The 57,671-nt window shown below is 41.5% G+C and carries 59 protein-coding genes and 2 pseudogenes (1 of these 61 running past the window's edge); 13 read left to right on the forward strand and 48 right to left on the reverse strand.

Annotated features, from left to right (window positions below; genetic code table 11):
• A protein-coding gene (locus tag ACZ43M_RS14320; RefSeq protein WP_464503236.1) for an alpha/beta fold hydrolase crosses the window boundary here: on the forward strand, positions 1 to 356 show its 3' end. Its footprint begins 424 nt before the window's first position; the window shows 356 of its 780 coding nt (coding positions 425-780); its start codon lies beyond the left edge, outside the window; it ends in the stop codon at positions 354 to 356.
• A gap of 165 nt (positions 357 to 521) precedes the next feature.
• On the opposite strand, the gene ACZ43M_RS14325 is transcribed toward ACZ43M_RS14320, so the two are convergent.
• The 21 genes and pseudogenes from ACZ43M_RS14325 to ACZ43M_RS14425 all read right to left on the reverse strand — a co-directional run bounded on the left by ACZ43M_RS14325 (position 522) and on the right by ACZ43M_RS14425 (position 23,105).
• Positions 522 to 857 carry a DUF1904 family protein gene (locus ACZ43M_RS14325; protein ID WP_464503237.1) on the reverse strand — a complete coding sequence of 112 codons (336 nt, stop codon included), beginning with the start codon at positions 855 to 857 and terminating at the stop codon, positions 522 to 524.
• A gap of 35 nt (positions 858 to 892) precedes the next feature.
• A complete protein-coding gene (locus ACZ43M_RS14330) occupies positions 893 to 1,990 on the reverse strand; it encodes an NAD(P)/FAD-dependent oxidoreductase (RefSeq protein WP_464503238.1) in 1,098 nt (365 codons plus the stop codon).
• Entirely contained in the window at positions 1,991 to 2,320 is a 330-nt protein-coding gene (locus tag ACZ43M_RS14335; RefSeq protein WP_464503239.1) for a (2Fe-2S)-binding protein, read from the reverse strand.
• A gap of 33 nt (positions 2,321 to 2,353) precedes the next feature.
• A complete protein-coding gene (locus ACZ43M_RS14340) occupies positions 2,354 to 3,442 on the reverse strand; it encodes an NAD(P)/FAD-dependent oxidoreductase (RefSeq protein ID WP_464503240.1) in 1,089 nt (362 codons plus the stop codon).
• A complete protein-coding gene (locus tag ACZ43M_RS14345) occupies positions 3,432 to 3,755 on the reverse strand; it encodes a (2Fe-2S)-binding protein (RefSeq protein WP_464503241.1) in 324 nt (107 codons plus the stop codon). The genes ACZ43M_RS14340 and ACZ43M_RS14345 overlap by 11 nt, the downstream gene beginning before the upstream one ends.
• A gap of 15 nt (positions 3,756 to 3,770) precedes the next feature.
• Positions 3,771 to 4,571 carry an ABC transporter permease gene (locus ACZ43M_RS14350; RefSeq protein WP_464503242.1) on the reverse strand — a complete coding sequence of 267 codons (801 nt, stop codon included), beginning with the start codon at positions 4,569 to 4,571 and terminating at the stop codon, positions 3,771 to 3,773.
• Positions 4,568 to 5,488: an ABC transporter permease gene (locus tag ACZ43M_RS14355; RefSeq protein ID WP_464503243.1), complete on the reverse strand. Its 921-nt coding sequence runs from the start codon at positions 5,486 to 5,488 to the stop codon at positions 4,568 to 4,570. The genes ACZ43M_RS14350 and ACZ43M_RS14355 overlap by 4 nt, the downstream gene beginning before the upstream one ends.
• 13 nt (positions 5,489 to 5,501) lie before the next feature.
• A complete protein-coding gene (locus tag ACZ43M_RS14360) occupies positions 5,502 to 6,560 on the reverse strand; it encodes an ABC transporter ATP-binding protein (RefSeq protein ID WP_464503244.1) in 1,059 nt (352 codons plus the stop codon).
• A 14-nt stretch (positions 6,561 to 6,574) separates the two neighbouring features.
• On the reverse strand, positions 6,575 to 7,663 hold the full coding sequence (locus ACZ43M_RS14365; protein WP_464503245.1) for an ABC transporter substrate-binding protein: 1,089 nt from the start codon (positions 7,661 to 7,663) through the stop codon (positions 6,575 to 6,577).
• Positions 7,664 to 7,864: 201 nt separating this feature from the next.
• Positions 7,865 to 8,587 carry a GntR family transcriptional regulator gene (locus ACZ43M_RS14370; protein WP_464503246.1) on the reverse strand — a complete coding sequence of 241 codons (723 nt, stop codon included), beginning with the start codon at positions 8,585 to 8,587 and terminating at the stop codon, positions 7,865 to 7,867.
• A gap of 308 nt (positions 8,588 to 8,895) precedes the next feature.
• Complete coding sequence (locus ACZ43M_RS14375) at positions 8,896 to 9,771, reverse strand: alpha/beta hydrolase (RefSeq protein WP_464508027.1); 876 nt, start codon at positions 9,769 to 9,771, stop codon at positions 8,896 to 8,898.
• Positions 9,772 to 10,863: 1,092 nt separating this feature from the next.
• Positions 10,864 to 11,499 (reverse strand): annotated as a pseudogene (locus tag ACZ43M_RS14380) (flavin-containing monooxygenase); the annotation flags it as partial.
• A 500-nt stretch (positions 11,500 to 11,999) separates the two neighbouring features.
• On the reverse strand, positions 12,000 to 12,182 hold the full coding sequence (locus ACZ43M_RS14385) for a Fur-regulated basic protein FbpA (RefSeq protein WP_464503247.1): 183 nt from the start codon (positions 12,180 to 12,182) through the stop codon (positions 12,000 to 12,002).
• A 150-nt stretch (positions 12,183 to 12,332) separates the two neighbouring features.
• A complete protein-coding gene (locus ACZ43M_RS14390) occupies positions 12,333 to 13,274 on the reverse strand; it encodes an alpha/beta hydrolase family protein (RefSeq protein ID WP_464503248.1) in 942 nt (313 codons plus the stop codon).
• A 135-nt stretch (positions 13,275 to 13,409) separates the two neighbouring features.
• Positions 13,410 to 13,727, reverse strand: coding sequence for a hypothetical protein (locus ACZ43M_RS14395; RefSeq protein WP_464503249.1), 318 nt, complete (start codon positions 13,725 to 13,727; stop codon positions 13,410 to 13,412).
• Positions 13,728 to 13,818: 91 nt separating this feature from the next.
• Positions 13,819 to 14,790, reverse strand: coding sequence for an oxygen-dependent tRNA uridine(34) hydroxylase TrhO (gene trhO / locus ACZ43M_RS14400; RefSeq protein ID WP_464503250.1), 972 nt, complete (start codon positions 14,788 to 14,790; stop codon positions 13,819 to 13,821).
• 227 nt (positions 14,791 to 15,017) lie between these two features.
• Positions 15,018 to 16,037, reverse strand: coding sequence for an electron transfer flavoprotein subunit alpha/FixB family protein (locus ACZ43M_RS14405; RefSeq protein ID WP_464503251.1), 1,020 nt, complete (start codon positions 16,035 to 16,037; stop codon positions 15,018 to 15,020).
• A complete protein-coding gene (locus ACZ43M_RS14410; RefSeq protein ID WP_464503252.1) occupies positions 16,038 to 16,865 on the reverse strand; it encodes an electron transfer flavoprotein subunit beta/FixA family protein in 828 nt (275 codons plus the stop codon).
• Between the two features lie 167 nt (positions 16,866 to 17,032).
• Entirely contained in the window at positions 17,033 to 17,695 is a 663-nt protein-coding gene (locus ACZ43M_RS14415; RefSeq protein ID WP_464503253.1) for a response regulator transcription factor, read from the reverse strand.
• A 395-nt stretch (positions 17,696 to 18,090) separates the two neighbouring features.
• Positions 18,091 to 21,147 carry an efflux RND transporter permease subunit gene (locus ACZ43M_RS14420; protein WP_464503254.1) on the reverse strand — a complete coding sequence of 1,019 codons (3,057 nt, stop codon included), beginning with the start codon at positions 21,145 to 21,147 and terminating at the stop codon, positions 18,091 to 18,093.
• A gap of 326 nt (positions 21,148 to 21,473) precedes the next feature.
• Complete coding sequence (locus ACZ43M_RS14425; protein ID WP_464503255.1) at positions 21,474 to 23,105, reverse strand: sensor histidine kinase; 1,632 nt, start codon at positions 23,103 to 23,105, stop codon at positions 21,474 to 21,476.
• A gap of 229 nt (positions 23,106 to 23,334) precedes the next feature.
• On the opposite strand from ACZ43M_RS14425, the gene ACZ43M_RS14430 reads away from it, so the two are divergent.
• Positions 23,335 to 24,729 carry a PQQ-dependent sugar dehydrogenase gene (locus ACZ43M_RS14430; RefSeq protein WP_464503256.1) on the forward strand — a complete coding sequence of 465 codons (1,395 nt, stop codon included), beginning with the start codon at positions 23,335 to 23,337 and terminating at the stop codon, positions 24,727 to 24,729.
• A gap of 56 nt (positions 24,730 to 24,785) precedes the next feature.
• A complete protein-coding gene (locus ACZ43M_RS14435; RefSeq protein WP_464503257.1) occupies positions 24,786 to 24,926 on the forward strand; it encodes a hypothetical protein in 141 nt (46 codons plus the stop codon).
• 613 nt (positions 24,927 to 25,539) lie between these two features.
• Here ACZ43M_RS14435 and ACZ43M_RS14440 read toward each other — a convergent pair.
• Both ACZ43M_RS14440 and ACZ43M_RS14445 read right to left on the reverse strand, forming a co-directional pair.
• Positions 25,540 to 27,093, reverse strand: coding sequence for a class I adenylate-forming enzyme family protein (locus ACZ43M_RS14440; RefSeq protein WP_464503258.1), 1,554 nt, complete (start codon positions 27,091 to 27,093; stop codon positions 25,540 to 25,542).
• A gap of 41 nt (positions 27,094 to 27,134) precedes the next feature.
• On the reverse strand, positions 27,135 to 27,902 hold the full coding sequence (locus tag ACZ43M_RS14445) for a crotonase/enoyl-CoA hydratase family protein (protein WP_464503259.1): 768 nt from the start codon (positions 27,900 to 27,902) through the stop codon (positions 27,135 to 27,137).
• A gap of 132 nt (positions 27,903 to 28,034) precedes the next feature.
• Between ACZ43M_RS14445 and ACZ43M_RS14450 the strand changes: the two genes are divergently transcribed.
• Complete coding sequence (locus ACZ43M_RS14450; RefSeq protein WP_464503260.1) at positions 28,035 to 28,742, forward strand: DNA alkylation repair protein; 708 nt, start codon at positions 28,035 to 28,037, stop codon at positions 28,740 to 28,742.
• Positions 28,743 to 28,922: 180 nt separating this feature from the next.
• On the opposite strand, the gene ACZ43M_RS14455 is transcribed toward ACZ43M_RS14450, so the two are convergent.
• The 5 genes from ACZ43M_RS14455 to helD form a co-directional block, all read right to left on the reverse strand.
• Positions 28,923 to 29,090 carry a hypothetical protein gene (locus ACZ43M_RS14455; RefSeq protein WP_464503261.1) on the reverse strand — a complete coding sequence of 56 codons (168 nt, stop codon included), beginning with the start codon at positions 29,088 to 29,090 and terminating at the stop codon, positions 28,923 to 28,925.
• A gap of 109 nt (positions 29,091 to 29,199) precedes the next feature.
• The gene (locus tag ACZ43M_RS14460) at positions 29,200 to 29,610 is read right to left on the reverse strand and encodes a hypothetical protein (protein ID WP_464503262.1); all 411 of its coding nucleotides are present in this window, start codon (positions 29,608 to 29,610) and stop codon (positions 29,200 to 29,202) included.
• 150 nt (positions 29,611 to 29,760) lie between these two features.
• Positions 29,761 to 30,741, reverse strand: a complete 981-nt coding sequence (locus tag ACZ43M_RS14465) for an aldo/keto reductase (RefSeq protein ID WP_464503263.1) — start codon at positions 30,739 to 30,741, stop codon at positions 29,761 to 29,763.
• Positions 30,742 to 30,800: 59 nt separating this feature from the next.
• Entirely contained in the window at positions 30,801 to 31,625 is an 825-nt protein-coding gene (locus ACZ43M_RS14470; protein ID WP_464503264.1) for a uracil-DNA glycosylase family protein, read from the reverse strand.
• A 151-nt stretch (positions 31,626 to 31,776) separates the two neighbouring features.
• A complete protein-coding gene (gene helD, locus ACZ43M_RS14475; protein ID WP_464503265.1) occupies positions 31,777 to 34,083 on the reverse strand; it encodes an RNA polymerase recycling motor HelD in 2,307 nt (768 codons plus the stop codon).
• A gap of 164 nt (positions 34,084 to 34,247) precedes the next feature.
• On the opposite strand from helD, the gene ACZ43M_RS14480 reads away from it, so the two are divergent.
• The gene (locus ACZ43M_RS14480; protein ID WP_464503266.1) at positions 34,248 to 34,724 is read left to right on the forward strand and encodes a hypothetical protein; all 477 of its coding nucleotides are present in this window, start codon (positions 34,248 to 34,250) and stop codon (positions 34,722 to 34,724) included.
• 93 nt (positions 34,725 to 34,817) lie between these two features.
• On the opposite strand, the gene ACZ43M_RS14485 is transcribed toward ACZ43M_RS14480, so the two are convergent.
• From ACZ43M_RS14485 to ACZ43M_RS14515, 7 genes are all read right to left on the reverse strand, one after another.
• Positions 34,818 to 35,936, reverse strand: coding sequence for a cysteine desulfurase family protein (locus tag ACZ43M_RS14485; protein WP_464503267.1), 1,119 nt, complete (start codon positions 35,934 to 35,936; stop codon positions 34,818 to 34,820).
• 175 nt (positions 35,937 to 36,111) lie between these two features.
• Positions 36,112 to 38,034, reverse strand: coding sequence for a DUF4910 domain-containing protein (locus ACZ43M_RS14490; protein WP_464503268.1), 1,923 nt, complete (start codon positions 38,032 to 38,034; stop codon positions 36,112 to 36,114).
• Positions 38,035 to 38,129: 95 nt separating this feature from the next.
• Complete coding sequence (locus ACZ43M_RS14495; protein WP_464503269.1) at positions 38,130 to 38,567, reverse strand: cell wall hydrolase; 438 nt, start codon at positions 38,565 to 38,567, stop codon at positions 38,130 to 38,132.
• Between the two features lie 80 nt (positions 38,568 to 38,647).
• The gene (locus ACZ43M_RS14500; protein WP_464503270.1) at positions 38,648 to 39,229 is read right to left on the reverse strand and encodes a hypothetical protein; all 582 of its coding nucleotides are present in this window, start codon (positions 39,227 to 39,229) and stop codon (positions 38,648 to 38,650) included.
• Positions 39,230 to 39,635: 406 nt separating this feature from the next.
• Positions 39,636 to 39,812: an SE1832 family protein gene (locus tag ACZ43M_RS14505; RefSeq protein WP_464503271.1), complete on the reverse strand. Its 177-nt coding sequence runs from the start codon at positions 39,810 to 39,812 to the stop codon at positions 39,636 to 39,638.
• A 36-nt stretch (positions 39,813 to 39,848) separates the two neighbouring features.
• The gene (locus ACZ43M_RS14510) at positions 39,849 to 40,070 is read right to left on the reverse strand and encodes a helix-turn-helix domain-containing protein (protein WP_464503272.1); all 222 of its coding nucleotides are present in this window, start codon (positions 40,068 to 40,070) and stop codon (positions 39,849 to 39,851) included.
• 10 nt (positions 40,071 to 40,080) lie between these two features.
• Positions 40,081 to 40,557: a DUF2975 domain-containing protein gene (locus ACZ43M_RS14515; protein WP_464503273.1), complete on the reverse strand. Its 477-nt coding sequence runs from the start codon at positions 40,555 to 40,557 to the stop codon at positions 40,081 to 40,083.
• 200 nt (positions 40,558 to 40,757) lie between these two features.
• Here ACZ43M_RS14515 and ACZ43M_RS14520 point away from each other — a divergent pair, with 200 nt between their 5' ends.
• Positions 40,758 to 41,129 (forward strand): VOC family protein, encoded by a 372-nt coding sequence (locus ACZ43M_RS14520; protein ID WP_464503274.1) that lies wholly within the window; start codon positions 40,758 to 40,760, stop codon positions 41,127 to 41,129.
• 573 nt (positions 41,130 to 41,702) lie between these two features.
• The gene (locus ACZ43M_RS14525) at positions 41,703 to 42,557 is read left to right on the forward strand and encodes an alpha/beta hydrolase (RefSeq protein ID WP_464503275.1); all 855 of its coding nucleotides are present in this window, start codon (positions 41,703 to 41,705) and stop codon (positions 42,555 to 42,557) included.
• A 41-nt stretch (positions 42,558 to 42,598) separates the two neighbouring features.
• Here ACZ43M_RS14525 and ACZ43M_RS14530 read toward each other — a convergent pair whose 3' ends face one another.
• The gene (locus ACZ43M_RS14530; RefSeq protein ID WP_464503276.1) at positions 42,599 to 43,141 is read right to left on the reverse strand and encodes a hypothetical protein; all 543 of its coding nucleotides are present in this window, start codon (positions 43,139 to 43,141) and stop codon (positions 42,599 to 42,601) included.
• A gap of 178 nt (positions 43,142 to 43,319) precedes the next feature.
• Positions 43,320 to 44,080: pseudogene (locus ACZ43M_RS14535) on the reverse strand (SDR family oxidoreductase).
• A 152-nt stretch (positions 44,081 to 44,232) separates the two neighbouring features.
• Here ACZ43M_RS14535 and trmL point away from each other — a divergent pair.
• Positions 44,233 to 44,703 carry a tRNA (uridine(34)/cytosine(34)/5-carboxymethylaminomethyluridine(34)-2'-O)-methyltransferase TrmL gene (trmL, locus tag ACZ43M_RS14540; RefSeq protein ID WP_464503277.1) on the forward strand — a complete coding sequence of 157 codons (471 nt, stop codon included), beginning with the start codon at positions 44,233 to 44,235 and terminating at the stop codon, positions 44,701 to 44,703.
• A 109-nt stretch (positions 44,704 to 44,812) separates the two neighbouring features.
• Here the strand turns inward: trmL and ACZ43M_RS14545 are convergent, their stop codons facing one another.
• The 3 genes from ACZ43M_RS14545 to ACZ43M_RS14555 form a co-directional block, all read right to left on the reverse strand.
• Positions 44,813 to 45,187 (reverse strand): nuclear transport factor 2 family protein, encoded by a 375-nt coding sequence (locus tag ACZ43M_RS14545; protein ID WP_464503278.1) that lies wholly within the window; start codon positions 45,185 to 45,187, stop codon positions 44,813 to 44,815.
• A 235-nt stretch (positions 45,188 to 45,422) separates the two neighbouring features.
• Positions 45,423 to 45,905 (reverse strand): hypothetical protein, encoded by a 483-nt coding sequence (locus ACZ43M_RS14550; protein ID WP_464503279.1) that lies wholly within the window; start codon positions 45,903 to 45,905, stop codon positions 45,423 to 45,425.
• A gap of 174 nt (positions 45,906 to 46,079) precedes the next feature.
• The gene (locus ACZ43M_RS14555) at positions 46,080 to 46,202 is read right to left on the reverse strand and encodes a hypothetical protein (protein WP_464503280.1); all 123 of its coding nucleotides are present in this window, start codon (positions 46,200 to 46,202) and stop codon (positions 46,080 to 46,082) included.
• Positions 46,203 to 46,450: 248 nt separating this feature from the next.
• On the opposite strand from ACZ43M_RS14555, the gene ACZ43M_RS14560 reads away from it, so the two are divergent.
• The 3 genes from ACZ43M_RS14560 (at position 46,451) to ACZ43M_RS14570 (ending at position 47,700) form a co-directional block, all read left to right on the forward strand.
• Positions 46,451 to 46,606: a hypothetical protein gene (locus ACZ43M_RS14560; protein ID WP_464503281.1), complete on the forward strand. Its 156-nt coding sequence runs from the start codon at positions 46,451 to 46,453 to the stop codon at positions 46,604 to 46,606.
• 118 nt (positions 46,607 to 46,724) lie between these two features.
• Positions 46,725 to 47,225: a hypothetical protein gene (locus tag ACZ43M_RS14565; RefSeq protein WP_464503282.1), complete on the forward strand. Its 501-nt coding sequence runs from the start codon at positions 46,725 to 46,727 to the stop codon at positions 47,223 to 47,225.
• Positions 47,209 to 47,700 (forward strand): hypothetical protein, encoded by a 492-nt coding sequence (locus tag ACZ43M_RS14570; protein WP_464503283.1) that lies wholly within the window; start codon positions 47,209 to 47,211, stop codon positions 47,698 to 47,700. Before ACZ43M_RS14565 ends, ACZ43M_RS14570 begins: the two co-directional genes overlap by 17 nt.
• Before the next feature lie 82 nt (positions 47,701 to 47,782).
• Here the strand turns inward: ACZ43M_RS14570 and ACZ43M_RS14575 are convergent, their stop codons facing one another.
• Both ACZ43M_RS14575 and ACZ43M_RS14580 read right to left on the reverse strand, forming a co-directional pair.
• Positions 47,783 to 47,971 (reverse strand): hypothetical protein, encoded by a 189-nt coding sequence (locus ACZ43M_RS14575; protein ID WP_464503284.1) that lies wholly within the window; start codon positions 47,969 to 47,971, stop codon positions 47,783 to 47,785.
• A 231-nt stretch (positions 47,972 to 48,202) separates the two neighbouring features.
• Positions 48,203 to 49,102, reverse strand: a complete 900-nt coding sequence (locus tag ACZ43M_RS14580) for an acetamidase/formamidase family protein (protein ID WP_464503285.1) — start codon at positions 49,100 to 49,102, stop codon at positions 48,203 to 48,205.
• A gap of 246 nt (positions 49,103 to 49,348) precedes the next feature.
• Between ACZ43M_RS14580 and ACZ43M_RS14585 the strand changes: the two genes are divergently transcribed.
• Positions 49,349 to 49,615, forward strand: coding sequence for a hypothetical protein (locus ACZ43M_RS14585; RefSeq protein ID WP_464503286.1), 267 nt, complete (start codon positions 49,349 to 49,351; stop codon positions 49,613 to 49,615).
• A gap of 56 nt (positions 49,616 to 49,671) precedes the next feature.
• Here the strand turns inward: ACZ43M_RS14585 and ACZ43M_RS14590 are convergent, their stop codons facing one another.
• The 5 genes from ACZ43M_RS14590 to ACZ43M_RS14610 form a co-directional block, all read right to left on the reverse strand.
• A complete protein-coding gene (locus tag ACZ43M_RS14590) occupies positions 49,672 to 50,487 on the reverse strand; it encodes a ZIP family metal transporter (protein ID WP_464503287.1) in 816 nt (271 codons plus the stop codon).
• Between the two features lie 98 nt (positions 50,488 to 50,585).
• Complete coding sequence (locus tag ACZ43M_RS14595; RefSeq protein WP_464508028.1) at positions 50,586 to 50,732, reverse strand: DUF4352 domain-containing protein; 147 nt, start codon at positions 50,730 to 50,732, stop codon at positions 50,586 to 50,588.
• 516 nt (positions 50,733 to 51,248) lie between these two features.
• Positions 51,249 to 52,472, reverse strand: coding sequence for a threonine synthase (locus ACZ43M_RS14600; protein WP_464503288.1), 1,224 nt, complete (start codon positions 52,470 to 52,472; stop codon positions 51,249 to 51,251).
• A gap of 360 nt (positions 52,473 to 52,832) precedes the next feature.
• A complete protein-coding gene (locus ACZ43M_RS14605) occupies positions 52,833 to 53,036 on the reverse strand; it encodes a hypothetical protein (RefSeq protein WP_464503289.1) in 204 nt (67 codons plus the stop codon).
• 518 nt (positions 53,037 to 53,554) lie between these two features.
• Complete coding sequence (locus tag ACZ43M_RS14610; protein ID WP_464503290.1) at positions 53,555 to 54,991, reverse strand: IS6 family transposase; 1,437 nt, start codon at positions 54,989 to 54,991, stop codon at positions 53,555 to 53,557.
• A 166-nt stretch (positions 54,992 to 55,157) separates the two neighbouring features.
• Between ACZ43M_RS14610 and ACZ43M_RS14615 the strand changes: the two genes are divergently transcribed.
• Positions 55,158 to 55,919 (forward strand): CPBP family intramembrane glutamic endopeptidase, encoded by a 762-nt coding sequence (locus tag ACZ43M_RS14615; RefSeq protein ID WP_464503291.1) that lies wholly within the window; start codon positions 55,158 to 55,160, stop codon positions 55,917 to 55,919.
• Between the two features lie 104 nt (positions 55,920 to 56,023).
• Here ACZ43M_RS14615 and ACZ43M_RS14620 read toward each other — a convergent pair whose 3' ends face one another.
• The gene (locus tag ACZ43M_RS14620) at positions 56,024 to 57,517 is read right to left on the reverse strand and encodes a DEAD/DEAH box helicase family protein (RefSeq protein WP_464503292.1); all 1,494 of its coding nucleotides are present in this window, start codon (positions 57,515 to 57,517) and stop codon (positions 56,024 to 56,026) included.
• Between the last annotated feature and the right edge of the window lie 154 nt (positions 57,518 to 57,671).

Here is a 57,671-nt window from a genome sequence, read left to right on the forward strand (position 1 = left end):
ACCTTGAAAATTTCCAGACTGGTGCAACATTGAAATGCTTGTATAACCAGAGTGAAGAAAATATCCAAAAAGTCATGCCAATTTGGTCGGAACATCTTGATGGAACGCTGGCTGGGCTTAATGAATGTCTGCAAATTGACTATCGAGAAACTTTGAAAGGAATAAATAGCCCCACTTTGGTCATCTCCTGCAAGAACGATAAAATTTGTCCCGTCTTCAATCAAAGGAGAATGCATAAATTAATTCCAAATTCATTATTATATACGATAGATCAAGCAGGCCATGAAGGTAGAATTGAGAAAACGGACGAATTTAATCGGGTAGTAGTGGACTTTTTAAAAAATAGTTCTAATTGATTTACTTATCCATTTTCATAACAGAAGGCCGCTTCCGACTGGAAACGGCCTTCTGGCTAAATGGGGCCCTTCGATGCCCTCGATTGTATTTCTAACTTTTTGTTCACAAATTATATAGTTACTTGCCTTCATAAATTAAAACGTTAAAACCTTATAACGTTAAAGTTATGATGTAGCGAAACTTTTCCCATTTAGATAATAAGCAGTTTCCAAAAATGTACTAAAGGCTACCTCTACTTCTGGAATTCCAAACGTTTGTATATGTTTGGTCACAATATTGGCAAATTGATCCTGAATTTCCTGCCCGCGTTGAAACCACTTTACTTCTATTAATGGATACCCAGGCACTTCATTGCCATCAAATACATAAGTAGAATGGACAACTTCCAAGGTGAAATTGTCTGTTCCGCAAGCACATAAATCTGCTAAATCTTGAACTAAAGTGGTACTCATTGTTTTTACCTGATCTACTGAAACTCCTCTTATGAATAAATGTGGCACTTTTTTCCCTCCAAAATACACTTTTATTTAGCAAACTATCGACTATTGCTATCAACCAATGAATCAAATCGACTAATGGAATAGCGGTCAATGGGTATGGATGTCTCCCCATCTAGAATTAATTCGGTCATAAGCGTTCCAATTAGCGGAGAAAGGGTTACCCCACTGTGAGTTGCCGCCACATAAAGATTATCAAAGCCCGGTATATTCCCAAGTATCGGAAATCCATCCTCCGGCATGGCTCGAATACCGGAAAACGCCCGCACCACTTTGGCTTTTCTTAAGCCAGGGACATAATGGACTGCCAGATTCGCCGTTTCTTGAATGACATCCAATGTGGTTGCCCGGTTAAATCCTTCTTTTTCCATCGAGTAACCGATTAGTACCTCCCCATTAACAGCCTGACGCAGCCCGCTAATTGTATAGTTCAAGAATGGCTTCAGGGGTTCTGTAACCAGAATTTGCCCTCTCAACTGGTTTACAGGAATGTCGATGTCAATTAATTTCCCTAATTCTCTTGACCAGGTGCCTCCGGCAAGCACTAGATTTTTGCCGACATAGGTTCCTTTCTGGGAAACGACAATGAACTCATCATGCAACCTTTGGATTTCTGTTACTTTGTTATATGTAGAATAGTGAACACCATTCTTCTTGGCCGCCCTCATATACATATCGACTAAGCGAAAAGGGTTGACGTTCCCGTCAATGGAACTATAGGTTGCGCCTGCTGCCTCGGGATTAAGCGAGGGTTCTTTTTCCAAGGCTTCTTCGCGGGATAGGACCTTGATTTTAATGCCAATTTCCTTATAAGCCTCAGCAAGCTGCAAGAATTTTTCGCGGTCACCCTCATTAAAAAATGGAGAAAGTCCGCCCGTTCGTTTATATTCAACGTCACCAATTTTTTTCGATAAAAACGGATAAAGTTCGGCGCTATACATATTAAACTCAGCATACCAGGAAGGTGTTTTATTATGTACCCACACCCATGCCTGCGTCGAACCTGACGTTCCCGACAACGGAAATTTTTGGTCCAGCACAAGAATCCCTTCTTTCTGGCGTTCCGAAAGATGATACGCGATGCTGCTGCCGACAACCCCTCCTCCGATAATAATGGTTTCATAATTTGTTCCCATCTATCTCACCTTCCCATCTTCTAACTCCACCTCGTCTAACACAGATTTGACAGAGGAAAATGTGGTACTTTTGGTTGCAAGTGTTTCCAGCTTAATGGGGCTAATTGGCATTCTCATTCGTGGCAGTGGAATCTCAGTGAAAGGAAGGCCTGTTTTTTCATGAATAATTCCTGCGACCAGGTTTGCGCATATTTTCGACTGGCAGGGTCCCATGCCGCAGCGTGTCAGTCTTTTTACATCATCAAATCTTCGTGCTCCATTCGAAATAACTTCCTCGATTTCCTCATAACTAATTTCTTCACATCGACAAATAATTGTGGTTTTATCCAATATATTCACCTTCTAGTCTCTTAACTTTTAAAACTAAGAGATAAATTGATCCGTTAGGACTGGATGTTCATAGTTTCCGACATGCCGGTTTCTGGCTTTCCATGCATCAGGATACAGCTTCGTTTCAAGAATTTCGAGCTCGCTCCATAGGGAGGCTGTCTCGATTTCAGCCTCTTGCTTACTTATGGCCCCCAGAGCTTCACAAACATTGATTCCGGCAATCTTCCCCGTCACTAGTAAAACGCCCTGTGTACTAACCCCGGCAGCGTTCCCTGCTAAAAAAACATCCTTCCGATCTGTTTGTAATTCTTTGTTGTATTGTGGAATCCAACCGCCCAATTCTTTTTGATAGCCGAAAGAACAGCCTAGCTGGTAAAAAACATCAAGGATCGGGGAGCGGCCGCCATCCACACAAACGGCATCAACTCTAATTGTCGTAACTTGATCTCCCTCTACAAGATCAACTTCCTCAACTTTTCCGATTCCCCTGGCTTCTTTTATCAAAGTGTTAACATGAACCGGAATCCCAACTTTACGAACCTGCTCCACTTTTTCTTTGTCATGCGCAAAGAAGGTTGTACCATTTTCCACTATCGCCTCAACCCTAACACCAATTTCAGAGAGCTGAAGAGCAACGTCCATCGCAAAGTCACTGGATCCAACGATGACAGCATTTTTTCCAGGCATGACTAAATCCCGATTGATTAGGGTTTGGGCTGCCCCAATGGTCATGACCCCAGGGAGCGTCCATTTCGGAAAGGCAACGGCATTTTCAGCTGCACCTGTAGCAACAATAATTTTTTTCGCTTTTAGCGGAAATACGTTGGTTTCATCCGAAATTCCAACACTTCCATCCTTGTAGAAACCAATCACACGATGACCTAACAAACAACGAACGGATGAATCCTCCACTTGTTTTCGTAATCGTTCGGCAATCTCAAAGCCACGCATAGGCTGATAAGCAGAAGGCAGCGAATGAAGTACCTGGGTTTGCTGCATGAATTGCCCGCCCATTGAAAGTGATTCTTCCACAATCGTTACATCCAGCCCCCTTGATGCGGTTTCTATGGCGGCCATAAGACCAGCGGGGCCGGCACCAATAATAAGAACATCAGTCTCCATAGTTCTCACCCCTTACTACCGGATCACCATCATTAGGATAAATTTTCATCCCATCCTCAACCTCGGTTAGACAAGACCGAACATGATCCTCTCCATTGACCGTTACATAGCAGCTGCAGCATCTTCCCCGCGTGCAGAACAATCCTCTGGGCTGGACTAAATTGCGGCTTACCCCTAATTTTTTTACATCATTAGCATACAAGGCAGCAGCTACGGATTGGTGTTCATAGGCAGTGAATGGTTCATCATTAAAATAAATGGTTACTTGTTTTTGAATCTTATCCCCTAAAACGGGGTGATGTTTGATGTGCATAAAAACACCTTCTTATCAATTATTCGATTGAAATACCTTTCCAACACCTAATACCCTCTCAATCACAACCATTAAAACAACAGTTAAAAGAATCATAATACTAGATACAGAGGTAATAATCGGATCATACTGATATTGCATATAGGTATAAATACGTACTGGAAGCGTAACGACATCGGTACTTACAATAAATAGAGCAACCGTTAAGTCGTCGAATGAGGTAATGAATGCAAAGATAGCTCCTGCAATAACACCTGATTTAATAATCGGAAGCGTAATTTGAAAAAACACTCTCATGCTTCCAGCCCCAAGATTCATTGCCGCTTGTTCAATTGTACGGTCAAAGCCTACTAAACTAGCAACAACCAAACGCATGACAAACGGGATGGTTAAAATAAAATGCCCGATTATCAAAGCCGCCGGACTCGTGGCCAAACCAACCCAGGAATAAAATTGCAATAGAGCAACCCCAAAAACAACGGATGGGATTAAAAGTGGTGAACCGACTAGCTGCATGATGGCTGTTTTCCCTTTGAACTGATACCTGACAACAGCAATCGAAGCCATGGTTCCAATAATCGTCGAAATAATGGCCGTGCCGAATGCAACGCCAATACTGAGCATGAACGACTGCATAAATTCAGGATGATTGACTAATTCGGTGTACCACTTTAAGGTCAAACCTTTGGGAGGAAATACAATATAATCAGTGGCAGTCAGCGATGACAATAGAACAACCACGATTGGAGCAGCCAAAAAGATATAAACGAGCAGACAAAAGAGATTTAAGCCGAATTTAGGCAATATCTTCCTCATTGAATGGCCACTCCTTTTTTAGTCGCAGTTAATAGTTTGCTATAAATAATGATTGAAAAAGTTGCAATAAAGATTAAGATGAATCCAATCGCCGATCCGTAAGGCCAATTCAACATGACAGCCACTTGTTCATATGTAAGGAACGACATCAATTTTACCTGTGGCCCCCCAAGTATTGCAGGTGTGACGAATGAACTTACTCCTAAACTAAAAACCATGACGGAACCCGCAAAGATGCCAGGCAAGGTTAATGGTAGAACAATAGAAAAGAAGGTACGAAATGGGCTTGCACCAAGATTCTGAGAAGCGCGGATGACCGATGGATCAATTCTTTCAAGCGAACCCATAATACTTAGAACCATATATGGAAATAAAACGTGAACCATGCCAATCACTACGCTTGTTTCCGTATAAAGCAATGTTAATGGCTTATCAATCCAACCAAGCTCCAGTAATGTATTATTGATAACACCATTATTGTTTAGCAATATTACCCAGCCATAACAGCGAATAACCATACTAATTAACAGAGGAGACAGAACCAATAGTGTTAAATAATTTTTACTTTTTCCCTTTGCTTTCGTAATTTGATAGGCAACCGGATACGAAATGACAATGGATATTAAGGTAGTAAGCAAGGCAATTTTTACTGTCCTCCAAACAACACCAAGATAAAATGTATCGGAAAGAAATTTTATATAATTTTGAAGTGTCCAGTCATTGCCAATTCCGCTAGCCGCATCAAACGTTTTAAAGCTTGTGATAAAAAGGAAGAACAGTGGAAGCAGAAAAAAGAAAATAAAGGTGCCAAGGGTCGGAAGTAATAAGAGCCAATAATCCAGTCTTTTCTTCGATAGATTCTTTTTTTTCTGTTTAATTAACATTTTCTGTTCATGAAACGTGGTTTCAGCCTGCACGGGTCTTGTCACCTCACTTTTTGGTTGCTAATAAATCCTCTGGGTTCCAATGGATACTTACAGTTTTCCCCTCTTGAACCTGATCGGGATTCAAAACAGTATTAGAAATATCAGCAATAATATGCTTATCCTTGGTTTGTAAAATGTAGCGAGTCTTCGAGCCCAAGAACATTTTCCTTTCCACCTTGACCTTAAGACCTTCACGTTCTTCTAATGAGACTTGTATTTTCTCCGGGCGAATATAAAAATCAATTAACCCATCTGCTGCTGTATATCCTGTTAAACCTTGTTCATAGCCCCCAAAAGAAACTAAATGTTCTTTCTCATTTATGGTTTGAACTACTTGGCCTTGAATCTGGTTTACTTCCCCAATAAATCTGGAAACAAAATCGGTTTGTGGGTGGTTATAGATCTCTACTGGGGTATCAAGCTGTTCAATTCTGCCTTGATACATAACCGCTATCCGGTCCGAAATGGCAAGTGCCTCTTCCTGATCATGGGTAACAAAAATTGTCGTAATCCCGACCTTCTTTTGAATTTCCACGATTTCCTCACGCATTTCCTGACGCAGCTTAGCATCCAAATTACTTAATGGTTCATCAAGCAATAAGACTTTCGGCTTGATTACAAGTGCTCTAGCTAAGGAAACACGCTGCTGCTGACCCCCGGATAACTCTTTGGGGTAACGAGTTTCATAGCCTGTCAGCCGAACCATCTCGAGCGCTTCCGCCACACGGGATTTAATTTCATCCTTATTTACCTTGCGGAGTTTTAAACCATAAGCGACATTATCGAACACAGTCATATGGGGGAAGAGAGCATAGTTTTGAAAAACCATGCCCATTTCCCTCTTATTCGGGGGAAGCAAGTGGACTGGCTTTCCGTCCACCACGATTTTTCCTCCGTCTACTTCCAAGAACCCGGCAATCATGTTTAGAGTTGTAGTTTTTCCGCAGCCGGAAGGTCCTAGGAAAGACACTAGCTCCCCCTGTTTGATTTCGAGGTTCAACTTTTTCACAACTTCTGTTTTATTAAAGGTTTTTACTACATTTTCAAGGCATAAATAACTCATGTTTTCACCTCATTTTATTGGGCTACTTCAATTTCTTTATTAGCTCTTTCTGTCCACTCGGCCCTTTTGTTATTGACATATTCCCAATCCACTTTTACAAGCTTCGCAATTTCCTCTTCGCCGTAGACAATTTTGTCAGTAATATCTCCTTCTAGTTTTACGTTTTTATTAACTGGTCCGTTAAATAATGCGTGTGAAAATTCAACCTGTGTTTTTTCACTTAATATAAAATTAACGAATTTCTGTGCCAGTTCTGCATTTGGTGCATTTTTAACTACACTAACAGTTGCCATTAAAGCAGGTGCACCTTCCTCGGGAATCACATACTCAATCGGGAATCCGGTGTCCTGTAAGGTATACACCCTGCTGCTTCCCCAAGCGCTTGCGACAGTTTGTCCCTGTAAGAAATAGTTAGAAACATCGGCCGTTTTATCAAATGTGACGGCATTTTTGGAAATTTCCTTCATTTTCTTGAATCCAGGTTCAATATCTTCCGCACTTCCACCATTAGCGATTGCAGCCATAAGAAGCATATGCACTCCATACGTATTGGCAATGGATGGCAATACCAATTTGCCCTTAAACTTCGAATCAGCTAAGTCATTCCAAGATTTAATTGGATCCCAGCCATTTTGTTTAAACGTATCTTTGTTATAAGCCAGGCCAGTAGTAATAATCGAGAAACCTACTCCGATATTGTCCTTATCCTTTGCGATATCATATACATCCTTCAAGTTCGTTACGATACTCTCATCTAATGGGGCGAGTAAACCAAAAGCCTTTGCTTGAGCTTGCGGCCCATCATCCAAGAACGCAATATCGATTTGCGGCTTAGCCTTTTGAGCCTGGAGCTTTGACAAGGTATCTACTGAGCTGCCAGTGATATACTTTACTTTCACGCCATATTCCTTTTCGAATAATGGTATAAGTTCTTCTTTCATTTTCTTTTCATAGCTTCCACCGTATGCAGCCAAAACTAATGTTTTTCCACCTTCACTTGCAGATTTACCAGCCGTTGAACTTCCTGCTTCACTGCCACAAGCCGACATGATACCAATTACAAGACAAATAATTAAAATTAATGATGCTTTTCTTATTTTCACAACCATTCCTCCTTGGTAATATATTTTTTCTAAAGTGGATAAAACCGAGTGACAGCCTTCTTTCCCCCTTCAAATGTTAGTGTATATTAATATAATCTTTAAAATTTTCAGATAAGAGTTTACAAAAAGTATAATATTATAATCTATTACGTTATAATATTATACTTTTTATCTCATCAAAAAATTTTATCTAGTTGTCGACTATAAATTGATCTCTGTATAATAAGTGAATTTGTCCTGGCGAACATAAAATTTTGAGTACTCAATTACCTCTCCCTGCTTGGTATATGTAAATCTCTCCCACTCAAACACGGGCGTACCAGGTTCTATTTGAAGTCTCTCCGCCAGTTCACCAATTGCAATATGTGGCTTAATGAATAACCGCGCTTTCCCCAATGAAATATGATATTTATTCTTTAATATGTTATAGATCAGTTCATTTTTTATATCATTAGGAGTGAGATTTGGACATTTATCAAATGGCAAATACGAAAACTCCATCGCAGCCGGGATATCTTTTTCGATTTTTAATCGTTTGATGATAAAGATTTTTGCATCAGGCTTTAATCCAAATTTGCCTGCCACTTCAACTTCCCTATTTTCCACTGTGAAACTTATTAATTCGTGTGGATGTTCCTCGTCACCTTCGTCTGTGGACAAAATCAACGCCTTCATATCCTGTCCGTTAGTGTTGTTTTCTGCTACAAAAGTCCCTTTTCCGCTTTGGCGGTATAGGTACCCTTTGTTCACCAACTCAATGATCGCACGTTTAACAGTAATGGTGCTTACTTCAAAATGCACAGCTAATTCTTGTTCGGTTGGAAGCTGATAACCAACCTCCCACTGCTTGGAAATGATTTTTTCTTCTAATACCTCTTCCACTTGGCGATAAAGAGGCACATGGCTACTTTTATCAATCTTCATACCATCTCACCTATTTTATAATAATATAACTTTATAAGTTTTATACTTTTTTACTATTAATAGATAATTTACAATGTTCTTCCTTAGTTGTCAATATTTTTGGAATTGTTCGATAAATATTTTTTTGTTCATAATATCTCGCCAAGTGAGTCTGATTTAATATGACGCCACACTGCCGCTTTTGTAAAAAAATAAAAGCCACCCCCGAATAAGAACAAGATGGCTTTATTGCTACATTGGTACTATGAAGCCTCTATAGTAGACGGATCCTCTCTATCTGATTTAACCTCCAACCGTTCACAATTTTTCTATTTACTCTTAACCGCATAAAATGCCTGCTTCAAAGCATTCGCTGCTTGGTGGATTCCGTAATGGGCTGCCGCCAGCACACCTGGCATCCAGAAGAAACCATGAATCATGCCATCATAGCGGGTTGCTTCCACCGGTACTCCTGCCGCTTTTAACCGTTCCGCGTACGCTTCTCCTTCATCGCGCAGCGGGTCAAACCCTGCCGTAATTACCAATGCTGGCGGAAGACCGCTTAAATCCTCGGCTAGTAATGGCGAAGCATATGGATTCAGACCATCCTGCTCATCACGCAGATAATGATTCCAGAACCAAACCATCGTATTTTTTGTTAGGAAGTACCCTTCGGCATTGTCCCGGTATGAACCTGTATCATAGGAGTGATTCGTCACTGGATAAATCAGCATTTGATAAGCAAGTGACGGGCCTCCCTGTTCTCGGGCCATCAAAGCGACAACGGCTGCAAGGTTTCCTCCGGCACTGTCACCGCCAACGGCAATTCGCTCTGGGTCAACCCCAATCGACTCACCATATTCCGCCACCCACTTCGCAGCAGCGTACGCATCTTCTGCAGCAGTAGGGAATTTGTACTCAGGTGCCAATCTGTAATCGACAGACACGACCACACAACCCGCTCTGTTTGCCAGCATTCGGCAAGGTACATCAACAGTATCCAAATTGCCAATAACCCAGCCTCCGCCATGGTAATAAATCAATGCCGGGAATGGGCCTTCACCAGCAGGTGTGTAAATCCGGGCCGTGATTTCCCCACCCGCCACTGGAATCTTCTTCTCCTCTACCTTCTCTACTGCTTCTGGAGCTCCTGCTAACAGGCTAAAATCGCCCATTCGTGCCAATTCAGGTGTCAGCATTTCCATTGGCGGCGCTCCGGCAGATTCCAATTGTTTTAAAATAAACCATGCTTGTGGATCAAGATCTCCCTTAAAGAATCCCTCTTTTACTAAGCCTTGATCTGTACCATCCGATGCCAAAGCGCAAGTGAACCCTTCATAGCCCCTGGCTGCGACATCATCACAAAGCAGCCGGTACAGCCCGACCCCGCCAGCAAAGGCAAGGAATCCCCGCGGCTTGCCTTCGATGTTGGCCCCCATATACCAGGAATCCGTTTTGGTTAACAGTGACATGTCGGCAATGGAGTGGCATAGCTGGCTCCAGAATTCTTCAGCCTCAACGGTTGCCTCGAATCCCTGTAAATGATGCTCACGCAGATAATCAATGCAGTCTGCCACCCAATCCACATGCTGTTCAATCGAAACCAGCATATTGCTTAGAACGGATGGGCTCTGCGGACCAGTCAGCATGAACATGTTTGGAAATCCAGTCGTCACAAGACCAAGGAAAGTCTTCAGTTCGGCACCGTCTGCCCACTTATCTTTTAATGAAACATCATTCCGCCCGCGGATATCAATTTTAAACAACGGACCTGTCATCGCGTCAAAACCTGTCGCAAAAACAAGGACATCCAGATCATATTGGTCGTCTGCCGTCTTGATTCCAGTCGGGGTAATTTCTACAATTGGTGCTGCTTTTATATCGACTAGCGAAACATTTTCTCGATTATAGGTTTCGTAATAGTCGGTATCAATGATCGGTCGTTTTGTTCCAAAGTAGTAGGAAGGCAATAGCTTTTGTGCTGTTTCGGGGTTTTTCACGATTTGTGTAATCTTGGAGCGTATATAGGTTGCGGCTGGTTCATTGGCTTCTGGCAGCAAGCCTATGTCATTGTAAGTATAGAGCATGCTAAATAAACCGCCCTCTTGCCAAGCCTGTTCAAATTGACTCTCCCTCTCTGCAGGGGTTTCTGCCAATACAGATACCATCCGGGATGCCAACGGTACCCCGTGCTGCGAATAACGCATGAGTTGTTTAATCTCATCGTAATTTTCCCTTGTTTGCCGAATAGTTTCAGCATCATAGAGATGGTTTTCTGCCGGGCAGCTGTATTGTGGGGTCCGTTGAAAAACAGTCAGATGGCCAGCTTCCTTGGCAATCACTGGAATCGCTTGAATTCCACTCGAGCCGGTTCCAATCACTCCTACACGCTTACCGCTGAAATCCACTTTTTCATGCGGCCATCTTCCAGTGTGGTACTTCTCGCCCTTGAAGCTGTCCAAGCCCTTATAGTTCGGGATGTTGGATGCAGAAAGGCAGCCAATGGCGGGGATAAAGTATTCAGCGGTGACGCGCGTACCATCGTCCATGCGAATTTCCCAGTTGCGGTTTTCCTCATTGTAGCGCGCAGCGGTAATCCTTGTATTGAATTGGATGTCGCGCCTTAAGTTCAGTTTATCTGCCACAAAATTTATATAGCTTAAGATTTCCGGCTGTTCTGCGTATCGCGAAGACCATGTCCACTCGTTCAAGATTTCTTTTGAAAAAGTATAATTATAGTAGATACTTTCGATGTCACAGCGTGCGCCCGGGTAGCGATTCCAATACCAGGTGCCCCCGACATCCTCGGCCGCTTCATAAACGCGAACCGAGTAGCCTGCCTCGCGCAGTCGATGAAGCATGTACAATCCTGAGAAACCAGCCCCAACAACTACAGCATCGAACTCCTGAACGTTTTGTTCATTTAATGCCATCTCCCAATTCCTCCTTAGTGCCGGATGTTCTGCTTTCAAACTGAAAATAGAATCCAGCTCAAGCAGACCGTCCCACGGCTTAATTTGTAACCGTTTACAACATATACAAATTCTCCTTGGAGGAAAAAAATCCCTTCAGAATACTTTACTATTCTCTAGACAAATTCAACCATCATTCCACAAAAAATGTAGTTGATATCGCAGCCTTCCATTTGGCACCAGTAGAAGCAGGAAATTTGACTATGGATGTCGAATTACTTGTACAAAAACTTTAAAACTTCCTGCTTACTCAGGCAATCAAAAATTTTGCGATAATTCCTTAGAAGTAATTCCTTTAGATTAAAATTCCGTTTACTTATAAAGTGCTTCGAAACTTGAGCAAAACTTCCGATTGCCTATATTAGAACCGTCCCCATGGTCCCGCAAAAGGTCAAAGAGATTCAACTTAAAAGGAAAGGACCCGAGTAATATCTCGGGTCCTTTCCTCTTTTAATAATAAGTTAAACCCACTGAATCGAACTAAACTCCCCATGTGGGTGGTTTTGTAATTTATATTTCCGATACTCATTTTCCAATTTACGAAGTGGCATCTCATAAAGTTGTTGATCTTCTATCTTATATACATTGAGAAAAATCAGTTTATTGATCAGTTTTTGACGTTTTTTTTCATCGTTCTGTCTCATGAGAAACACTCCTTTTGTATAACAAAAACAACTTTTTTCCGATTTCATTAACATATTTAAAGTATAAACTTATAATTCCTATCTGTAAAGTAGGAAATAAAAATAAAATAAAAAAGGCACTAATCCCAAGTTAGTGCCCCAGTGTATTTATTAATTTGCTAAAATCCAATCAGCTATATCGTTGATAACTTGTTGGTCGACTTTCTGTGCAATTTTATATTCTTTTTGTACTTTTAGGAGTTCTCCATAAATCGATGGCATCATCATGTGGTTCAAATTAGGATATAGTTTAAATGCTGCATTTTCCTTATCGCCAAGTAAATTTTTGTACCCATTGAAATCCTTTTCTACTGAGGCCTGGACATCTTTTTCTCCCTGTATGATGAAAATCGGTTTTTCCAACTCTTTTAAATAGTTGCCCGCTGGATGCTCGCCCGCCTCTTTAAAATAATAGGCCACAAGGTGTTTACCCAAAACTGGGGTTGATTTTGCCTCTTCGTCACTTAGTTGATAAATTTTATCAAACTTGGATGCCAAAGCAGCTACTTGTTTCTTGGCGATGAATCGCACAAACCTATTTAACGAATCTAACACAACATTGTTTTGATCCATCATAATCTCTTCCAATGTCCGCGGCGATCCGGCAATAATAATGATTCCAGCGAAATTTCCACCTTCTGCGTCAATTCTCGGAGCCAGCATCCCGCCCATGCTATGGCCGATAATAAAGATTTTGCTTGAATCAATCCGAGGATCATTTCGCAATAACTGAGCAGCAAGGATTGCATCCTCAATCGTTTCTTCTTTCACAGACAATCCGCCATCATGTTTCATTTCTTTTCCATACACGAAGGTTCTTTTATCATAGCGAATGGACGCAATCCCTGTTTCCGACAACCCTTCAGCAAAATCTCTTAACACATAATTATTGCCCACATTTCCGTCCATATTACTTGGACCGGAACCATGAACCAAGACCACCACTGGAACCGGACCATTCATTTCACTAGGAAGGGTTAACCTTCCATTCAGCGGGTACTTGGTGCCGGCACCAACCACAATATTTTCTTCTACTAATGTTTTACCCTCCACTACTAATCTCCCCTTCTATCCAACTAGTACAAAATGACTATTTTACAATTTCGACATTTCCCAGCTAAAAACCTGCAACTTTAAAGAATTATCATGGTGAAAAAAACCATGATTCCAATAAGAAACCATGGCTTTTTACTCCTGTTTTTCTTTAATTTTTTCCTGGATTTTTTGAAGTTCTTTTAGTGATAGTTCACCGAGAGATTTTTTTATTTCTTCCTCAAGCTGTTTCTTATTACCTTCCTGATATTGATTCCACCAGTTCCTTAGACCTTCCGTATTGTCGATTAGGCCTTCGATGTCGATCTCTTCCAGTTCATCATCGGTCAAGTAGGTTAATACTGCACCGAGCATCCGTGCTAGATTTTCAACTTCACTATTACTATTCCTGTCAATTGGGCCCTCTAATTCTTTTTCAGGTTCCTCATTATTTTGTGCAGACTTACGCGGCATTTTTACCATTCCTTAGTGATTTTGCTAATTTATTTTAGTATGACCATTAGGATTGTTTCTAACAAATAAAAAAGGCCAAAAGAAAAATCTTTTAGCCTTGTACTGCGATTTCTTTTTCCAATTCCTTAACTCTCATTTCTACTTGCTCTGGTGTTAATCCATGTTCCTTCACGTATAGATTTCTTGGGTGAACACGGCATTCATGCGTACATCCGCGCAAGTATTTGTGTTCATTTTCCTCAGAACACAGTATTTGTTTATTGCATTCCGGATTGGCGCAGTTGACATATCGTTCGCACGGTTCGCCGGTAAAGTAATCCTTGCCGACAATCACATGCTCAACGTGATTGACTGGAACACTAATCCGCTCATCAAACACGTAGCATTGTCCATCCCACAGGTTTCCTTGCGTTTCTGGATCCTTGCCGTAAGTAACAATGCCTCCGTGAAGCTGGCTCACATCTTCAAAGCCTTCCTTAACTAACCAGCCGGAAAATTTCTCACAGCGAATGCCGCCTGTACAATACGTTAGAATTTTTTTACCTTCAAACATATCTTTATTCTCGCGAATCCACTCAGGCAGCTCCCGGAACGCCTTAATATCAGGTTTAATTGCCCCGCGGAAATGACCCAACTCATATTCATAATCATTTCGAGCATCAATCACAACGGTGTCATCATCTTGCATTGCTTCCATCCACTCTTTTGGACTTAAATATTTTCCGGTGGTCTCGTTTGGATTGACATCATCCTCCAAGCGAAGAGTGACAAGCTCTTTCCGATAGCGTACGAACATCTTTTTAAAAGCATGCTTTTCGGATTCATCCACTTTAAAAACCGTGTCGGCAAACCGAGCATCAGCCTTCATAGCATTCATGTATTCTTCCGTTGCTTCAATCGATCCAGAAACAGTCCCATTAATTCCTTCATGTGCCACGAGAATGCGCCCTTTTAGGCCAAGCTCTTTGCAGAACTTTAAATGGTCGGCCGCAAACTCCTCCGCGTTTTCTATTGGAACATACATATAGTATAGAAGTACCCTGTATGGTTTTTGTGTGGTCATTACTTCATTCACCTACTAATTTATAATTGTATACTTTATAAACACAAAAATATAAAAAGTATTTTACAGGTTTATGGAGGATTTTTCAATGTTAATGCATGGGAATAGAATTTATGGGCATTCAGGTGCCGCCATCTAAGCATCCCAACTAACAGCAAAAGACCGAACATGAATCAGCACGTTCGGTCCGGCAACGATTATAGTAACTGAATAGAACTGTCCTTGCTTCAGCTTACTTTTTCCCCGGATAAAGCCTCTTTGAACTGCTCAATTAGAATCGGCACGATTTCAAAGGCATCGCCAACGATTCCGTAGTGGCAGTTTTGAAAAATGGGAGCTTCTTTGTCCTTGTTAATGGCGATGATGATACCAGAATTTTTCATCCCGACTATGTGTTGAATGGCGCCGGAAATGCCAATGGCAAAATATATTTTAGGTGTGACTGTCACCCCGGTTTGCCCGACTTGATGGGCATGGTCAATCCACCCTGCTTCCACCACATCCCGACTGGCACCAACTGCTCCGCCAATCGTTTCCGCCAATTGGTGAATGAGCTGAAAACCTTCATAGCTGCCTAACCCTTTACCGCCGGCAACAATGATGTCGGCTTCATCGATTCGTACCTTCTTTACAGTTTCCTTCACGATTTCCAAGACCTTTGTCCGAATATCTTCCTCTTTTAAAGATATTGTTTCTTCTATGATTTTTCCTGTACGCCCTGACTCGGGGGTCAGCGCCTTCATGACTTTAGAGCGGACGGTCGCCATTTGCGGCCGATATTTTTTACATAAGATTGTGGCCATAATATTGCCGCCAAACGCCGGCCGGCTCGCCAACAGCAATCCGGTTTCCTCTTCGACATCCAGCTCCGTCGTATCGGCCGTCAAGCCTGTTGGCAGGTCGGTGGCTACAGCGCTTGCCAGGTCTTTTCCCGTCGAAGTAGCGCCGTACAGGATGATTTCCGGTTTATGTTTATCAGAGCAATCCAGCAATGCTTTCATGTATGTTTCAGTCCGGTAATGTTTAAAGATAGGTTGATCGTAGACATAAACGGTATCAGCTCCATATTCAAACAGGGTCTTCGTTAAATGTTTAACATTCTCCCCGATTAAAATGCCGGCCAATTCACACCCCCGTTTGTCGGCCAGCTTTCTTCCGGCCCCCAATAGCTCGAGGGATACAGAAGCAACCTTGTCGTCCTTTTGTTCAATGAATACCCAAACACCTGTATAATCTTTAAAATCCATCTAATTTCCCCCCTCGACTTGAAACAGTTCCTTCTTTTCAAGGACGATTGAAAGCAGCTGCTCCACTTGTTCGCGTGGATTGCCTTCAAGGAACGTTCCCCCGGCTGGCTTTGGCGGAGCCCAAACTTTAGAGACAATCGTTGGCGATCCCTTTAAGCCAAGCTGTTTAATATCTACATCGTCCAGGTCATCAACAGACCAAATATGCGGTTGATACCTGGCAGCCTTTATTACGTTTGGAAGTGGAGAATACGGCACTTCATTGATGGTTTTTTCAACAGAAAATAAGCACGGCAAAGTGGAACGAACGACCTCATACCCGTCCTCTAACTTGCGGTGGACAATCGCATAGCCCTCGTCTTTATTTATTTCTTCTACCTTGTTCACGGAAGTCAGCGGTGGAATATCGAGCCTTCTTGCGATTCCGGGTCCAACTTGTCCGGTATCGCCGTCAATGGACATTTTTCCGCAAATAATTAAATCAACCTGCTTCTGTTTGGCGATTTTTTCAATCGCCTTTGTCACGGCATAGCTCGTTGCCAACGTATCTGCACCGGCAAACCGGCGGTCTGTGATCAAATAACCCTCATCGGCACCGATTTCAATGCACTTTTTAATTGCGGATACCGCTGGAGGCGGCCCCATCGTGACAACAGACACAGTCCCGCCATAGCGTTTTTTTAAACGGACTGCCTCCTCCACGGCATGGGCGTCATACGGATTCAAGATCGCTGGCGCCGTCCGGCGATCCATCGTGTTTGTTTTCGGATTCATCTTAATAATTTTGGTGTCTGGTACTTGCTTGATACAGGCTACAATATGAAGCATGATATCCCTCCTTTTAAAAAAACAGCACATAGTGCTTTACACTTTCGATTAAAAAGGCCTAATTAGCCCGTTACCATTACTTTATTATCGGAGATGTCCACACATTCATAATTTTCTGTAAATGTTGATTAATAAAACAAAAACCCCTCATTTCAGGGGCCTAGAATCTATTTTTCTTTTATGATTTTTTCATCAATTGCTTTCATGATAGCGGAAGAACGGTTTTTGACATCCAATTTCGAGTAAATATTGGAGATATAGTTTTTAACTGTCCCAAGGGAGAGAAACATTCGTTCAGAGATAGCTTTATTGGATAGACCTTGAGACAAATATTTTAACACCTTTAATTCCTGCTGATTTAATTCATAAGGATTGACACCTTTGGATTGTTCACGTAAGCCCTTTCCGTCATTAAGGCTGACAGATTGAAAAACTTCTTTGGCAAGCTCCTGGGGAATCAAGGAACCGCCATGATAAACCATCTGAATTCCGGTGACTAAAAACTGCGGGTCGACTGCCTTCAGGATATATCCTTCAGCGCCTGCATTTAGCGCATTCATAACATAGTTGATATCTTGAAACGTTGTTAAAATGATGACTTTTATATGAGGCATACGCTTTTTTATTTCTTCCGTTGCCTTGACCCCGTCCATTTCCGGCATTTGAATATCCATTAATACAATTTCGGGGTTTTCCTTTTCGCATAATTCAATTGCTTCTTTCCCATTTGCAGCCATACCGATAATACTGATGTCTGAAATGCTTTCCAAGACAATCTTTAAACTTTTCCGGATCAGCTCTTGGTCTTCTGCAATAATCGTTTTTATCATTTTTCCTTACACTTCCTTTATAAGCGGGGCGAATCATTGATAATGAATCGTTTTTCTAACCTCATCCAGATTTTTTCTGGCCAGGTTGGAAATACAAAAACTCCATATTTTACATTTCTTCTTCGCACCCGTAATTCCTCCTTTTTCACGGCAACTCAATAGAAATGGATATTAATACACCCATATCAATATCAATGGAGCAGCCTGATAATAAAAAGATTGTAAAAATCACTAAAATCCCATATTTTTTCATGACTCATTCCACCTTTGCCTTCATTTCCGATATACCTATACAATAACCACAAAAAGTCATATACCCTAGTGTCTGAAGGTCATTAATTTGGTCATAAAAAAAGAGAAGTGCTGTCACACACTTCTCCTCCCGCTTCATACCATTATTTCAAAAGTCCTGTCATCTTCGCCAGACTTCTTGTAGCTGCAGGCACTGCACCTTCATTCTTTCTGCTAAACTTTGCCTGAATCGACCGCATAATATGATACGTCGTTGGCACGATCACCAAGGTTAATAAAGTCGAAGTCAGGAGCCCTGAGATAACGACAATGGCCAAAGACCTTGAAATTAACCCTCCGTCACTGGACAGGGCTAAAGGCAACAACGCACCAATCGTTGCCAGCGCGGTCATTAAGATAGGGCGAAGGCGTGTCTTGCCTGCCTCAAGCAATGCTGCTTTAATCTCCATACCTTGCTTCTCATTTTGCTTCACGCGTTCCATTAACACAATTGCATTGGTTACCACGATTCCAATTAACATCAAGAATCCAACCAGCGCCGGCATCCCAAGCGCCTGCTTTGTAAGATACAATCCAAGCAATCCACCCGAGAACAAGAACGGTAAGGATGAGAGAATCGAAACCGGCATGACACTGTTTCCAAACGCCACTAGCATCACAATAAATACTAGGACAACCGCAACACCCATCGCAATCGCCATATTGATAAAGCCTTCATTCATTGCTTGCGCCTGGCCCATAGAATGGTAGGTGACACCATTTGGTAAATCTAACGTTTTCAGCCGCTTATCGACCTCAGCTTGGACGCCCGAAGAATTATCGGTTGTGATCCGGCCCGAAACCTGGACATATTGTTCCTGATTTAACCGGTATAACGCAGAAGGACTTGGCTGTTTTGAAAGAGTCGCTACATCAGATAGAGCTACTTGCTGACCTAAAGGGTTTGTCATTTTTTGACTTAAAATATCAGCAATCGAGTCACTCGAACCACTGTTCAACAGCAATTTAACACTGGTCGTTTTTCCTTCGACTTGCATATTTCCTACAGTATCGCCTGCAATTAGCTCCCTTACAAAGCCGGCTACCATAATCGGGCTCAACCCTTTTTGTGCCGCTTTGGTGTCATCAATTGATAACTGCAGCTGTTCCTTCACACCGGAAAGGTTCGATTCAACATTCTCCAATCCGTCAATATCCTTGATTTTATCAACGATCAGCTTCCCGGCGGTTTCTAAATCTTTGGCATTGCCACCCTCAACGATCAGCCCAAGACCGGATGTTCCGACAATTCCGACCGGAGAAAGTGCTACCTGCATGCCATCATCCAATTTTTCAACCTTCGATCTAACATTCTTTTCAAAATCGCTGGTTTGTTCCTTCGTTACTTCAGCATTTAAATCAATCGAAAAACGAATAAAGTCACCACTGACAATAGTTTGAGCATTTTTAATATGACTTTCTTCCGCTAAAATCTTTTCTACTTTCACGGCAAGCTCATTGGCTTTTTCTAATGAAGTTCCATCCGGCAGTTCCCCGGTTAATCGGTAGGAAACAGCTTTTTCCTGCGGTAAAAAGTTCTTCGGAATCATTGGTACCAAAGCGAGTGACCCGATAAACATCACTACTGCAAGCACAATCGTTACGGCACGACGATGTAACACCCATGTCAATGTATTTTTATAGGCTTTTTCAAACCAAGCTTCCTTCACTTCTTTATGCTTAATGTTTAGTAAAAATAACTTCGCTAACAATGGAACAACCGTTAAAGCGACAATTAATGAAAACGCGAGCGCCACGATGACAGTGATCCCAAACGGGGCAAAGAATCGGCCAATAATTCCTGGTACAAACGACAGCGGTCCGAACACAGCAATCGTGGTCAATGTAGATGAAGTAATCGCTCCGCCTACTTCTTTCGCAGCTACCAGTACCAATCTTTCATCTCGTTTAGGACTTGATAGGGTTCTGCGGTACACATTTTCAATGACCACAATTGAGTCATCAATAACCCGGCCGACGGCAACGGCAATTCCCGCCAGGGTCATCATGTTTAGGCTGTAGCCAAAATATTTTAACGTCACCATCGAAGCCAGGATCGATAATGGAATCGAAAGCACAGCGACAATGGTTGCCCGGATATTTCGCAAAAATAAGAACGTTACAATAACCGCAAACAGTGTACCCAGCAATACCTCGCGAAGCATACCATCGACTGATGTTTTGACTTCTTTTGAGGTATCAAATAATTTGGTTAACGTATATCCTTCCGGAAGGTCCAATTTATCCAATTCTTCCTTCGCTTTACCTACCACTTCAACGGTGTTGGAGCCTGGCTGTGCCTTCATTTCCACCAAGACGGCCGGCTTCTCATTCAATCGGGTGTATACCTGCTCCTTTTTATTGCTATAAGAAACGTCGGCAATCTCCGATAAACTCACATTCACAATACCTTGAGGCCCTTGAGATAAGATTTTTATATTCTTCACATCTTGGATAGATTCAAGTTTGGAATCAGCCTGCACATTTAACGTTTTGTCATCAAGGTTGATTTGTCCGGCTGGAAACGAGAAATGATGCGCAACAAATGTTTGCTTGACGGTCTCGTAAGAAATCCCGAACTGTTCCATCTTTTCCGGGTTAAGTTTGATAGCCACTTCTTTTTCAGTTTCACCATTGATATCAATTGCCCCTGCACCGTCAATTCCAGTTAAGGCTGGCTTGATGTGTTCATTGATATATTGTGTGAGGTCGGATTGATTGGCAGTTTCAGATGAAAGGGCAAACTGAAAGACTGGCATCGCCGAAGGGCCGTCCTTGATAATTTGCGGTTTCTCTGCACCGTCCGGCAGCTGGATGGAAGCGACTGCTGTCGTCACATCCTTCTCCGCTTCCTCCATGTCCTTGCTCATCTCAAACTCGAGAATCCCGACCACAACATTGCTATGTGCTTCGACATAAAGATTATCGAGTTTCTTCATTCCAGACAGCGTCGTTTCCAAAGGCTTCCCGATATCCTCTAATCCTTGTTCCGGCGTCGCGCCAACATATGGAACCTGCACGATGATGTAAGGGATGTCGACATTCGGCATCGACTCCATCTTCATCGTTTTGACCGAATAAATACCACCCGCGATCACCATTAACATCGCAATAAAAATAACCCCTGCATTTTTTAAAGAAAATTTAATCCATGACTGCATAACATTTCTCCTCCATAACTTTGTTTAGTTTCCCCTTTTTTCCAGATTTACCTTTTTCATTATAGGATTTCCATACACACCACAACCTCAGGCGGCTGCTGTAAATTCATCTGCGACCAGAGACCTAGGAACCACGGGGACGGTTCTACTGGTTCCCCGCGGTTATCTCATCTAAATTCAGTTTAAGATTTGTAGATAATAACCAATAGTGAATTTGGTCATCTAAAAAGTCATATTAATTATGGGAAAGTCATATGAGGGAAAGTGATAAGACCACAAAAAAGCCGCTCCATTTAAATGGAGCAGCTTTTCATAGATTCAAATATTCAACTCTCAGGTAAATATTTCGGAAGGGGTACCGTGCAGGACACAGTAGTCCCGAGTTTTTCCGACGACTGGACGTGGAACGTTCCTCCGACGGTAAGCATCCTGTCGGACATTGAGTTTAGGCCAAAACCATATTGTATCTCATCCGTACCGGTTCCGTTATCCTTGATCTGCAGTTGAATGGAGTCCTCTAAAAATCGAATAGTTACATAGATTTGTGAGGCGTGACCATGCCTGATACCGTTAGTCAACGACTCCTGAAGGCAGCGGATTAAAGAGGATTTAACCAAGTCCCCTAATGCCCGCTCCTGCCCTTCTGAATGAAACTCGACTTTAGTTCCCGTATGCTTGATAAAATCATCGACTAAGTCTGTGCAGTTCTCCAAGAATGTTTGCTCTTTTTCTGCCAAAGGTAACGTGTGAATTGTTTGACGCAAATCATCAAGTCCCTTTCTGGCCAAGTTTGATAATTCCTGTATATATTGATTTGCTTCCTCTTTATTACTAATATACGGGAGTGCGTCCAGGCCGGTAATAATCCCTGTAAAGACATGGCCTACGGTATCGTGCATATCTCTCGAAAGCCTTCTTCTTTCTTCTAACAAGGTTAACTCTTCAATCCTATTAGAATATTGCTCCAACGTTTTGGAAAATACCTTTAGGTTCGAATAATTGTCCTCAATCATGTTCATCTGATTGATGGCAGTCTGAATTAATTCATCGGCAGTGAGCTGCTCTACTTGTAATGATGGTTTCGCTTTTTGCGGAGCTTCACTTACTTGATGAGCGGTAGAGATGACTTTGCTAATTAAGCTTTTAATGTTATTAACCGCCGTATTGAAGCCTTCTGCCAATTTCCCTAAATCATCTTTTCTATTGATGTTAAGCTGAATACTAAAATTCCCCTGTCCCAATTCCTGAACGGCATTCAATAAAAGTTTAAGCGGTGACAAAGTTCTTTTTAAAGCAAGCGTTTGAATGGCAATGGATAAGATTAGTAAAATACCAAAAGCGCCAACGAGCCGCGTAAGTACCATTAGCTGGTCCTCCCTTATTTCACTGGCACTCATATCCATCACAAACATAGCGATGACTTTTCCGTTCTCATCCTTGAATGGTATTAAAATACTGGACCATTCACCGAGCATATCACGATAGATTCCAGAACTTTTCGTTTCGCCTGTCACAGCAATCTCTTTGTACAGGTTGACGAAAATAGGATTTTGCTCCACCATATCGCCGGGTCTCATACCTATATCCAGGTAGTTTTGATGGATGGCCAAGGCCATGGATTCATCTTTTTCATTAACACCAATGTCCACAAGCACCACCTGGGCAATATTCGGATTTTCCTTTGTAATATCTGTTAATTCCTTTAGTATCCGTTGATGAACAGCAGAATGTAAATCATGATTGGTTTGTATTTCTTTAATGTCCTGAAGGTCAAAACGGCTAAACGCCATCTGTGCCACCCCGCGGGCCTGCTTATCCAAGTTTTCAGACATAAGTTTTCCCTGGATGTAATAGCTGGCGGCGGTCAAGACCGTTCCAATTAGGATAATGCTGAAACTGGATAAGAGGATGGTCCGCTGAATGATCGAAAAATGAAAGTAATCCCTAAATTTTTTCACTGTCATCCCACCCCTTCCATAATTATCCTATTACTAAAGGCCCAGGGTCAATAAAAAAATAGGGAACCACGGGCGGGACCATGGGGACGGTTCTACTGGCGCATGTCCCCACCAGAACCGTCCCCATGGTCCTCTCAGTTACCAAGTCAAAGTTAGTACTAACAACACAGTCGTAATCATATTTTAATAAAAAACAAGTGGATGGGGTGTTTGTGAGGTGGTAAGTGTGATGGTTCGTTTACGGCCCATTGTTAGTAACCTAAATCTGCCCACTGTGTTGAAAACGGCGATTCTTCCTGGAGACTCCATTGAAAGATTATTTATAGCTACCCAGGTTGGAGAGATTTTTTACATGGGAAATGGCGATATACGGACCTTTTTAGATATTCGTCCCCGCATCATAAAACTGGGTAGTTCTGGCCGTGGGTATGATGAGCGGGGACTGCTGGGACTAGCATTTCATCCCCAATTTACTCATAACGGTCTGTTTTATCTCCATTACTCGGTGGCCGGCACTCAAGGTCAGGGTGCGCTTTCTGAAGGATTTAAGCCCGACCCATGTAATCCCAACACTTTAAACCTAAAGTGGACAAATAGAGACACTCAATATGACCATATTGATACAGTGGAAGAATGGATGTTACAAGGAAATGGGCAGCCTCAAAAACGCCGGACATTACTTAACTTAAGGCGACCATTTATGAATCATAACGGTGTGAATAGCTTACACTTTTCACCAGAATCAGGAAAACTTGTATTAACAACCGGAGATGGCGGCTCCGGTTATGATCCGTTTAATTTAAGCCAGGATGCTATGGAGATTGCCGGGAAAATAATTGAACTGGATGTAATGAAGAATACATTTATCAATAATCCCCCTGTTGTCACACGTTTTAATGAACTTCCCCACCCTATTCAGGAAACGTTAACACTAATAGCCAAAGGGGTACGCAATATTCCGGGCATCTCCTATCAAAGATTCTATAACCAGTATGTTAAATATGCAGGAAATGTCGGACAGGATTTGGTTGAGTCGATTTTTTCATTTGTTCATTACAGACCAATTCCGGTTACACAGCTTGTTCAAGCTCCTCTATTGGACGACCAGGAAGGTTTTATTAATTTTGGCTGGCGAGGCTGGGAAGGCGCGTTTCCTACTTCCATTAAAAGAGACTGCTCCTCGAATCCAGATTTTGACCAAAAAACAAATGCTTTTTATGATGAAACAGTGAGCACTTCAGCAAAGCGTCTTCCTCCTCTTACGAATTATTTTCATAAGGACACCCGTCCCGATAAGTTTGGCGGAACAGCACTTACAGGAGTGCAAGCCTATTTGGGGAATGGGATCCCTGCTTTGACAGGAAGTGTTGTCTTTACCGATATCGCAAGACGTCAAGAATCTCAAGCTCCGGTTAGAGGAGTTTTAGCGTATACCAGGGTAAGAACAGACGGAAAACTGAATGATTATAGCATAATTGAAACTGATTATAATTTTGGACCTCAATCAGCTTATTACGTTAGTTTGGGCACGAATCTGAATCAATCAAGACTATATTTAGGTGTCCATGGCTCAATGAATGTGACGGATTACAACCAAGGGACGGTATTTGAAATTATTCAGTGATGACGAAACATAAATGGTGTTAATTTGAGCAAAATAAAGCATTGGAGGTGAAAAAAATGGATGAAAAAACCAACACGAAGATATACCAGAATGTACAATTAGGCGGACAAAAGTCTAATGAAAAAGGTGAAGGTGATTCTAACCACAAGCGTTATGACTATCCGGATAAAGAGGAACTTAAGGGAAGGAATAAGTAATGGTTAATATATGCCTATAACCTGGCATACTGTTTTTTGCTGTCTAATTAGCGTAGTCGAGGAATGTAAATTGCGGGGTACTGCGCCAATAAGTGGCATTGGCGTAGTCGAGGCATGAAAATCGGCGGGATACTACTCCAATAAGCGCCATTGGCGTAGTCGAGGCATGAAAATCGGCTGGTTACTGCTCCAATAAGCGTCATTGGCGTAGTCGAGGCATGAAAATCGGCTGGTTACTGCTCCAATAAGCGCCATTGGCGTAGTCGAGGCATGAAAATCGGCGGGATACTACTCCAATAAGTGGCATTGGCGTAGTAAAAAGCGAAAATTAGCAGGTTATTGCTCCTATAGATGGAGATGAAAAAATATATCTGCGATTTTTTATTTTATCTGCGAATAATTCAATTATATCTGCGTTAATTTGATATTATCCGGAAAAAACAAATATATCTGCGCAAAACCTAATATATCCGCGATTAAACACTTCCCATCGTTGAGTTCCTAATATTGGCAGAGTAATCCACCCAAGCCACTTACTCAAGGGTGGATTATTTTTTTCGAAATTACATTATTTCAATCACTTAATAATAGGAAACATAGGTTGTATAAAATATTAAATTCTCCGCTCTTTTCCTTCCCAATGACGATCTCTTAGAAGACGCCGCACCACTTTTCCAACGGCACTTTTCGGCAATGTATCAATAAATTCAATCGAAGAAGGCTTTTTATAGGAAGCCAGTCGTTCCTTACAGAATTGGATTATCTCTTCCTCGGAGGCTTCCTGTCCATTCTTGAGGACAACGTAGGCCATAACTGCTTCCCCCCATTTTTCATCAGGAACACCGACAACGGCAGCCTCCATAACGGCCGGATGTTGATAAAGCACTTCCTCTACTTCACGCGGGTAAATGTTAAAACCTCCGGAAATAATCATGTCCGATTTGCGATCGACCAAGAATAGATAGCCATTTTGGTCGAGAAAACCCATATCCCGGGTATGAACCCAGCCGTCCTTAATCGTTTCTTTTGTCAATTCTGGTTCTTTCCAGTACCCAATCATGGCTTGACTTGACTTCACAGCAATTTCACCAACATCGCCAGCAGAAAGCTCTACGCCATTTTCATTAACAATTTTTACTGAAGAAGTTGGAATAGGACGCCCGCAGGATAAAAGTCTTGCCTGCCCTTCTTCTCCTTCTCCGATGTGGTCCATCTTATTTAAAATCGATAGAATCAGTGGAGCTTCTGTCTGACCGTAATATTGTACAAATTTCGGTCCCCATAATTCTAATCCGCGCTTCAATGCCTCACGTGGCATTGGTGAGGCGCCATAAATAATATTCCTGACCGAGTCAAACGAGTACTGCTCAACATTAGGATGTGATAAAAGCATGACGATCATGGTGGGAACAAGGTTCAATGTAGTTGGTTTTTCATGGTGTATGGTTTGAAGGTATTGTTCTGGATGGAAGCCTGGCAAAATGGAATTGGCTGCTCCGGAAATCCAATGCGGCAGCACCAGCGTTCCTGAAGCATGTGTTAGAGGCGCTGCATGCATCATAATATCCCCTTCTCGTATATCCAAAGAGACCAATATATTATTGCAAATCGCAGCCCAAGTTCCTTGGGTATGAACAGCCGCTTTCAAAACACCTGTTGTCCCCGATGTATACTGGATTGTTGCTAAATCTGATTCCGCCACCTTCACAGCAGGTTCGTCATCCGAAACGCCCTGCACAAACTCTTGCATGTTAATCATCCAAGGCACTTCGGTGGAACCGTTCATTTGGCAATAGTACTGAAGCTTGGGACAATACCTTTTAATTTGCGCTGCACGTTCGCTAAATTCCTCCGTGAACAAAAGGGCTTTGGTATCAGTTTCCTTAATCATATGAATATGCTCGTTCTCTGACAATCTAGTATTTAGCGGCACCCTTACAAGTCCGGTTTGCAACAGCGCAAAATCAATTTCCAGGCTTTGTAAGGAGTTGGCCAGCAAAAACGCTACACGGTCTCCCTTCTTCAATCCCAAGCTTAGCAATGAATTGGCCAACCTGTTGCTGTTTCGATACACTTGCTCAAACGTCAATGTTTCCCCTTGAAAAATAGCCCCTGTGTGATTCGGAAAAAAGATCGCTCCTCTTTTAATTAATTCAGCAGCATTCATGCGCAATTCCTCCTCTAATTTAATTTTTGCTATACGTAAAATCAAAACTTCCCATGTCTTCCTTGTCCACCTGAAAAACGCGTCGCCCCTTCTCTCGTTTCGCCACTGTTCACGACATTTTGGCCTAACAAGAACTCAAGCTGCATGCCTTTATCAAAATCTAAATCAAAGCCCCGATACACGGCCTCCCGGTCACTCAGCATGCAAGTTTGCGGAAACTCAGCGATTTGTGCTGCCAGCTTTTCTGCTTCATCCTTTGCTGTTCCAGGTTCCACGACTCGGTTTGCCAGCCCGATTTGCCATGCCTCCTCAGCTTCCACAGGTCTCCCAGTCAAAATCAAATCCATGGCCCGGCTCATGCCAATTAATCGTGGCAATCTTTGCGTCCCTCCATCCACAAGTGGAACACCAAAACGCCTGCAAAACACACCAAATACCGCATCACGTTCCACCACCCGGAGGTCGCACCAGATGGCAAGCTCAAATCCCCCAGCAACAGCATAGCCCGAAACCGCTGCAATCACTGGTTTTGATAAATGCATCCGGCTTGGCCCCATCGGACCATCCTTTGACATATCTAAGTTCATCTCGTTGCCTTCACCAATTGACAACGCTTTCAAATCTGCACCAGCACAAAAAGTCCCGCCGGCACCTGTAAGCACAGCTACTCGTAAGGAATCATCTTCCTTAAATGCCCGAAACGCATCCGCCAGCTCCTGGGCTGTCCTGCGGTCAACTGCGTTTTTTACCTCAGGGCGATTAATGATAATCGTACAAACCTTTCCCTTTTTTTCGACTAGAACATTCATTCATTCTCCTCCAATCCTGCTTGCTTTCTTAACCTCTTAAACTTAGATATTTCGATACGGTTGGAACAATCTCCTGTTTGCATGTAAAATATACCTAAAGAACGGAATGATACAGGAAGGATGTACAAAATAATGGATTTCGAAAATGTCATGCAGGAGCTTGAAGCACTTGGCAAGGAACGATTGAAAAAGATGTACATAGGCAATGGAGCACATGAGCCCCTTTTTGGAGTAGCTACAGGGGCCATGAAGCCGCTCAAAAAGATCATCAAGAAAAATCAGCCTTTGGCCGAGCAGCTTTATGCTACCGGCAACTACGATGCCATGTATTTTGCTGGCGTTATTGCAGACCCGAAGGCAATGACGGAGGATGATTTTGAGCGTTGGATGGATGGGGCGTATTTTTATATGCTGTCTGATTATGTGGTGGCCGTAACGTTGGCAGAAACCGATATTGCCCAAGCGGTTGCTGATAAATGGATTGCTAGCGGCGAAGAACTGAGGATGTCTGCCGGATGGAGCTGCTACTGCTGGCTTTTGGGCAGCCGCAAAGATCATGAATTTAGCGAAAGTAAGTTGGCCGGAATGCTTGATCAGGTGGAAAAAAACATACACGAAGCTCCTGAGCGCACAAAATCAGCGATGAATAATTTTATTTACACTGTCGGGGTATCCTTTTTGCCGCTTCATGAAAAAGCAGTCGAAACCGCTAAGGCAGTTGGCCCGGTCGAAATGAAGCGGGACAAGAAGACAAGCAGTATTCTGAATGCTTCCGAAAATATTCAGAAGGAAGTAGCACGAGGCAAGATTGGTTTCAAACGCAAATATGTAAGGTGCTAGCATTTGATTGGCGAGTAAACTGCACGAATAATTACAAAAATTATTTGTTTTTGTTTCAAAAGATAAATCCACCCTCAAAGGTGGATTTTTTTTGATCCTATCTGCCAGTATGTTTACGATTAAACCTCATATATATCTTAACAATACCCTTTAAATACTATTTCCTGGATACCGATTAAATCAAAGTGTAGTATTTGACCCGTTTTTATCTTTGAGGTCCGGTTCCAGTTCTGCACTTTCAATAGACATTTCCCCTTTTTGGATAGGGAATTCAGGAAATTCGTTTGTTTTTGTTTCCCAAATACTGTATTGAATATCCTTTTGGGAATCAGCCTGTTTTTTTGTCATTCAGCCCACCTCCACTAACTATCATTTCAATAAAAATGAGTGCTATTCACAGATGAACAGCACTTTTTATTCAAAGGAGACAACAGATTGTTCCCGTAGCAAGCAATTATTATGGAACAATAAATGGCTGTTTGTAGGATTCCTCTTCAAGAACATGAATACCTCCAATGACTTCATAAGCAGCACCAATTGAAACAAGCAAATCTCCTGTGATAGCAATTTTTTGCTCCTGAAGCAGCTTTATGAGATTTGTTTCATTTAGTTGACTTGATACAGAAAGCGCCTCCAGCAGTTGTCCAATGGTTCTAATCCATACCCCTGTTAATATTTGTTTTTCTCCAACCGGATTTGTATCCTCCTCCAATTGGAATAGCCCTGATAAACCCTTAAGCTCGATCAACTGACCAATAACTTGAATCCAAAGGCCTAAGACAACCTCTTTTTCTAATTTTTTCTTCTCGTTATTTTTTTGATCACTTATATTTTTACTGTTTCTGTCCATTTCCTTTGATTCAAACATGGATTTCAGCACCCCTAAATCTCAAATTACAATAATTTATGTAAAAGTAAAATATAGGTTTCTTTTTAGATTTACATATAACTAAAGTAATCGGGCATTATGCAAAAAACCTGATCCCCATAAAAGGAATCAGGTTTTGTTATGATACTCTTAATTGTGGCCAAGGATTGGGTGCGGCACATACGGTTCTTCTAGTAATGCAATTTCCTCAGGTGTTAATTTTACCGAAAGTGCACCAATGGCATCTTCAAGATGAGTTGGTTTGGTCACGCCGATAATCGGAGCTGTGACGGGTTGTTTCTGTAATACCCATGCTAAAGCAACTTGTGCACGGGGAACACCACGCTGCTCAGCCAACGCAGCAACTCTTTCGACTACCATTCGGTCTGCTTCAGCCGTTGCCTTATAAAGAACTTTTCCATATTCATCCGTCTCCGACCGGGCTGTTGTTTCGTCCCAGTTCCGTGTCAATTTTCCTCTAGCTAACGGACTCCATGGCATGACAGCGATTTTCTCTTCCTTGCAGAGCGGCAGCATTTCCCGCTCCTCTTCCCGATACAACAGGTTGAGATGGTTCTGCATCGATACAAAACGGGTCCAGCCATGTTTTTCCGCAATATGTAAGGCTTTTTGGAACTGCCAAGCGTACATGGAAGAGGCGCCAATATACCTCGCCTTTCCAGCCTTGACTACGTCGTGCAGGGCTTCCATCGTTTCTTCTATCGGAGTCTGGTAATCCCAACGATGAATTTGATAGAGATCGACATATTCGGTTCCCAATCGTTTTAAGCTATTATCAATTTCACTCATAATTGCCTTACGCGATAGTCCAGCACCATTAGGGCCATCGTGCATGCGCATATACACCTTCGTGGCAATGACAACCTCATCCCGATTGGCATAATCCTTTAACGCCCGACCAACAATTTCCTCACTGGTCCCATCTGAATAGGCATTGGCGGTATCAAAGAAATTAATCCCGGCATCAAGCGCCATCTTTATAATGGGGCGGCTCTTCTCTTCATCAAGCACCCATTGATGATTCCCACGCTCCGGCACACCAAAACTCATGCAGCCAATACAAAGACGAGATACATCCATGCCGGTATTGCCAAACTTCACATAGTCCATTCCATATACGCCTCTTTTCGCTTTTATGATATCCTAGCTTTTATTTTACAGGTTTGTTCTTAAGATTGGTAAGTGTAAATGGCTTCTCTTACTTTTTGCCTAGTATCACTACTAAAATACTTGCGGTTTGCTCCAGACGGAAGTGGAGAATAGATAAACCTATTAATCATCTTGCCGTCTTTACACTTGATGGGGTCCTTAAGTCGTTGAACCAGCAGATTACTTCCTAGAACGGCAGACTGTGTAGGAGAGTTAGGATTTAATAGACGTAAAGCATTACTTCCCATAGCAATAATCACATCAGGAGAACAAAGACTGATTTCTTTAAAAATCAGCTCCCTGCTCATTTCCTCGCACTCTGCTAACCATTTTTGTCTTTGTTTCTGGTCAGCTTGGTGATTTTGTTCTCTTTTTCCTTTAGGATAGACTTTTTTTGCATCCGTTAAATAGACATAGTCCATGTCTAATTTCAGGTCAGATAGTAAAAAGTCACGGGCATCCTTCCAGCTCTTAAAAGCGGTAAGGCTATATCTATTAATATAGGCCTGAATAGTATTGGGGTCAATTTCCTTATTCATAAGGTTTGCATAGAAGACGATACTCCCTGCATCGAGAGAGTTCGAGTCTTGTGAAATGACAAAATAGCGAGTGTTATGATCGTTTGAGAAATAGTTCTTACCCCAATAGGGCAAATCAGCACCAATTCTTTCAGAATGACGTTGCTGCGTACCAATCAAATATTGAGCTTCCCGGGCAAAGTGATGATCCGGGTGCGTTTTCTGAAAAACCTTGAAAGCCGTAGTCTCATTGAATCGATCTTGCGGGTAGATCCCATAAGGTCTAAACAATTCACCAAGCTCTTTTATTTTGATTAAATCATTCATACATTCCGCCCTTTCTATGGTTAAATAGGTTAAAATCTTTTTTCCTATTATAATTCAACGGGCATGTCGGAAATTGTCTGTTTTTTGCAAAAAGTTAAAAATACCGAACATGCAGCGGCACGTCCGGTCCTCTTCTATTGAATATCATAATTTAAGCATCAATATGCAAAGCATCCGCTCTATTTAATAAATAGTCCGACGGGTCCTTCCCGTATAAATACAATCGATGCATCGGTCTTGTCATCGAAACGTACAATAGTTTGATGTCCAAGTCTACCTGCGAATAGGGTTCATCCAGGCAGACGAGCAAAACGGCGTCAAACTCTAAACCCTTCGATAAATATGAAGGCAAAATGACGATATGTCCTTTCATCATTTCTTGTTTTTCTTCTAACAGTTGAATCGGGAGAGGACTACCCTTCAGAAGCTGCTGGATTTTTAAACATTCTTTATCCGTTCGTCCAATAATCGCGATGGAGTGCAGCTCTTCCTTTTTTAGCGAGGAAATATCCTCCTCCAGCTGCAACCGAACCTGCTCCAGATTCACAGGATCAATTGGCTTAAAGCAAGGTTTTTGGCCATGACGAATGACTGGCTGTACTTTTGGCAAGTCCTGGTTTAACAACATCAGGATGTCGTTTGCCAAATTCATAATTTCGACGGTGGTTCGATAGCTTTTTTGCAAGGATTGGTAATTCGCATTTGGAAAAATATCCTTCAATACTGGTTGCCAGCTATTCAGGCCGCGATAAGAATGAATGCCTTGTGCCAAATCTCCGACAATCGTAAACAGTTCAGTCTCAAAGCCCTCTTTCAAAGCAGCAAACTGAAAATAGCTGTAATCCTGCGCTTCATCGATAAAAATACTGCGCATTTTAAATTTCTCCTCTATGCCTTCCAGCTTTGCTTTCAGATAAAAGAGCGGGGCTAAATCCTCGAGTTCAAATGCATTTCGTGCAAAAATTCGCTTGCAATAGTTACTTAGAGTCTTACATTCTTGATCCGTAAGATTGTCGGAATGTTTTTGAATCATTTCAGGTGAAGACATGAGTTCCTTATACAAAGTGAAGATATCTTTCGTGTCAATGGCATCCATGTATTTTTTTACCACGACTTTCGACTCGTCTTCTATCCGCTTTAGCCGTTGTTCTTTGCGTTCCATTAACGTAACCACTTTTTGCTTTCTCTTTTCCGAATCCAGCCTTCTGTTATAAAGGAGCCCATCTAGCGCTTCTTCATATTTCTTGTTCAGCTTTGATAACATCACTGATTTCTTCTTTTTTAAATCTTCTTCTAATAGGCTTTTTATTTTTCCAAGCCTTTTGTAGATTGGTAAGTACGTAAATTCTTTTAAAAATAGAGCTTTAAGCCTTTTCCCTTTCATAAGCACGGAATTCTCTAAAACAAAATCCTCGCTCGGGGCAAGCTTTCTTTCTAATTCGTTTACAAAGGAATGGATTAACGCCTTAAATTCCAGTGAACCTTTATAACTAGAAATCCATTGCATTGATTTGTTTGTTCCGTTCCCTTCAAGGAGCTTCATCAGTTTGGAATTGGGCGAAAATAGTTTTATTTTCTGCCCAAGGCAGCTCCTCATAAAATCGATGTAGGTGGTTTGATTAATTTTATTGACACCTAATTCCGGTAAGACAGCTGATATATAATCGATAAACAGGCGGTTGGGCGCGAGAATCATTAATTTTTCTGGAGGAAATTGAAAGCCATAGGAATAGAGAAAGTAGGAGATTCTGTGAAGTGCGATGGTTGTTTTCCCGCTTCCAGCGGCCCCTTGAACGATAATCGGATGTGTCAGTGATGCCCGGATTACTTCATTTTGCTCATTTTGAATCGTTGCCACGATTTCGGTTAAGCGATTGTCCGCTTTTCCAGACAGTGATTTTTGCAACAATTCGTCGTGGGTGGTCAAATCGATGTCACGGATTTCTTTTAAAATACCATCGGCTATGTCGTATTGCCGTTTTAGTGCTAAATAGCCAGTTTGTGTGTCCCCGTAAGCATCATAAGACACTTCTCCGAGCCGCCCGTCATAGTAAACATTAGCAATCGGTGACCGCCAATCGACGATGATCGGCTGCTGGGTGACTCGGTCAAACAAGGAAACCTTGCCTATGTACAGAACTTCTTCCTTTTTCGTACTATCGCTTGTAAAATCAATCCTTGAAAAATAGGGTTTCCCAATCACGCTTTCTAACCGCTTCAATTCTGTTTCCGCCAATTCAAGAAAACTGGCATTTGCGAGGAGGTCCGTGTAGCTCGTACTACTATCCTTGGAATTTAGCTCGGCAAACGATTGTTTCATATTTTCAACGAAAAACTCTTTATTCCCCTTAGAAATTTCTAAAACAGTCCGGATATATTCCTTGGTAAACTCTAACCGCTCCGCTTCTGCTTGATAGTCCTTATGGTCACGCACAGAAACTTGATCTTTAGTACTCATCCAGTCACCTCTCTAGGTAAAATTGGAAGCATGGATATTTAGAATAAACCAAAGGTTTTATAGTGGTCAAGTTTTTGTTCAAAAATAGTTCATAATAGTATAACTATTATGTAAGTTTTGTTTGTTCAATCGATGGTAAAATTAGTAAAAAAGGAGGGAGTTATATGGTTGGGCATTTAGGATTTTCCTATGTAGGTCTTATTTATTTATTGATGCTATTTATACCTAATATTATTTGGAGTAAGAATCGACCAATGGATTATGACACTAGCAGAGAAAATAAAATCCTATTATTATTTGAACGGGTCGGACAAGTGTTATGTACGGGCATTGTATTGATTTTTAGTAATTTTAATATTGGGACGCTTTCCTTATGGAGTTTATGGCTCATACTCTCATTTCTATTAATGGTACTTTATGAGATTGGTTGGATTCGATATTTTTCGAGTGAACATACAGAAGTTAATTTTTATCGTAGTTTTTTGGGGATTCCCGCCCCCCTAGCGAGCCTCCCTGTTACAGCTTTTCTGTTATTGGGTATTTACGGGAAAGTCAATTTGCTGATTGCGTCTTCAATTATTCTTGCTATCGGACATATAGGGATACATTTTCAGCATTTAAAATGGATGAAAACTGTTTAATAAATTCGTGAAAACAATTGAAAATGAGTCCCCCTTGCGTTAAAGCTATGGGGGACCGACCTTCAATTAATGCTGTTGTTCAAATAAATACCTTTACTCTATCGTTGCCCTTAACCATTTCAACACCTGGTCAATTTCATCCTTCGTCGTATGCCTGCCCAAACTAAACCGGATGGCTCCCATCCCCATCTCTTCAGGGATCTTCATTTCCTTTAATACCGGTGAAAGTTCGATGCTGCCGGCGTGGCAGGCTGAACCCGTTGAGGCCGCTAACTGCGGGATGGCATCCAGTATATTCTGACCTATTTTTCTGACGAAGCTAACATTCAAGGTATTGGGCAGCTTTTCCTCAGGATGTCCATTTAACTGAACACGGTCCCCGAACGTATCCTTTAATTCGCTCCAGAAATAGTCTGTCAGTTCTTTTATCCCCTTATTTTCCACGTGGGTTTTAGCGATTTGACAAGCTTTACCCAGACCTACGGCCAGCAAGGTATTTTCTGTCCCTGCCCTCAGTCCAAATTCATGTCCGGCTCCATGAATGAGTGGTTCCAGCTGTATTCCTTCCCTTATATACAGCGCTCCAATTCCTTTAGGAGCATACAATTTATGGCCGGCAATTGTTAATAAATCGACCTTTAGATCGTTCACCTGGACGGGCACTTTCCCCACGGATTGGGACGCATCGGTATGAAAGGCAATCTTATACCGTTCTGCTATTCTCCCAATCTCATGAATCGGCTGCAGGGTACCGGTTTCGTTATTGGAATGCATAATGGAAATTAAAATGGTATCTTTGGTAATTGCTTTTTCAATTTCTTCAGGGGATACCCGCCCGTATCGATCCACTCCTATGTAAGTGACATTGACCCCTAACTTTTCGAGAAATTTACAAGGATTCATGACTGCGGGATGTTCGATTTTCGATGTAATGATATGGTTGCCTTTGTGCTTATTTTTAAAATAAAAGCCCTTTAACGCCAGGTTATTCGCTTCGCTTCCCCCGCTGGTAAAAATGATTTCCCGAGGAGAACAGCCAATGAGGCTTGCGATCTGTTCTCTAGCGTTGTGCATCAATTCTTTTACTGGTGCCCCGGCCCAATGCAGGGCTGATGGATTCCCATAGTAATCATGGAGCAGCGGTGTCATGGAGTCGATTACCTCGGGAGCTAGCGGCGTACTGGCATTGTAGTCGAGATAGATTTGTTGCATTTTTTGATACCTTCTTTCCACAATTTAATTCTAATTGATTACTTAGAGCTTTTCTATGCGACCGAGCCTTTGATTATTCTATCTTCTCGGTCGTTTAGAGACGTTCTATTCGACCGAAAACTTGGTCGCTCCGCCTTCTCGGTCGTTTATAACCCTTCTGTTCACCAAGAACTCGTTATACCCGTGATATTAAATGCAAAGCAGAACAAAGTTCAATGAGTTCCTTCGTATATTTAGGAAAATATAGATCAGTTTCGTATTTTGTTAGAGTGAGAATTTCCTGTACTGTTCTAATTCCGTCCATCCAGTAAAAGAGGAAATCTCCATATCCCATTGGCACGTTTGCCTCTACTTTTTTCAACCAATGATGACGATCTTCTAGCGGCAAATCCTTGATTTCATCACCAACTCGGACCGGTGCTTTATACGTTCTCTTATATACGGCATTCAACCAGTCTTCATCAAGCTCATTGCCAGCCAACTCTTCTTCTACCAATTCAAAAACAATATCCGCCTGTTTTGAAATGAGTTCTTTCTTTTTACCGATAAACTCTACCAGACCCTTAAATTGCCGAAGTTTTGCATAAGATTCCAATTGAGCCAGGGCTGCCTCTTCATACTGACGATAAAAAGACATCGCCTCGATCGGCAGTTTACTTTTTAAAACAAACTCTTTGGCTCGATAAAGGTACATCCCAATCTGCCCCAAATGGTAAACCGCATACGAAAGCCAGTCCTCCTCTGAACCGTTTGCTAACCCATAGCTGTACAGCGCTGCCGCACTACCAACCAGCTTCATCATATTTTCATCCAAATGTTTCGTAGAGTCAGAGGATGTGTGGTAATACTTGTCCGGCCACTGAATCAGCATCGGACATGGGATTCCAATTGTGGGATCGGAAATAATATAATGATCGCTGCCGCCAGAGAAACGGGTCGCCACATAATTCACGGTGCTATAATTTGTCGTGCCGGAGAAAGTCCCGACATTGTCGGCGAGCTCTTCAACCAGCTTATAGGCAAACCGGTCGACAAATGTTGGCGTGGCCATTGGCGGCTGCTCCACACATAACGGTCCCCCGCCTTTTGATTGATCAGCGCCAACCATATCCAAGTTCAAGGCAGCAATACTGTTCGGAATTCTTTCAGGATGCTGATGGAAATAGGCAGCCGTACCTGTCATTTCTGGCATCAACAAAAATCGGATACCAAGCTCAGGCTGCGGCAACTTCCCATCCTTGATCAGACGGGTTAATGTCCGCATCACTTCCATTAAGGTTCCTGGGCCCGAGGCATTGTCTTGTCCGCCCGGATAAGGATGGCAAAGATGACTGACCAGTAAGATCTCTTTGTCAGTTTTTCCGGGAATGAAATATTCAATATTTTCAAAGTGACCATCTTCCAAATGCGCCTTAACAAAGGCTTTCAGCAGTACCGTTTGCTTTCGCGCAAGCTGGCGCAGCTCTTCGACAATCCTGGGAGAAACAACAAACCCAAACGACTTTATTTCCTCTTCCGTATGCCACCAATAAGAAGTATATTGTCTCGTATCCGGCATATCCATCCGTGTGCGGACAGGCAGAAACTCACTCAGGTTATCAAAAATGAGTCCAGCACACTTGTATTTTTCGACTGCTAACATATGTATAATAAACTGATTGCCTCTTACCAGAGCGATTTTCCCCTCCAGGTCGAGTCCTTCATAGCTGCTTTCTTCCTCGGCATTTTCAATGACAATTAATTCAGCCTCTACCCCGTCTTCCGGTGTGGAAATACTCCGTTGGACAATGGAGATCTCTTCTTCTGTGAACCGGGTAATTCTTTTTCTTTCCGGCGTTTCAATCCAAAGTTCAGCCTGCCCACAATTCCACTCCTGAAAGGAGCGATGGGAAAGAAAACGATCACCGAATTGGGCCGGATACGAGATTAACTCCGCCTTCACACCATCTCGCCGTAATAACGAAACCACTTCCTGTGCTGCCTGCCGGTAACCGGGCGAGGCCTGAATGCGGTGGTACTGGGCAATGCGATCTGCATAGTGGAAGGCTTGTCTCCCGGATAATTCTTCCTCCAGAACCTTTTTCCAACTAGAAAACATGGCAAAACCTCCAACCTGTATTTCTATTATTTTAACAAAAAAACATTGGGACGGGACTATTTGAAAGAAAAGAGTTCCGTCCTTTTTGAAAATACTTACCTATAAACACTATCACAGGTTCCTGCTTTTGGTTCATAATAACAATGATTTTTAAATTGTCCGGAATGAGGCTGACCGTACCAGGTTGGCGGGCATGGCGCATATGGATTAAAATACCAAAGAGCGTATTTCCCTGGATGTTGTCGCCAATAATCCAAATTTTGTTTGGCTAACCGTTTTTCAGCACTTCTCGCTCGTTGATAAAACACATTCCCTTTTTGAACAGCTTCAAAGGAATAATTTCCTCCTTGTACCTGAAAAATGACTTTGGGAACAGTTCTTACTTCTTTAAAGTCTAAACAATCTGCGATTACACGATTCACAATAACATTTCCCACATATAACATGCCCAGTTTTCCTTCACCTTCAGCTTCCGCCCTCATCATCCTTGCCATTAAGTCAACGTCTGAACTCCGGTAATTGATCCGTGGCATTTTTTCACCCCCAAAATACAGTATGAAAAAAAGCCTACATTGTTGTAGACTTTTTCAAATTACTCATTTTTCGGCAAGAATCAGGCTTTATATGTACCTTTAACCATGCCCTTCGATTTTCCCCGGTTTACAATTGGATGTTTCGTGAAGTACTTCATTAATTCGATAATAATCAGAACGGCCACACCGTTTACAATCAGATTTCCTGCCAATGCACTCACGATATAACCGGTGATATGGCTGTACGCGCCAGCCGCATCAATTAAAGCAATCGTAAAGAAGGCGAATCCGATGTTGTTAAAGATTTTCGGAAAAATCGGATGAAGATTAATAATTAAGAATAAGACAATGGTCAATGGAATCATGACTGAAAATAAATGACTAACACCATTTTCCGCTAATATCGTATAAATCATGGCCAGCAGATACGCACCGATTAGCCCTACCATACTGCCAAACAGCACCTTTAAAAACCGATCTTTATAACTTGGATCTTCTAATAAAAAGAACAGTACGTTTGCCAGAAAAAAGGACCAGTTTGTATAGCCGATTTCATGGAGTGGTTCCATAAAGGCCTGGACAATCAGGTTGCACAGCACAATCCACAGAAAAACGCAAAATTGGATGACCATTTTCTCTCTCGATATCTTTTCCACACTCATACTTAAACCTCCCATAATTTTTTCAATATGTAAGAATGATGGTCTGCTTACCTTTTACCACTAAAAGTAAGCTTGATGAAAAACCAGTACTGTCATCACGTTTCCCCCCTTCCCCCCACCATGAACTAGGCAGAACTTAATTTGATTATTCGATTTATTGAAAAAATAGTAAACGTAGAAATCTCGACACCCTTTTGCAAAAAGGGAGGATTATAAGCAGAATCCAAGTACATTCATAAGAGAAAAATCCTATGTCTACAAATGTCAAGAGTGGAAAACCGTCGAAACACGTCTTCTTCCTATGTGATATACACAAAACGTTTACATTTAAATATGTATAAATTTTGACAGAATAGGTTAATAACCGTTTTTAGTCCAAAAAAAAGAACAGACCGGGTGGCCTGCACTACAATTTTCTTAGTAATCCATTAAGTGTACTCAATTCCTCTTCTATTTCCGCGATTCGTTTTTCCAACGGAGATAGATTTCCATTCACATACTCCAGCTTTTCTAGATTATGTTGCAGCTGCAAATATTCATCCTTTAACTCTAGAATTTTATATTCCAACTCTTTTTTATTCATTACCTACTCTCCCTCTTAGAAATTTGCCCCGCTTTATTAACCCCGAGCAGCTTCGTCACTTCTGTATTCTAAAATATCTCCTGGCTGACAATCCAAAGCTTTACAAATCGCTTCCAAAGTGGAAAAACGAATCGCTTTTGCCTTGCCATTTTTCAAAATAGAAAGGTTCGCCATGGTAATTCCAACCCTTTCCGAAAGTTCCGTCACACTCATTTTTCTTTTTGCTAACATCACATCAATATTAATAATAATCGCCATTTTGCTCACCTCAGACCGTTAAATCATTTTCAGATTTTATATCGATTGCCTCTTTTAATAGCCTTTGAAGAACAGCAGCAAAGACAGCAATCACGATGGCAGCAAAAGCAGGAACCATTCCGATGATGATGAGGCCTGGTGCATCGTCAAGCTCTGCAATGAAATAAATAAATGGCAGAATGACCACATACAAACCACTGATGGTTAGGGCACAGAATTTGATCTTTTGCAGAGCTTTAACCGACAACTCAGAAAATGCGTGGTTTTTGTCAATATAGCTTAACAGGTTAAAAGCCTGATACAATGCAAGGAAGTACGGAATCATGGATCCGTATAAGCCAACCACAATCGGATATAGGAAATGGTCATAATCCGGATCTGCCGGGTTATTTGGCAGCCAATACAACCCAAATAAGCCCAAAGCAAGAACCGGAACTCCCATCAGAAAAACAGCTAACCTTAAAAAGAGCGTTGATCCTCTTTTCATAATAAGCACCTCACTTAAATAGTTTTTCTTTATTTTATATCATCATTTATCGTTTTTAAATAAATAATTATTGATTTTTAATCCACATTTAGTTTTAACAAAAAAAGGATCTTTCCTGGTTTAAATTTGTACATTTTTTCATACCAATTTATACTTAAAATAGGAAACTATTCCAATTCATAATAAAGGTGGCAGCTAAATTGAAACTGGGCGCATTTTCTGTAAGTTTAACCGTAAAAGATATTCATGCCTCAAAAACTTTTTACGAAAAGATAGGATTTGAAACTTTAGGAGGCGACATTACCCAAAACTGGTTGATTATGAAGAATGAACAGACCGTAATTGGACTTTTTCAAGGAATGTTTGAAAAGAACCTCCTGACGTTCAACCCAGGCTGGAATCAAAATGCGGAAAACCTCGATTCGTTTACAGATGTTCGAGAGCTTCAAAAGCAGCTCAAAGAAAAGGGAGTGTCAATTCTGTCAGAAACGGATGAATCGGGTGAAGGACCGGGTTACTTTATGATCGAAGACCCCGATGGGAATCATATTTTGGTGGATCAACATAGATAAATCTGATAAAATCTGGTATTTCCCTCGATAAATCAAATACTATTGCTTTCATTTTCATTCACTTCGGTTATAATAGAAGTAAGTAAATCATACTATAAAAAAAGACCGAACATGCCGCAACATGTTCGGTCCAGCAATAGACGGTTCCCTTATGAGGGGATCGGCTAACTAGGGAGATAATCCACCTGAGCCGCTAACTCAAGGGTGGATTATTTTTTTCGGTTAAATGACAGAACGGTTACGATTAAACTTGCAAATCCAATCGCAAACATTAATGATTCAAAAACTGTCACCGGCATCACCCCCTTTCAATTTGGGAGTGAGCCAACCACCCTCGAGAAATCCTATTCTATTGCCATTCCAGTATACCATTTCCATAGAGCAAGGAACATATGTTTTACATAAAATTTCCTTACTTCCCTATCACTTCCCGCAAATTTCTTTTAATTATGTTACAAACTCAACAGAAATCCGATTACAATAGAAGTATTAGTAGAACCAGGAGCTGAAAATGGCGTTTTTAATTTTATTCTTCCGGGTAATCTATAGAAAAATGAAGTTAAGGTGATGGTATTGAATTATTTTTTTCATGAAAAAGCCCGGACATTTCGATTAATCCTGATTATTGTCATAGCATTATCAGTATTGTCCTTCCAGCAATATTCGAATGGCCAAGAACTGGATCATATGAATATGAAATATGGAAACGATGTGAAACAGGCGCTGGATGTTTATCCACCGACGATGAAGAACGGCCAGAAATTCCCGGTCATCATCTATGTCCATGGCGGAGGCTGGATGCGGGGAGATAAGTCTAATGTGGGGGCTAAACCTGCTTTTTTTACGAGTAAAGGATATGCGTTTGTATCGGTCAATTATCGGCTGTTTCCACAAACGAACTACAAGGAAATGGCCCAAGATGTTGCCTCAGCGGTAAAATGGGTCTATGACCATGGTGACCAATATCAAATCGACCTAGAGCGTATCAACTTGATGGGGCACTCTGCCGGGGGACATTTGGTCATGTTCTTAGGAACGCATCCTGACTATTTGGTGCAGGTCGGACTTTCTCCAAAAACGATTCGCTCCATCGTGAATCTGGATGGACCGATTGACTTGGCTGAATTTATCGGAAGAAACGAAAAGTACAAACAGGTTTTTGGCGAGGATCGTCAGTTGTGGATGGAAGCATCCCCGGCTGCTTACGCTAACAAGACGCAATTGCCACCCATGCTGCTGGTATCGCCTATGCGACCTTCGGTCATGAACTTTATTGAAAAAACTGGCGGCAGGGCTGCTGTTTTTGAAACAAAAACACTCACACATAAGGAGATGACCCAACTTGTCGGGGTTAAAAATGCTTCTACTGAAGCAATGAACATGACAAATGCTGTAGCGGAGTTTTTGCAAGCTAATAACTCTAGATAATAAAGGCCGGCACCACCCTTGGTACCGGCTTTAACTAAGATTTAAATCCCTGTCCATCTACCGCTTTCCTTTTTTGAAAAACCCGTAATGATAAAACACGTGATAGTGGCAACGGTTGTGACGAGTATGGCAATCTCCAATCCCAATGCCCTCATAAACGTATCATCACCAGGGAAAGCCGGTTTAAGTGTAACTAACAAATAAACGAAAATCATGGTTAAAATCAAATAAAAACTGCTTCCGACAGCCCCTAGTTTCAACCGGTTTCCTTTTGAACCAACCCACGCTTTATTAATGAATATCCACAAAATAATGCTTCCAATTACTGCAGCAAACATGACAAGGATATGAACAAAGGGAATAAGCAGGTAAGTTAGCCCGTAAAGCACCAGGCATGTTATAGAAAATAGAACTCCATTTACGGCAAATAAGAATATACCCGATAACCATTGATTTTGAAACCATGCTGCATTTTTCAACTTATGTAAGAGTCTGTTGTTTTCCCCTATTGTATTGATAATCCGCCCTTTGAAAAAGAGGGCAAGTAACACTCCGAACAACCCAACTATTATAATCAACAACACTCCATCCACCCCATTTTAATATCATTGACTATATAATAATTTATTTTTTATCGTTTATCAATAAATTATTTCCTTTTTTCATTATGAAATAGTGGCCAGGAGTCGCCAGGGGGACGGTTCTCCTGGTCCCATTTATGCCTAGAGGCGCCACTAGAACCGTCCCCCTGGTCCTCCGTCATTAAAGAATGGTCTTTTTCATATTGGCGTACATTGTCTTTACTGATTCATCAATTTCATCTCGGGACATTGTCATTGCTTTTTCTGCTCGGGCGTACCCAATTTCGGTTTTTCCTGCTTGGAGTCCTTTAAAGATGGCATCGGCAAATTCATCTACAGGGGTGCCCAATGTATGCAGGCCTGCTCCACCTAAATCGGTATTCACTGCCGGCGGTGCTACTTCGATCACTTCAATGGCCGTATCTTCAAGCTGATGCCGCAAGCTCATCGTAAAGGAATGAACCGCCGCTTTGGTTGCGGAATATATCGGTGCGATCGCCATTGGAGTAAATGCTAAACCGGATGATACATTAATAATCGCCCCATAGTCTTTAGTGGCAAAGTGCGGCGCAAATAGCATGGAAAAATGAAATGGCGCCTCGATATTGGAGGCGATTTCTTGACTATAATAACCCCAATCTTCCTTTGCGTTCGATTTAAGAACATGGAAGCGTTGCTGAATGCCTGCGTTGTTGACCAGCACATTCACATCTGGATGCTCGCTCGTTACCCAGTCAAATAATGCTATTCGATCAGCTTCTTTGGTAACATCACAAACGCGTGTAATCAGTTCAGGAAATTTCCCTTAGCCTCCTGTAGCTTTGCTTCCCGTCTGCCGCAAACAATGACTTTATTGCCTGCTTTAAGGAATCTGTCGGTAAACGCAAGCCCGATTCCTGCGGCCCCGCCTGTAATGAGAATTGTATTCCCTGATAATTTCATCATATCCCTCTTTCGTTGAACGTTATCGTACTACAAAAATAGTTTATCCTATTTTTAAATCTAATTTGATAACCCTGGTATAGCATAGTGCATAACAACACAACTGGTATGCTATAATTTGAAAGGGAAAATATAGATAGAGGTGACCATTCTTGGCAATACATGTTGTATTATATCAACCAGAAATTCCGTCCAATACGGCAAATATTGCACGTACTTGTGCCGCAACGGATACAGCACTGCATTTAATCCGTCCACTTGGCTTTTCAACAGATGAAAAAATGATCAAACAAGCTGGTATAGATTTCTGGGAGTCTGTAAATCTAACGTATTATGACTCATTGGATGACTTTTTTTCAAAAAATCAAGGTGAGTTTTACTATATTGAAACGTTTGGTGAAAAACCACATTCATCCTTTGACTTTAGTGATGGATCAAAAGAACATTATTTTATGTTTGGAAAAGAAACAACCGGTTTACCAAAGGATTTATTAGTAAGTAATAAAGATCATTTTTTGAGAATACCAATGAATGACCATGTTCGTTCACTAAACCTTTCAAATACCGCTGCAATATTGGTGTATGAGGCTTTGCGCCAGCAAGGATTTCCTAATATAAAATAAATGGCATAATCCCCTTCTTCGTGAATGGGGATTTTTTATTTTGCCTTTATAGGATTTTTCACTTATAGCCCTCTATTTAATAAAACAGGGGAAAAACAAATAGCTTAGCTTAAAACGCGCCATTCTCATTAGGAGAGTTCTCTGGTATGGGCTGACCCACATCCCATAGTTCGACAATGAGGTCGTTATGAAAGCGGAAGATGTGCACGACAGCTGCTCCAAGGTCATCTGGTGATTGCTTGATATGGGAATGAACCGCAACAATTTCACCCTCTCCCAAAACATGCTTTACCACTAGAACTTTATGAGGGTTCATGGTATCGTTCTCTTCCATTGCGAGCATTAAAGAGTCAGCATCCCCACGGAAAAAGGGGTTATGATGGATGAAATCTGGTGCAATATACCTCTGGTATGCTTTTCGGATTTCCCCCGATACAACCAGCTGCAAAAACGACACGGCCTTCTCTTTTAAAGTATTTGTCATTTATTTATCATCCTTCCTATTAAAGGGTTACCTTTGGTTATGTAGTTTATCTGCCAATAATTTTAAGCTCCATGCTTCTGTTTATAGAAAAATATCATTATGTTTCTATTGCACCACAAAATATTTCGATATCAATATTAATAAATCCTTTTTCTAGTCGGTATGGGGAAATCATAGAAGAAGAGCTGCCACAGCAGCTCTTTGTTCGCCTCTTGCACCTGTGGTTTTTAAAAATTTACTTACCATTCTCTCTAAGCATATCATTCACCATGGTTTTCATGGAGTGAATGACGGTACTCTTATATTTCGCTGCCAAGATAAGGACTCTAATTTGTTGAGATCGGGATAGTGTATGGAAACGAGGCTCTTGTTTCAAAAAGGAACGGAAGATGGACCAGCTTTTCGGCATTAAAGGAAAATCGTCCAGGGGTTGTTTGCTGCGTAAACGATAAAACCAAGAAGTGAAACCAGAGGAGATGCTTTTGTCGACAATACAAGGTGCATAAATACTTTTCGTATGTTTTCGAAGGCTATCGTAACGATCCTGCCCGTAGACAATTATATAACTATCGTCTTTCCGGCTTTTCCTGACAATCAAAACAAACATACAGTCCCACATGAATCTCTGCAGTCTCTTCACGTGGTGCGTCACTTTCATGGATAAATCAGGTTTGATTTTATTCAGAGGTATATATTGAACCGAAAATTTCAAATTCATCCCCCCTCCTACTCATGAAGCCCAATATAACCCAAATCAAAACGATACCATTAACCATTATATGTCATGGGTTCATGTCTCAGACGCCAGGAGGACTCCACGAACTCCACGGGAACTCCACGGGGACGGTTCTTATGGCTCCAAGGAACCACCAGAACCGTCCCCGTGGTAACGTTATTTCTTTTTTCTTTCTTGAGCTTGTAGTGCGACTCTTTCAAGCCCGCTATTCGCAAATTCCACATCTGTTTTTGGCATCGCAGGATTTTTCTTTAGCTCATCATTTTTCTTTCTAGACATTGCTTTTCTTCACCACCCTAACCAGCATGAAGCATATTTTTACAGTTGCAATTTTAGTTTAGCTTCTTTTAATGAGTCTATACATCAATACTGGAGTATGTCTTACCTATGTCATTCATCATTTGAACTCAGAAATATTTTTGTATCCGTTGTAAAGATTGTAGTGAATTCTTAAAACAACGATGACAAGCAATGGTGCATAAGAATGAAGAAATACAAAAATAACTTTTATTGAAGGAGGATTTTAAATGAGTATGTTTGAAAAAATCATCTGTAAAGTAAAAGGACACGTTTTTGAAGAAACAAATGAAAGGCCCGATGGATTTGGGGATATCGCCACTTGGTTTATCTGTAACCGATGTGGTCATGAAAAAGTTGTCACGCGTCGAGAGGATGAAGTTTAAAACACCACAGGGACGGTTCTGGTGGTTCCAGGTAGCCACCAGGATCGTCCCCGTGGTATTTCTTTCTGGATAATCGTACGGAAAATACAAATAATGAAAAATATGCTGGAGTAAGTAAATGAAGGAGATTTGTCTGATGATGGGACTGCCCTTTACGATATTTTTAACTTTGTCCTTTTCCCTTATCTTTTTTTTCCAAAAGAAACCATTCTCCTTTTTAGAGAATTCCATCTTTTATATGGTGATGACCATTTTTACAACTAATGTCATAACGATTTTGTCATTAAATTTCAATCTGATTAATACAACAGGAAATCCATTATTATTTCCCGCTTTGATTCTTTATCGAGACGGGATCATTCCATTACTTGTTCTAATTGTTATTAATATTTTTTATTCTAGCTTCACTTTGAACGTAAAGTCCTTTTTCTTCATTCTTATATTTGCTTGTTTAAATGGAATCGAAGCGCTATTAGTTACTCTGGAAGTATTGCAATTTCTAAAATGGAATTATTTCTACGCAGCGATTGTTAATATAGCCTGCCTATTGATTGGATTAGGGATTGCAAAAATCGTTTTGTTTCTAAAAGGAGTCCAAATCAATGACCGTCGTTTATGAAAGAGCCTTTGATTGGAATGAATGGTTTGTTATCATTACTCTTTTATCTTTACATTTCCTTATGGTAAAGCTGCCTAAAACTTTTTCCATGATAGAAGGGCTTGCATACTATTTATTTGGAATTACGGTCGTGCTTTTCTTTGATCACACAATGAGTGTAAGGCCATGGGATTTATACGATGTCAATGACAGTTCAACCTATCAGCTTATGGACTTACTTTATTATGTTATGAATGGGCCAATAAGTTACTTTTTTATCTACATCTATTTAAAACTAAGAATTGAGGGATATAAAACAATTCCCTACATCCTTATTTGGTCCAGTTTCTCCGTTTTAACTGAATGGATTGGAGTCAAAATCGGTCTTTTTCATTACGATAAAGGATATAAAATGTCCTGGTCCTTCCCAATCTACATGGTAATCCAAACCCTCCAAATCATCTATTACCATATCATTCAAAGAACGAAGAAGTAGACGCCACGGGAGTCGCCACGGGACGCCATGGGGACGGTTCTGATGGATCCTGTCGCCATTAGAACCGTCCCCATGGTACCCATTAATAGATTTCTTTTATAAAAATAAAGTTCTTAAGAAGTTCGCTTTCATTAATCGATATTCGATTGGCTAAATCGTCCGTCCTAAATACGAACTCTTTAACCCCAATAAATTCGGATTCACTAACCAGGAAAAACTGTGTCCCTTTTTTATAACCATTAAACTTCCTTTTAAGTCTATATACTTTCATTCGCTAACCTCAAATGTTGAATTAATTTTCGTTGCCATTTCTATTAAAACATGGCCACTGCTAGAACTGCGCATTGCCCCATCAATCATGGACTTTTTATGTCGGTTAAACCCCCAAAAAGCTACAGACATCATTGCCAAAAAGATAAAAATAGATTAGAGAAGGGAGCCATGGGGGCGCAAAGGGGACGGTTCTTCTGGGCCCTAACCGCCCACTCCTCACCATCTATGATTAAATCAATTCCACATTCATTTGTCTGAGCAGCCATTTTGGTACCACAAAACGCGCAGTTACAAGAGGGTCAACTACCTGGCAGATTTCAGTTTGACCTGCAGCGCTCATGAGCATGGTTACTTCACTTAATGGGAGCCCGGTTTTTTCAACAATCCTGTCAATCATTTCTTCCGTTGCGATTTTAACAGCATTGTCTAATGTTTCAGCAGAGACAATTTGTGAATAGATTTCATTGTTCTCCAGCATGGGGTGATTAAGTTTAACGTCTTTGAGCACGTCCAGTGTGATGGTTACTCTTCCTGGAACTTCAATGCCCGAAACACTAATTTCTCCATCGCCCATGGCGGCATGAAGGTCACCTAATCCGAATAGGGCCCCTTCTACAAAGACCGGAAAATAAAGGGTTGCCCCTTCGGTAATCATTTTATTATCCATATTTCCACCATGTGGACCTGGTGTACCACAGTTAACACCCTCACCCTCTGGGGCAACACCGATTACACCAATCATGGGGTTTAAGGGAATTTCAATCTCATTAAAAATCGCTTTTCCATTCATGATTGGGATTATTTTTGCTTCCATTTTTGAGATTCTGTGACCCATGACGCCTTGATTAGGTTCAACAACCATTACCCCTTGTTCAGCGATATCCAGCTTTTCGATTTTAACCCTCAATACATCTCCAGGCATGGCTCCCTCTACGAATATCGGTCCGGTTGCAGGATTAATTTCATTCCAATCAAGCTCGGTTAAAACAGTCTCCTCCGAACTGATCTGATTCTTAAAGCAGTCATACGTTTCAATCTCAATCGTCGTACCAGATGCCACTGATTTAATGTGCCTGTAATTCTTGTTAAAATCATAAACAATTCCCAATTCTTTTTTTAACAATTCCATTATGTTCTCCTTCTCTCTGAATCGCCATGAAAGCCACGGGGACGGTTCTGATGGCTCCTTGGCGCCGCGCAGAACTCAACCTGAGGTCCAATGTTTGTATAATTTTTTTTGCTATTTTGATTCTACTATAAAACTTGCAATCTGTGGTTTCCTTGCTCCTTTTAACAGGTCTGTTATGTTAAAATTCACTTAAAGCATCAGAATACCCAATAAGGCGATTGCCTTGATTTCCAAGGGGGAATAAGTATGGTTAATCGAAAAGGTCACTACATAAAAATAAACTCCGCCACCAACAAAGAGACTTCGTCATTTTATATTGATTTTACTTGTCAGCTATGCGACGAGGACTATGTTATTGGCTATGACAACAGCCGGTACGGACAAATAGGCAGTTTTTCCTGTAAATGCGGTGCTGCTTATCATATAACCGACTTAGATGGGTATTTGTCACCCGTCACCGTATATCGTAATAGCAATAAAGTTGCTGAAATCACACCAAACCTTGGTGATTAAGAGAATGGTGGAAAACTGACTTCATTACGAAAAAGACTAAGACACTTTGGCCTTATTCAGCCTAATGCTACATCGAGAATCATCATTAAAACAAATCCAATCATTAAACTCATAGAAGCCAGGTCCTTATTGCCTTTTTCTTGTGAGCTTGGTATAACCTCTTCAACGATAACAAAGATCATCGCCCCTGCAGCAAAACTTAATGCATAAGGTAGTAGATGCTCAAAAAATGATACAGCAAAAGCTCCAATAACGGCGGCAATCGGTTCGACCATGCCTGAAAATTGTCCGTAGAAAAAGCTTTTTCTACGAGACATTCCATCTCCTCTTAAAGGCATGGAAACGGCCACACCCTCTGGAAAGTTTTGAATGCCAATACCTAGGGCAAGTGTCACGGCACCCGCTAAAGAAGCCTCCGTCCCTCCATTGGCAATGGCGCCGAAGGCAATCCCAACCGCTAAACCCTCTGGGATATTATGGAGGGTGATGGCAAGGACCAGCAGTGTGCTTCTTTTTCTCTCCCTAGGAAAAATTCCTTCAGCTTCACTAAGTGGAGTATTGGGATGAAGATGGGGAAGGACCTTATCAACTCCCCATAAAAAAACCCCACCCAATAGAAATCCAGCAGCTGCTGGAAACCAGGCACCTATAGCGTGGTCCGCCGACATTTCGATGGCTGGCCCCAATAAAGACCAATAACTGGCTGCAATCATCACTCCTCCAGCAAATCCCAACATACTATCTAAAAATCGCTGATTAATGGTTTTTGTTGCAAAAACAAGCATTGCCCCTAACGCAGTCATTCCCCACGTAAACAAGGTAGCCATAAAAGCTTGTCCAATCGGATTAAAACTTTGGAAAAAATCAACCATGAAATGGACTCCTTCCTAATTAAGGAACTCCATGGGGACGGTTCTGGTGGTTCCCTGGAACCACCAGAACCGTCCCCATGGTACCCGTGGTACCGATATTATTGCAAATGAATCACGATGTTGTTGTTTTCCATATAGGGGAGGTATTGGAGCTGCAGTTTCTCACCAGTCGGGGCTTGGAACGCGAGTGTTCCAGTTACACTCTCCCCTTGTTTCAACTCGGTATCGAAAAATAATAAAGAAATCTTTAAAGTACTTTTTCAAGTAGGGAGTATATAGAGATAGAAACACACCAATAAATCCTCCAAAAACCACCCTTAAAACGCCCACACCTATGGCTGTAATCAATGTGTATTTTGCCCCATACAATAATAGCCAATGCAATTCCTGGCCGTTTCGGTCGGTTCGGAAGATTTGCTCCACTGAAGGAGGAAACGGAGCTCTCCCCATAACATCGCCATTTTCATCTATAATCAGCGCCTCTTAATTGAAATCAGGCGGTCAATAAAGTGGATAGACATAGCTTGCGAGAACCAACAAAATGAGAATGGCAGCCCCGATGGTTGTTTTCTTATAGATTCTTAAAGGCTGACACTCTCCTTTCCTTTGTAAAACTTCAAGACCAGGTAGCTGATGATTTACTCCACAATTCACATTTTTCCCCATTATACAACAATTCACCCATTAGAAAAACCACGGGTACGGTTCTGATGTGGCTCCCTAGAGCCATCAGAACCGTACCCGTGGTTCCTAATATTCAACTAACCATTCACGATTTCTTGCCCAGGCTGAAGGATCTCTACACCTTCGATATCAACTGTTTCCGGATATTTAATGCCTGCTCCTGTATTCAGACACACGACATGTTCATCCTCTTGAATCCATCCTTGTTCACGCAGGATTCGAGCTGCTGCGAATGTGGCCGCGCCTTCTGGACAAATAAAGTTTCCTTCTAAAGAAGCCACCTGCTTTTGTGCCTTAGAGAGGTCCTCTTCGGAAATGGCAATCGCACAGCCTTCTGTTGCATAAAGGCTCTCAAGCACTAAAAAATCTCCTAACGCTTTCGGGACATTAATTCCGAAGGCAGATGTACTAGAATTCTCAAAGAATACAGATTCCTTTTCACACTTTTTCCAGGCTTCCACAATCGGCGCACAGCCTTCTGCTTGTACAGCAACTAAACGAGGAAGCTTGCCTTCTTCAATCCAGCCTAATTGCAGCATTTCCAGGATTGCCTTATAAATGCCGATAATCCCGACACCGCCGCCAGTTGGGTATAGGATCACATCGGGAACCTTCCAGCCAAATTGTTCGACAATTTCGTAGCCCATCGTCTTTTTCCCTTCAATCCGATAGGGTTCCTTCAGGGTCGAGGCGTCGTACACACCATGATTTTGCACAAGACTGGCAACAACTTTCCCTGCATCACTGATCAAACCGTTAATTAAATGCAAGTCACCACCAGCAATATTGACCTCCTTACGGGTAATTTTCGGAGCATCCAAAGGCATAACAATCGTCGCCTTAATGTTTGCCTTTGCGGCATAAAGTGCCCAGGCAGCCCATGCATTTCCGTTTGTCGGCATGGCTAATTGTTGTACGCCCAGCTCCTTCGCCTTTGAGATTCCAACGCTTGCCCCTCTAGTTTTAAAAGAGCCTGTAGGGATGATCCCTTCGTCCTTTATGTATAAATGCTGAATGCCATACTCCGCACCAAGAGACGGAAGCTTCTCCAAAGGCGTCATGCCTTCACCAAGCGTCACGACATTTTCCTCTTTATGTACAGGAAGCAATTCATGATAACGCCATAAGCTATTCGTTCGAGTAGAAATATCTTTTTGTGATACCTCTGCTTTCACTTTTTCCAGATCATAACGCACCAATAAGGGTGAGCCGCATTTACATAATTGCTGAACCTTATACTCCTCGTAGGTCTTGTCACATTTTGGACACTCTAAATGTGATATGTAGCTATAGTTTGTCATGTTTCTCCCCCCCTGTAAAATAAAGAAAACCATTAAACTTCTAAAAAAAATGGCAGTCTTTGTTTGTGCAAGCTTCTAATATATATAAATATTCTAACAATTAAATCTTAATCCTATTTTTCCGATTAATCAACTATGAATTATGATTTCCTCTATCCGAAAATAGGAATGAAACCCTCCATTAATTATTACTTTCATTAAGTGCAGTTCCTAAATAGGCTCTATTGGATGAAAGACCTGACATACAATATGTATTGAAATTTAAATATAAAAATTTCACTAGGAGGTCCTCGTTTAGACTGTTGATCACTACATCTGCACCGCACTCTACTGCTTTATCTAATCGTTCCGAAGAAATATCTACCGCAAAAATTTGTGATTCCCCTGCTGCTCTTGCGCTGGCTGATCCATTGGCAACCCGATTCCATGATGATAAGCATGCAAATCGCTTCCGCATATTCCCGCATAAGCAACTTGCACTTTTACCTGACCACTTGAAACAACTGGTTCCGGAACTTCTTCAACACGGACATCTTTTGCTCCATAAATAACGGCCGCTTTCATTTGATTCACCCCTATTTTTTTTTAAAAAGACTAAATGGATTGTATATGTCATTCTAGCAATTCTTCGCTTAACTCAAACAAGTCAATTATATTCCCTATAAAATTATTATACTATTAAGAATTATTCGTATACAAATGTATATAGAGTGAAATATTGCCAGAAATCCCCATTTTTATAATCATCTGTATAAACCATTACAAGAAATTTTTTCCTTTTTAAAAACAATCCTCGTAAAATGCTTTATACTACTATTAGAGAAAATGGGTAGTGTCAAAAGTTCTATGAAAACTCCTTAAGGGGTTAGGTTCCTTTCCACATATTGGGTGCGTCGGCCCCGCAACCGCTCTTGACAAACACGCCAATGGTTTGAGATTCCTTTATCAAGGGCGACGGGGACAAAAAGAAGGCATGCCAAATAGCCCTTGGTATTTCCATTTTAAACCATTGGCAAGTTCGGTTTGTCAAGAGTTCGCTTCGCCGGTTGCTAGTGGGTTCAAGGGCTCTGCTAAACAAAAAGTTAGACTGTTTGTTCAATGATCCAATCTTGAGCTAAACCTATTAATTTAGTCCAGCGTGCAGGCATATTCGGTCGCAGTAAGAGCTCTGGATTAACCACTGGCACATTACCTTCTAACGCTGAGTGAGGCCGTAAAAAGTTAAAGTAAGCCACAAAAAGCGTCACAAACGAAACAGACCCATGTTCGGACCCAAACCCGTGTGTTGAGCGATAATTGCCCTTAAATGTGCGATTGAGTCTTTCAATCACTTGTTTGAGAGGCCTATACTCCTTTGATACAGGATCTTCATTGGTAAGCCCAATGACCTGAGTAATGTCAAAGTGAATATCATGCTGGGCGTAAAAGTGTTGGGCTAAGAGATATATCGGATTGCCGTCCACCACAAATGTAAGATCTTCCGGAATCTCTTTAAATTTCATTAGGACATCATCAATGGCACGGATTGCTGTCGCTGTATCTCGATTTGCTGACACTGGATAAGACAGAATGATCTTTTTTACCGCATCAAAGAAGAAGAACAAGTAATGCCAACGACCTTGAACCCTAATATAGGTTTCGTCCCCACAGAACTGATCAGAAAGCTCGTAGGGATAGTGGTCTACGTAAGGTTTAAGGATTAATGCAACTGCGTTCTCGTAATTTAAAATGCTTTGATGCGATATAGAAACACCATGGATATCTTTCATGAGTGCAGCTGTCTTCCGGGCCGAAAGGCCATAGTTAACGTGATAGGTTAAAATAAGCCCCAATGTATGTGGCGACACATAAAGCCTGGCCAAGTCAACCTTTGGTTTCTTAGGAGAAGCCTTTGACAATGGCTGAAAATCAATGTGGAACTGCCGGAAGATATATCTTAATTTAAAGGCTTGTGGATCCTTTTTAAACTGTTTCTTCTCTTTCGCAGACATGCCATTCAGTTTCTGCTGGTAGTAGGAACAGTCATTATTTTTACACTTGTACACGTCAAAGTCTTTTCGCTCTTTGACTTTCTCAAGGGTCCTAGAACAATGAGGACACTTCAAAATAGCCTCCTTCGAATAGCGATTTTTATCATTGAAAAGACAGGCACACACCTTACATTGAAACTGTCCTTTGCCTCCATTATTGGCATAAAGATAATCCGCTGGAGCACCACACTGCGGACATTTCATTGACTTGGGCACACATGCCTTTGTATTCGAACGCCTTTGAACAGGTTTTAGTTGTTTACCGTTCTTCTCCAGGTATTCGGTTAGGAGGCTTCGGTAATCAAGTTTCTGAATGGTTTCGATGATCGGAAGATCATCCACCTGGAGTTTACGATAAGGTTTATTTACAGGTTTTTCCTCAGGCTTTTCAAACATCCCCTTCCCAATAAGAAGGGTAAGTAATGTTCGAATTATTTGTTCTTGGTACTTAATAAAAGTTAATAAATAGGTTATAATTTGAGGGTACAACTTGTCACTTCCTTAATCTAGGTTGTTGGGTGTGTGGTAACCTCAATTATCCTTAGATTTCAGGGGGTGGCAATTTTTTTGCTTATAAAGCCCTCTATCTAGGTATTTTATAGCCTATTTCTTATAAAAGTTTTTACAATACGAGAAAATGAATAAGGGGAAATATATGAATTATTACGGTAGAGTAATAGCAGGTTTCATTGTGCTGGATTTGTACTTGAACTTGGGAATTGCAAAGTCAAGTTCATTTTTCCTGCAGGTTTTATTAGTCCTATTGTTTTTTCCATTATTGAAGGGAATATTAAGGCTAACGAAGGTAAAAGACTATAAAAATATCGGAATCACCTTTCATCCAAAGTGGTGGAGAAATACGGTAATGGGATTTATGATTGGTTTTTCATTTTGGTTGATAAAGTACATGCTCGTATTTTTATTTGACGGATTTGAAATGATGGTGGCTAAGTCAGTCCCAGAAATAATCATGTCTCTTTTGATGGTGATGCTAACATTTTTAGTCGGGTCATTTTTAAATGACATTATCATCCGAGGCTATGTATTTGGCCATTTAAAAGAGAAAATTCCTTTGAAATGGGTGTTTATTATTTCCCTTCTACTTTACGCCCTAGACGACTCTTGGAATGAAGGGTTCAGTATACCCAACACCCTATTTTCTGTTATCCTAGGACTATCTTTAACTTATGCAATTTATAAAACTGGTTCAATTTGGGCGAACACCGGTATTCATTGGGGGCTTAACGTCTGCTATGGCATATTTAACGGAACCCTCGGCAGTTCAGGTGGAGGAATCATCATAACTACGTACGAATCACAATCTATGCTTATAGAAATCATTAGTTACGCGGTACCTTTGTTCATGTTTTTGTTTATATATTTGCTGCGAAATAAATTTGTACGATATAACGGCTAGGATTACCTCTAGCCGTTTTTCCCTAATTTGGGTCAGACCCCTTCGCGTTGAAGCTTTAGCAAATTGGTAGTCTGAACCCCTAAGGATCGTGGTGCCCGCACCTTCTACTCCATCTCTGAAAACGACCAGTCTTCATGATGGAAGATTTTCAACAAATATCGTGCCCGCGTCCTGCCCACATAGATATCTGCTGGGCTGCACACATAGCGGTTTTTTCTTACTCCAATGATGAAGACCACGTCGGATTCCAGGCCTTTGAAGGATCGAATTGTACTGAACCGAATTCCGTACTGGTTTCCCTGTCCCATTTCCACAAGCGGCCACTGTCCGGAACCGATTCGATCTACATCTTTTAAACTGCTTTTATCCTTTCGATAGGTCGAGAGAATCGTAATCCGCTGCGGCGATAGTCCCTGGCTGATAAGGCGATTGAGCTCCTTTTCCACCAGTCTTCTCTCATCAGCATAGTCATTCCAGGCAAAATATTCAACCGGCTGCCCTCCTGACAGGCGGTAGCGCAGCTTTGTGTTGCCCATTAACGGCTGACACCACTCATTAATCTTTTGCGTGTTTCGCAGATTAATCGTCAACTTATGCTTAGACATACTGAAATCCTTCAAGGCATCCAAGCCATTGCCAAATAGATTTTGATGCTTATCGGCAAAAATATAAAAATACCCATCATCCTTGAGCATTTGGTCTAGGCACAAGTACCAGTTCTCCTGAAAGTCCTGACCCTCATCCACAATAATCGCATCGAATTTCTCGTCATTTTCCTTGAGGCTATACAAATCGAACATCAAATTCGGCAAGGTTTCCTTATAAAATTCATTGGCATCCTCAGGCTCGATTAAATCATAGCCATGCTCTTCTAGGGTCATGTACAGAACATCATGGAAGTTCGATGCTGTAATCAGCTCGTGGTGTGCATGCTTATGGAAAACACTGACCAAATGCTTATTGTAACAGGTTAATAGAACTCGGTTTCCTTGATCAGCCAGATCGAGTGCTTTTTTCATCGCAATAAAGGTTTTCCCCGTACCAGCTGCCCCGAAGAATATTTTACGATGATCTTCCTCCGTTTCTTCCAATATCCGTTCCTGTTCTTCTGTTAAAATAATCGCGGCCTGCTGATTAAGTCGGTCCAGCTGGTCATCCAGCGTGGAAAAAATCCGAAATGACGGCGACAGAACTTTTGTAATCAGCTGCTTGGTTGCTTCGACAGGCGTTCGCTGATCGATGTGTGAGAACAGTCCTTGAACCATACTCTGCAAATCCTCCAGGTCTGTCGAGGTCCAGCAGCTATTCTCATCCAAATCCTCAGGCAAGATGCCTGCCTTTCTTGTTGTATCGGGAAAGCAGAGTGCATACCTGAACTTTAACGGATACTCTTTTTGGCTGCTTAATTCCTTATAGCGGTTCAATATGGCAAACATGGCATCGCGTGCCTGCTTAAGCGGGTCCTTGGAAAGCGGTGTAAAGTGGCCATTTTTAAATTCCTGCCAGATGCCATTACCATACGAGACCTCCCCCTCTTTCACTTCCACCACGACAAACCCGTAATTTGGATTGACGATGACAAAATCCGCCTCTCTCAACCCATAGGGGCGCCCCCTCCAGAATGGTCATCAAAAAAATAACCCGCATTCGCGGGTATAACACATCTTGCCTTTACAAACTATCAACAGCATCATCTACGATTTGTTTCTGTTGCTGAATAATCTCGATTGCTTGGTCGGAGACACTGCTTAA

The sequence above is a fragment of the Neobacillus sp. B24 genome (assembly GCF_055381825.1).

Excerpts from the sequence above, each read along its gene's own strand:
- ACZ43M_RS14330 (WP_464503238.1), bottom strand. The coding sequence starts at position 1,990 with ATGGGAACAAATTATGAAACCATTATTATCGGAGGAGGGGTTGTCGGC.
- ACZ43M_RS14340 (WP_464503240.1), bottom strand. The coding sequence starts at position 3,442 with ATGGAGACTGATGTTCTTATTATTGGTGCCGGCCCCGCTGGTCTTATG.
- ACZ43M_RS14345 (WP_464503241.1), bottom strand. The coding sequence starts at position 3,755 with ATGCACATCAAACATCACCCCGTTTTAGGGGATAAGATTCAAAAACAA.
- ACZ43M_RS14350 (WP_464503242.1), bottom strand. The coding sequence starts at position 4,571 with ATGAGGAAGATATTGCCTAAATTCGGCTTAAATCTCTTTTGTCTGCTC.
- ACZ43M_RS14360 (WP_464503244.1), bottom strand. The coding sequence starts at position 6,560 with ATGAGTTATTTATGCCTTGAAAATGTAGTAAAAACCTTTAATAAAACA.
- ACZ43M_RS14370 (WP_464503246.1), bottom strand. The coding sequence starts at position 8,587 with ATGAAGATTGATAAAAGTAGCCATGTGCCTCTTTATCGCCAAGTGGAA.
- ACZ43M_RS14375 (WP_464508027.1), bottom strand. The coding sequence starts at position 9,771 with ATGGAAATGCTGACACCTGAATTGGCACGAATGGGCGATTTTAGCCTG.
- ACZ43M_RS14385 (WP_464503247.1), bottom strand. The coding sequence starts at position 12,182 with ATGAGACAGAACGATGAAAAAAAACGTCAAAAACTGATCAATAAACTG.
- ACZ43M_RS14395 (WP_464503249.1), bottom strand. The coding sequence starts at position 13,727 with ATGCCGCGTAAGTCTGCACAAAATAATGAGGAACCTGAAAAAGAATTA.
- trhO (WP_464503250.1), bottom strand. The coding sequence starts at position 14,790 with ATGACCACACAAAAACCATACAGGGTACTTCTATACTATATGTATGTT.
- ACZ43M_RS14405 (WP_464503251.1), bottom strand. The coding sequence starts at position 16,037 with ATGGATTTTAAAGATTATACAGGTGTTTGGGTATTCATTGAACAAAAG.
- ACZ43M_RS14410 (WP_464503252.1), bottom strand. The coding sequence starts at position 16,865 with ATGCTTCATATTGTAGCCTGTATCAAGCAAGTACCAGACACCAAAATT.
- ACZ43M_RS14415 (WP_464503253.1), bottom strand. The coding sequence starts at position 17,695 with ATGATAAAAACGATTATTGCAGAAGACCAAGAGCTGATCCGGAAAAGT.
- ACZ43M_RS14420 (WP_464503254.1), bottom strand. The coding sequence starts at position 21,147 with ATGCAGTCATGGATTAAATTTTCTTTAAAAAATGCAGGGGTTATTTTT.
- ACZ43M_RS14430 (WP_464503256.1), top strand. The coding sequence starts at position 23,335 with ATGGTTCGTTTACGGCCCATTGTTAGTAACCTAAATCTGCCCACTGTG.
- ACZ43M_RS14435 (WP_464503257.1), top strand. The coding sequence starts at position 24,786 with ATGGATGAAAAAACCAACACGAAGATATACCAGAATGTACAATTAGGC.
- ACZ43M_RS14440 (WP_464503258.1), bottom strand. The coding sequence starts at position 27,093 with ATGAATGCTGCTGAATTAATTAAAAGAGGAGCGATCTTTTTTCCGAAT.
- ACZ43M_RS14445 (WP_464503259.1), bottom strand. The coding sequence starts at position 27,902 with ATGAATGTTCTAGTCGAAAAAAAGGGAAAGGTTTGTACGATTATCATT.
- ACZ43M_RS14450 (WP_464503260.1), top strand. The coding sequence starts at position 28,035 with ATGGATTTCGAAAATGTCATGCAGGAGCTTGAAGCACTTGGCAAGGAA.
- ACZ43M_RS14455 (WP_464503261.1), bottom strand. The coding sequence starts at position 29,090 with ATGACAAAAAAACAGGCTGATTCCCAAAAGGATATTCAATACAGTATT.
- ACZ43M_RS14460 (WP_464503262.1), bottom strand. The coding sequence starts at position 29,610 with ATGTTTGAATCAAAGGAAATGGACAGAAACAGTAAAAATATAAGTGAT.
- ACZ43M_RS14465 (WP_464503263.1), bottom strand. The coding sequence starts at position 30,741 with ATGGACTATGTGAAGTTTGGCAATACCGGCATGGATGTATCTCGTCTT.
- ACZ43M_RS14470 (WP_464503264.1), bottom strand. The coding sequence starts at position 31,625 with ATGAATGATTTAATCAAAATAAAAGAGCTTGGTGAATTGTTTAGACCT.
- helD (WP_464503265.1), bottom strand. The coding sequence starts at position 34,083 with ATGAGTACTAAAGATCAAGTTTCTGTGCGTGACCATAAGGACTATCAA.
- ACZ43M_RS14480 (WP_464503266.1), top strand. The coding sequence starts at position 34,248 with ATGGTTGGGCATTTAGGATTTTCCTATGTAGGTCTTATTTATTTATTG.
- ACZ43M_RS14485 (WP_464503267.1), bottom strand. The coding sequence starts at position 35,936 with ATGCAACAAATCTATCTCGACTACAATGCCAGTACGCCGCTAGCTCCC.
- ACZ43M_RS14490 (WP_464503268.1), bottom strand. The coding sequence starts at position 38,034 with ATGTTTTCTAGTTGGAAAAAGGTTCTGGAGGAAGAATTATCCGGGAGA.
- ACZ43M_RS14495 (WP_464503269.1), bottom strand. The coding sequence starts at position 38,567 with ATGCCACGGATCAATTACCGGAGTTCAGACGTTGACTTAATGGCAAGG.
- ACZ43M_RS14500 (WP_464503270.1), bottom strand. The coding sequence starts at position 39,229 with ATGAGTGTGGAAAAGATATCGAGAGAGAAAATGGTCATCCAATTTTGC.
- ACZ43M_RS14505 (WP_464503271.1), bottom strand. The coding sequence starts at position 39,812 with ATGAATAAAAAAGAGTTGGAATATAAAATTCTAGAGTTAAAGGATGAA.
- ACZ43M_RS14510 (WP_464503272.1), bottom strand. The coding sequence starts at position 40,070 with ATGGCGATTATTATTAATATTGATGTGATGTTAGCAAAAAGAAAAATG.
- ACZ43M_RS14515 (WP_464503273.1), bottom strand. The coding sequence starts at position 40,557 with ATGAAAAGAGGATCAACGCTCTTTTTAAGGTTAGCTGTTTTTCTGATG.
- ACZ43M_RS14545 (WP_464503278.1), bottom strand. The coding sequence starts at position 45,187 with ATGACAAATACTTTAAAAGAGAAGGCCGTGTCGTTTTTGCAGCTGGTT.
- ACZ43M_RS14550 (WP_464503279.1), bottom strand. The coding sequence starts at position 45,905 with ATGAATTTGAAATTTTCGGTTCAATATATACCTCTGAATAAAATCAAA.
- ACZ43M_RS14555 (WP_464503280.1), bottom strand. The coding sequence starts at position 46,202 with ATGTCTAGAAAGAAAAATGATGAGCTAAAGAAAAATCCTGCGATGCCA.
- ACZ43M_RS14560 (WP_464503281.1), top strand. The coding sequence starts at position 46,451 with ATGAGTATGTTTGAAAAAATCATCTGTAAAGTAAAAGGACACGTTTTT.
- ACZ43M_RS14565 (WP_464503282.1), top strand. The coding sequence starts at position 46,725 with ATGAAGGAGATTTGTCTGATGATGGGACTGCCCTTTACGATATTTTTA.
- ACZ43M_RS14570 (WP_464503283.1), top strand. The coding sequence starts at position 47,209 with ATGACCGTCGTTTATGAAAGAGCCTTTGATTGGAATGAATGGTTTGTT.
- ACZ43M_RS14575 (WP_464503284.1), bottom strand. The coding sequence starts at position 47,971 with ATGAAAGTATATAGACTTAAAAGGAAGTTTAATGGTTATAAAAAAGGG.
- ACZ43M_RS14580 (WP_464503285.1), bottom strand. The coding sequence starts at position 49,102 with ATGGAATTGTTAAAAAAAGAATTGGGAATTGTTTATGATTTTAACAAG.
- ACZ43M_RS14585 (WP_464503286.1), top strand. The coding sequence starts at position 49,349 with ATGGTTAATCGAAAAGGTCACTACATAAAAATAAACTCCGCCACCAAC.
- ACZ43M_RS14590 (WP_464503287.1), bottom strand. The coding sequence starts at position 50,487 with ATGGTTGATTTTTTCCAAAGTTTTAATCCGATTGGACAAGCTTTTATG.
- ACZ43M_RS14600 (WP_464503288.1), bottom strand. The coding sequence starts at position 52,472 with ATGACAAACTATAGCTACATATCACATTTAGAGTGTCCAAAATGTGAC.
- ACZ43M_RS14605 (WP_464503289.1), bottom strand. The coding sequence starts at position 53,036 with ATGAAAGCGGCCGTTATTTATGGAGCAAAAGATGTCCGTGTTGAAGAA.
- ACZ43M_RS14615 (WP_464503291.1), top strand. The coding sequence starts at position 55,158 with ATGAATTATTACGGTAGAGTAATAGCAGGTTTCATTGTGCTGGATTTG.